Source organism: Streptococcus mitis subsp. hohhotensis, assembly GCF_000722775.1.
Classification (GTDB): Bacteria; Bacillota; Bacilli; order Lactobacillales; family Streptococcaceae; genus Streptococcus; species Streptococcus carlssonii.
Map to the genome: position 1 here is coordinate 1 of NZ_JPFZ01000010.1, position 57,671 is coordinate 57,671.

The following is a 57,671-nucleotide window of genomic DNA, read 5'->3' on the forward strand; positions in this document are numbered from 1 at the left end:
GACCACTTTATCAAACGTATCATCATTAGTTGTCCAGTCTTGGAAATCAATATGACCTGTTACCAAGTTGACATTGCTCCAACGTTTGAAGTTCAGTGTCTCAACCACATCATCCTTAGCCTTGCTTCCATCTTCGTAAACATAATGAATGGTACGACTAACACTTTCCTTGTTGTCCAAGTTTTCAACGCTTCCTGGCCAACGTGGGCTATCTGGTTGTCCTGGAGTGACTGGTGTATTTGGTTGTGGCTTAGGTTCTTTCGGTGTCACACGTTCGACACGTTCTGAAAGGGTTACTGTGTAGACTTGGTCACGTGCTGTATCGTAGTCATAAACCTTGGCACCACCTGCTGTGAACTCATCGCTGACAAGCTTATAGCCTTGTTTCTTGAATTCATTGATTTGATTGGTAGTGCTGTAGGCAATGGCTTCCCCTGACTTACCTGTTACTTCATCTGATTTGAGAACATGATTGCCGTTAGTGCTTACATAACGGATAACAGCTTTTTGAGCATCCTTACGATAAGTGACTGTTTCAACTCGGTCTTGGTCTTTCGCTTGAACTCCACTTACAGCTGGGATTTCTGATTTATCCGCTGTGTAACCTGCGATAGTTGGAGAGACCACTTTATCAAACGTATCATCATTAGTTGTCCAGTCTTGGAAATCAATATGACCTGTTACCAAGTTGACATTGCTCCAACGTTTGAAGTTCAGTGTTTCAACCACATCATCCTTAGCCTTGCTTCCATCTTCGTAAACATAATGAATGGTACGACTAACACTTTCCTTGTTGTCCAAGTTTTCAACGCTTCCTGGCCAACGTGGGCTATCTGGTTGTCCTGGAGTGACTGGTGTATTTGGTTGTGGGCTTGGGTTATCTGGGTTAACGGGTTCGACACGTTCTGAAAGGGTTACTGTGTAGACTTGGTCACGTGCTGTATCGTAGTCATAAACCTTCGCACCACCTGCTGTGAATTCATCGCTGACAAGCTTATAGCCTTGTTTCTTGAATTCTGTGATTTGACTTGTAGTGCTGTAAGCAATCGCTTCTCCTGACTTACCTGTCACTTCATCTGTTTTGAGAACATGATTGCCGTTGGTACTTACATAACGGATAACAGCTTTTTGATTTTCTTTTTCAATAACTACATTAGAATCTTTTCCAACAGCGTCTAAATCATTATCATCGTTTGGATCAATGGTTTTTGTTTCCGCATTATATCCTCGAATAGATTGATTATCACTAATTTTCCAACCAACTGGTGCTTTAGGAATTTCAGTAACATCTGCTCTTGTTGTATCATTAAAATCGTTTTTATATTGTCGACGAATAGCAGCTTCTTGATTCTCGACTACTTCACCATTTGCATTGATATAATGTCCATTTTTATCGACTAGATTGATGTAACCTAAGTCTTTATACCAAACATTGATTTCTGTTTCAGGAGTAAAATTCGGATTAACTGTTAACTCATCCACACTCTTAGCATCTGCATAATGACCTGGATTGACTGGAGTCATAACTTTCTTGAAAGTATAATCCAAATCTCCGATAGAACGTTTCCTGCGACGTGAACGAGATTGTGCTGCATGAGCTTCAATAGCACTCTTTAATTGCAAGCGGGCTTCTTGATCTAAGGGAATATTCCATCCGCCTTCTTTATTAGCCCTAGCATCTTCAACTCGGAGTCCTTTAACAGGTTTTAAGGCGTTTTTATCTTTTTCTACCGACTCCTTTTCTACATTAGAAGTTTGTTCAACTACTTTTGATTCAGCATTTTTCGTTTCAGTAGATTCTATTTTACTAACTACTTCAGCTTTATCAACAATTTTAGTCGTAGTTGTCCCTCTATACTCCAAAGCAATAACTGCAGCTTGAAGATCAGACTCTGCTTGAGATAATTCTGACTCTGTCACATCTGCTTTATTTAATAATCCTTTAGCAGATTGGATATTAGTTTGAAGACGTTTTACAGTATCTTCAGTGTATAACTTAAGCTCAAATTTTTCTGCACGCGAAAGAGCTGTTAACAATTTTGATTTATCAACAGCACTTTGATGAGAAACTGCTTCTTTTTCAACTTTTGCTTCTTCAACTTTTTCTGCTGAGGCTTTAGCATCTTCAGATTTAACTGGAGTTACCTCTACTGGATTAGCAGCCATTGGAGCTGCGTAAGTCATTTCTTTCTTAGCTGTAGAAACTTCTGCTAGTTTGGTAACTTCTTCTACCTTATCAACAGAAATACTGCTAGTAACTTCTGAATGATGTTCATCTGCTTGTACCGCTTGAGTATTAGCAGCTGTTCCTAAGACCAAGGCTGTCCCGAGCAAGACACTTGCTACCCCAAAGTGATATTTACGAATAGAGTATCTTTGTTGCAAGCTATACCAGTCAAATGATTTTTTATGTGAATATTTCATTTTGAACTCCTAGATAATATTTTATAGTTCTCACTCTACAACTATTTGATATATAAATCAATATTATCTAAGCAATTAATATATTCTCTTTTTGTACCTAAAAGCCACTTATCTTATTCTCATTTTTCTGATTAAGTAAGACACTTTTTTACTCTAACATTTTTGTACACCTCATACAATAATATGATATAATAAAAATAGGAGGAAATTAGAAACATGCGCAATCTTTTATCCACAAAAGATCAAAGACAATTACGCTTAATGGAGAGCCTAATTCAGAATCGTAATTGGATGAGATTACATGAACTTGCTGACAATTTAGGATGTACAGAACGAATTCTAAAAAGTGATTTAAATGAATTACGTACCGCCTTTCCAACTATTGACATCCAATCTTCTATTAATGGAATTATGATAGATTTAGATGTGCAGACTAGCGTGGAAGATGTATATCAATATTTTCTTGCCCATTCTCAATCTTTTCAATTACTGGAGTATATGTTTTTTAATGAAGGTCTACCGATTTATCGAACCGTTGAAAATCTTCACTCAAGTAATGCCAATCTCTATCGATTAGGTCGAAATATCACAAAAACTCTATCATCTCAATTCCAAATTGAACTATCTTTTACTCCAACTGAGATACGAGGAAATGAAATCGATATTCGCTATTTTTATGCTCAATACTTTTCTGAGCGTTATTATTTCCTAGACTGGCCTTTCCCAGATATCCCTGAAGAGGACTTAACAGAATTTGCTGATTTCTTCTATAAAATCACCAATTATCCAATGCGATTTTCAATTTATAGAATGTATAAATTGATGATAGCTATCAGTATCTACCGCATTAAAAATGGTCATTTCATTGACTTACCCAATCATTTTAACGATGACTACTATCCTCTTTTGATGAATATTCCAAATTTTGAGGAGATACTTGTCCATTTCTCTGAGAAGTTGGGACTTGAAATGACTCCAGATACAATCGCTCAAATTTTTATTTCTTTTCTTCAGAATGATATTTTCCTCGACCCTCAAGACTTCTTCAATTCTTTAGAAGAAAATAGTGAGGCAAAGTATTCTTACCAGTTACTCAGTCAAATATTGGAACGTCTAGCAAAACAATTTAAGATTACTTTTACCAACCGCGAAGAGCTTATTTGGCATTTACACAACACTGCTTTCTTCGAAAGACAGGAAATCTTTTCTACCCCAATCTTATTTGAACAAAAAGCATTGACGATTAAAAAATTCGAAGTTTACTTCCCAGACTTTATGGGGAGTGCGCGTCAAGAACTGGCTCAATACCGTCAAGCAATTGGACAGCATGACCATCCTGAACAGTTGGAACACTTGATGTACACTATCTTAACCCATGCTGAAAACCTCTCTACTCAGTTGTTAGAAAATCGACCACCTATCAAGGTTTTGATTATCAGTAACTTTGACCATGCTATATCCCTTACCTTTGTTGATATGCTTTCCTATTACTGTAATAACCGCTTTACCTTCGATACTTGGGATGAATTGGAAACAAATCCTGAGATTTTAAATCAGACAGGTTATGATATCATCGTGTCTAATTTCTATATTCCAGGAATTACCAAGAAGTTTATTTGTCAAAATCATCTGTCAATTATGGATTTAGTTAATCACCTCAACACCTTATCAAATGAGATTCATATATCCAATACTTTATAAGATAGAAAAAGTCAGCATAATCCTGCTGACTTTTTCTCTTATCTGATTTCTATACTTCCTTAACAAAAACCAATTCCTGTGGTTGGGACAGATCTTCTCGGTAGGCAAATCCTGCAAAGCTTAAGCGACGAGCTTCCTCCACAGTTTGTACTTGATTTTCTATCAGAGCTGTTAGGAAGGCACCACGCGCTTTCTTGGAAATGGTTGAATGTATCTTCAGCTGCCCACCTCTATCCTCCATGAATTTGAAGGTCACCATCTTTTCTCTAATTTCCTTAGAAAATACAGTCTCAAACTCTGCTTCCTTCTAGGATAAGATTGAAATAAAATATAAACAAATAGATTAGGAAATTTAAATCAATTTCTAAAAATTAATTAGAAGTCGTATTATACTATTCTTGTTTCAATACACTATAGTAAATAAGAGGCACTATAATACCTGTCACACGTCAAATAGACTGAAGTTTTCACCTCAGTCTATTTTTCTATTAGATTTCAGAAAGGAAGTTTTTCTTTCTTAGTCTTCTTTTTTCTTACGAGCTACGAGTCCGAATACACCCAACATTCCAAGAAGTCCAAGACTAGTTAAACCAGCCTTATCCTCTGTACCAGTATTTGGTAATTCCTTCTTGTCATTGGCTACGGTTGTTTCAACGGCTACTGGTTTAGAATCAGTAGAACTTGTCTGAACTGGAGTAGCTACTGGTTTTTCTGGACTTGTAGGAGTCTCTGGAGAGCTTGGTTGCTCTTGATTGATTGGTTTTGTCACTTTCTTATAGTGATGTAGTATATTTCCTTTAGCATCCGTTGTTGAATGACTAAATTCATATCCTTCCAACTCTATTGGATTGTGTTTTCCTTCTTTATCTGAAGTAATTCGGTTACCATTTTCATCAAGATATTCCGTTACAATCTGAACAGTTGAATCATCATTTTGAGAAATGACTCCTCCACCATTTTGTGATTTAGGCGTTACAGTTACACGAACATCCACTGTGATAACTTTACCATTTGGCAATTCAATCGTTACCTTAACTGGATCTTTCTTACCTGGAGTTGTTAAGTCTGGAATGTTTTCAACCTTAGTAGTTGCTCCTTCTGGTACTTTAATTTGTTTTAAAATATCTTCTGGAGTCAATTTACCTGTTGTAACTGGTGTTTCGATTTCCTTAACTGGAGTTACAGTTACAGGAACATCCACTGTGATAACTTTACCATTTGGCAATTCAATCGTTACCTTAACTGGGTCTTTCTTACCTGGTGTTGTCAAATCTGGAATATTTTCAACCTTAGTAATCTTACCACCTTCTGGAATCGTAATTCCTTTAGTGTAATCGTCCCGTGTTAATGGTGTGGTTGTTACTGGAGTCTCGATTTCCTTAACTGGAGTTACATTTACTGGTACGTCCACTGTCACTACTTTGCCATTTGGTAATGTTACAGTTACTTTAACTGGGTCTTTCTTACCTGGAGTTGTTAAGTCTGGAATATTTTCAACCTTAGTAGTTGCTCCTTCTGGTACTTTAATTTGTTTTAAGATATCTTCTGGAGTCAATTTACCTGTTGTAACTGGGGTTTCGATTTCCTTAACTGGAGTTACAGTTACTGGTACATCCACTGTATAAGATTTACCGTTTGGTAATGTAATCGTTACTTTAACTGGATCCTTCTTACCTGGTGTTGTCAAATCTGTAAGATCGCCGACCTTAACAGTTGCTCCTTCTGGAATCTTCATTCCTTTTGTATAATCGTCTTTAGTTAAAGGAGTGTTTGTTACTGGTGTTTCAATCGGTGTTGGTTTTGTTTCAACTACTTTAATAGTAGCTGGAACTTCTGCTAACACTTTTCCATCTTTATCTTTTACAACTACAGTTACTGGTTTATCCCCTGGAGTTGATCCATCATAGGCTTCCGTTGTTCCTTCTGGAATCTTGTATTCGAATGTTGAACCTGCTGGATAATCACCTGGTGTAATACTATCTTCCGCTTTTGGTTTATCCTTATCTTCAGCATTCACTGGAGTTAATTGTTCTTTTCCTTGAACAACTTTGATTTTCGCAGGTACTTCTACAATTGGATCACCATCTGAATCTTTCACAACTACAGTTACATCTTTTTCACCTGGTGTTGAACCATCATAGGCTTCTGTTTTTCCTTCTGGCGTCTTGTACTCAAATGTTGAACCTTCTGGATAATCATCTGGTGTAATGCTATCTTGTGGTTTTGGTTTCTTATCACTTTCAGCATTTACTGGAACATACTGTGTCTTAGGTTCTACAACAACAATCTTAGCTGGAATTTCTGTAATTGGTTGTCCATTCAGCTTAGCTACTACCGTTACAGGTTTCTCACCTGGTGTTGTTGTATCTACTGGAGTGTTATCTTTATATTCAAATGTTGTTCCAGTTGGGAAATCATTAGGATTAATGTTATCTTTCGTATCTGGCTGTTTCTTAGCTGGATCTACTGGTACATATTTAGGATAACTTTCCACCACACGTACAGTTGCTGGTACTTCAACAATTGTGTTTCCTTGTGGGTCAAGTACTTCAACAACCACATTCTTATCTCCAGGTGTTGTTACATCGATTGGACTTGTTTGTCCATCTGGAGTCTTATATCTAAATGTAGATCCTTCTGGATAATCTGTCTTATCAATGCTCTTTTCTGGATCTGGTTGTTTGTTGTTTTCATCCACTGGAACGATTTGAGGCACACCTTCAACTACTGTAACTGGGACTTTAACAGTCGTTGTTTTTTCTTGACCATCTACTGTATATTTAACAGTTACATCCACTTCAGTATCTTCTGTTAAGTCTGGAACTGTAATTGTAGCTGTCTCATCAATAGCAACTGTTGCACCTTGAGGTAATTTTCCTGTAAATGTTCCGTCAGCAATTGCTTGTTTCGCTTGAGCAAGTACTTTTTCTTTTGCTTTTTCTTTATCACCATTTTTAGGAACAAGAATTTCATCAGCTTCTGGTTTTGGTAAAACTGTTACTGGAACACTTACTGTTTCTGTTAATTTACCATTATCATATGTTACTGGCACATCAACTTTTACATCTTTTGCTCCTGCTTTTCCTGTTGTTTCTGGTAAGGTTGTTGGTTCACCTTTTGTACCATCTGTTCCTGGTGTTACTGCATCTTTCGCTTGATCAGCTGTCGGTTTTTCACCTTCGAGCACGACAATTTTACTTGGAGTTGAGCTTACTACTGTAACTGGGACTGAAATAGTATCTTCTGCTACTACTGTACCTGTGCTATCTTTGTATTGAACTTTTACTGGTACAGTGTCCTTATCGCCATTAGAATCTGTTGCTGGAACAGTATATGTTTGATTTGGATCTAATTCTGCTGTAACTCCTGATGGTAATGTTAGTTTACCTACTGCAGCTTGTGCTTTTTCTTTCACTGCTGTTTTCAAGCTATCACTAGTTGTATCTTTTAATGTTGTTACTTTTTCTGGTGTTGCTTTTGGTAATACTTCAACTGGTACATTTACAGTTTCTTCACGTTTTTTATCACCTGAACCATAATTTACAGTTACTGGCGCTGTTAATGTTTCATCTCCAACCTTTCCAGTTGTTTCAGGCAACTTAGTTTCATCTACAGTTTTCTCATTTCCCGTTGTAGTAACTGCATCTTTAAGTTTATCAGTAGTTGGTTTATCCCCTTCTACTACATAAACTGGTGTTGTAGTTGATACACGTGGTTGAACTTTAACCGTAAACTCTTGCGTAATGTTGTCGTTCATATCTTTCTTCGTATCAAATAATGGGTCTTTATCAAACGGATTGTCGACGATATCATATCCCATTGATTTCAATACGTCGATATGAGCTTGCACATCACTTTCAGGAATTGTTTCGCCTGATTTACCAGTTAGAGTTAAGATATGGTCATTCAACTCAGTTTCTGTTTGAGTTTTTGGATCGACTGAAACAAATTTAACTTTTGCTTTTTGATCGTCTTTATCATAGGTAATCTTGATGTTTGCTTTTGGATCCGTAATTTTTGGTGGTTTATAACCTTCTGCTGGATTGGCAGGATTTACTAGTTCTAATGGTGTTCCATTGCCATCTTTTGAAGTATATCCATCTTTATGAGGAATAATTTGTGTAATTTCACCAGTTTTGGTTGGATCATTTGGATCATTAGGGAATGAAATCGGTTCTCCATCCTTACCAGTAGTTGGATCAACAGGAATCCAGCTTCCAATCTTCGTATAAGTAACCTTATCCGTTTCATCAGGGATTACTTTTGTATCTTTTGTAGGAGTTGCTGCTTCTTTGGCTGGAATTTCTTTTTTATCAGCAATATAGCCTGATAGAACATCTACTCCAACTTTATCCCATATTTTATTTGGAGTTTCCCAATCTGTATAAGTAACTTCTTTTGTAACAAGATTAACGGTCGCTTTTCTTGTGAATGGCACAGTTTGAACAATATCATCCTTGGCTTTTTCTTCAAGTGCTGTATCAGATTTTTTCTTCACATATGAAATAACACGTTTCGCAGTTGTTTTCAAATCAGTCTCAGTCAGTCCCGCAGGCCATTTTAATTCTGGATTTTCCCCATTTGGATCTACTGGTGTATCTTTTTCATGAGGAGTTGTTACTGGGACTTCAATAATTCTTGGTTTTACTACTACTTCAAACGTTTGAGAAGGTGATGAAGTTCCATCAGTTGGGTTCACATCTTCTTGGTCATCAAAAGTTGGATGATGATTGTCTGCTGTATGGTAGCCATCACTTTCAACTTCGTACCCTTTATTTTTCAATTCTTTAATTTTATTTTCAATGTCCGTATTTGTTGGTAATTCTTCACCAGATTTACCCGTTACTTCGTAACTTTGAATCACTTCATTTGTGCCACTATCAACCTTTTTCTCAATGACTACTGTCGCTTTTTGATTAGATGGAGTATAAGTAATCTCTGAATTCCCAAAGTTATCAGCTGGATTAAATCCGTCTGGAACTTTATAGCCTTCCTTAGGATTATTTGGATTTTTCGCTGTTAATTCGACTCCATTATAAACAGGAGTAAATCCTGGTACATAAGGAATTGTAATAGTTCCAAAGTCTCCTGGTTTTGTTGGATCTGTGGGATGATTTGGATAATGAATTTTTTCTGGTGCATCATTTGGTTTCTTACCATTTGGATAAGTTGGAACAAATGATCCAATTTCTTTATAAAGAACTTTCTTCACTTCTGGAGTTACAACACCAGTTGAAGTTGGTACAGGTGCTTCTTTTGCAGGAACTGTTTTATCCGCATTATCTACTAATAAATAACTATTCACAACAGGAGAAGGTACTTTGTTAAACTTACCTTTTGTTCCATCAACTGTTGCATCTGTTAATTTATCCGCACCTTCATAAACTGTCCAATCAGAATACGTAACTTCTTTTGTTTCTGGATTAACTGTTGCTGTTCGTTTATACGTTACTTTTTGAACTTTATCGACTTTATCCGCTTCAATCGGTTGCGCATCTACTTTATCTTGATCCGCTTCTTTTAAGTACTTAATTGTACGTGTTACTTCTTTTACTAAATTCTCACGTGTTACACCAGAAGGATAAGTTCCTCGGTTTGAATCTCCCTCTTTAACAGGTGTTCCTTCCGTTTTTGGAGAAACTGGAGATGTCGAACTTGGATCTGTCGGATCTGTCGTTACCGTTGGATCTACCGTAATTAAATCTAACACATGAACATTCACAGTAGTTTCTGTAGATTTTTTACCTTCACTATCTGTAGATTGTACTTTTACTGGGTACGTACCTACAACTGTTGTATTTAAGTTACCAGCATCACTAACAGCAATTGATGGTTTAGTTAACTCAACACCATCACGATCATCTTCTAAGTCCGTTGCAGAAGGAACAGCTTTCTCTAATACCTTTTCATTTGTCCATTTATCAGTTTCTTTCGTTTTATACACATATAAATCAGAATTCTGAACAGCTACTGTTGGTGCTTCATTTTTCACTTCTCCATAGGCAGGTTCTGATTCATTTCCTGCTTTATCATAGACTGTTACTTTGATACGCTTATCAGGATTTGTACTGTCGCTTGCTTCATCTAAGTTTACAGTTTCAGGTAATGATAAAACTAATTTGCCATCTACTTCATTTATCTTTTCAGAATCCTTATACCAGCCATCTACTTTCTTCGTTAAAGTAATCGGTGCGGCTCCATTTGGTAATGTAACTTTTAGAGATGTCACTCCCCCAATAGCATGATTAATGCGATCAACCTTCGTTATTGCTTCATCCTCTGTTAAGGTATGATGATTATTATTTTTATCATTGGCAATTAAATCTTGTTTTTCACGAGCCTCATTTGTAACACCTGTTTCATCTTCTGGAACAGATATCAGTAATTTTTTAGGTTGATTCCTATCCTTTCCTTCCCCTTTTACTCCGTCTGTATGAATAGCTTCTACTGTTGGTGTCGTTGGTTTTGTTGAATCAATATAAATCGTTTTATTGTAGTAATACTCTGGATTGTCACTATTTCTAAGTCCATTGACTACTTCATTATATTTACCTTTAGGAATAATATTTCCTTCTTTATCTCTCTTTGTACCATCATTGGATACATCCCCAGTATTTAAGATTTGATTATCTTCAGAATCTCGTAATCCATTTGGTAAGAATGTTCTAACTTTAAACGTAGCTGTTCCCTTATAGTTATCAGCTGTTGTAAAAGGTAGCTTGAATGAGCGTACACCATCATTAGATCCTACTCCAACATATGGGACATCTCCATTGTTAGATTTTGATGTATTATATTTTATTCTCAGTTTCCTAGTAGTAGAATCCCAAGAAATATTATTTGCTGATACTGGAACAGAACCAAACCAAACATATTGTGTTGGATTGGTAATTTTTTCTGGTAAAACTACACCTTCTGGTACTTCAATTTCTGTTTCTGCTACACCATAATGTCGAACTCCCCCAACACTTTTAACAGTAAATTCAAATTCACCAGTTTGTTTTGCTTTATATAAGTTTTCTTCGCCAAATTCATTTTCTGTGTTTTTAGTTTTAACATTAGTGGTCATTTCTAATCCAGTACCAACCGCTAAGTTCACTGCCCCTATAAAATAACCATCTTTAACTTTGCTATCCGTACCAGATAAATAACTATTGTTAATAGCTGTCCCATCATCAAGTGCTTCAATTTCTACACGTACTCTTGTAGTCGATTGAGGTACTTCATAGATTGCCCGATATTCAGACCAACCATCTCCATTTCCTCCATCTCCTACAGGAACAGAGATGTGTTCTTCTTCATATTTTTCACCAATAGTATGGTCATCTCTAATGCTAGAAATTTTTTCTCCTGTTACTGCATCATACATTGTGATTTTTACTCTTTCACCTGTGCCAGCAGTACCCATATTACCATATGCTCCACCAGTAATCGCACTAAACATGAGTCTAGAGTTTCCGTTTACAGCGTATTCTTTAGATATCTTAGTTCCTTTTTCTCCCAACTCTAAGTAATAACCTTTAGGTAGATTATGTGTTCCTACCATACCCGAGTGGTTTACTCCGTTGGCATAGTTTTGATTGGAAGCATTCACACCAAGTGGATGACCTTCCGATGGAGTTTCATTTTCATTTGGTTGAACTTTCCCATTCAAATCGTATACTTTAGATGATTTAGGAGCAAATTCAGTTGGTCGATCAGCTGGTATATTTGTTGGAGTTTCTGGCTTAACAGCTGTAACTTTTCCCCCACCTTCAATCTTCCAACCATTTAAGGCATTATGATGATTAGCTTCATCTGCTGTAATTTCTTTTTCTTTCCATTTGTAAGTGATACTTCCTAAAAGTTGTGTTTTACCACTTTTATTAGTATTTCTACTCCATTGTTTATTTACAGTTTTATTTTTTGCAGTAGCATTACTGAAATCTATATCTCCAAACTGATTTTTTGCACTTTCAAATACACCGTCAGCTGGATTATTTCCCGAACCTATTTTGTTATTGTTCGTTGGTCCTTCGGTTGCTGGAATTATTGGATTAGTTGTAGGAGCAGCTTCTCTAAATCCACTTTCCCCTTTACCTGGGATAGCTTGTCCATTTCTTGGATCTTGGTTTTTATTTACTTTTTCTTCTTCAGTTATTTCTGATTTGATACTGTTTAGAATGCTAAGGCTACTTGAAAGTTGTTTAGCAAGTGCATCAACTTTTGCCTGGCTTTTTGTATCATCATTTAAAAGCTCTTTTGCTTTATTAACCAAAATTTTAGTATCATCGATGAATGATTTTGTTCTCTTACTTTCAGTTAATTGACTCAATCGACTTTCAGCTTTAGCAACTAAATCTTCTAACGATGCTGTATTAATAGCAACTTTTTCCGTTACTACCTTTGGAGTTTCAACTGCACTGGCTTGTTTGTCAGCAGCAGACTCTTTTACAGAAGTATTATTTTGTCCATCGGGCTCTTTAGCAGTAGCAGATGCTTGTCCAGTAACTTCCTGAGAGGGATCCGAGGACTTATCAGTTAGATTTTGAGGATTTTGAACTTTTGTAGGTTCTGAATTGGTTAGTTGTTCAGCCGCTTGGACGCTTCCTCCACCAAGGAAAAACAATCCAGTAGCTACAGCCACACTAGCCGCACCGAAACTGACCTTACGAATACTGTAACGTGTGAATCTCTCCACTTGCGATTGGCGAACAAAATGTCCATTAGATTTAAACATAGTTTAACTCCTTTTAAAATATTTTCAATTAAAAAATATTAATCATTAAACTTATATATAATTGCATATTTTTTAATTTTATATTGAATTATACTATTTTATTATTTTAATTGCAACTTTTAACCTTATATATAAAAATAAAAATTTCAAAAAACGTAAGGATTATTAAAGTCAATTAAATATTAAAAATTATATTAATTCTATGTTTGTTATAATATTTCTAATTATTCCTTATATAAAATAGATTATCGATATAAATATATACTATATATTCTATCTATATTTTTTAGAGTCTCAAAACAGTTTATAGTGACAAACTAAGTATTAAACATTCAACAATAAATTAATGATGATTCTAAAAAATATTGAATAAAAAAATAACTACTCCAAAAATAGTATTAGAATAAAACTATCAATAATTACTCTAAACGATGTATCGAACTTCAAGCATCGAATAGCTAATCTTTATACTTCTAAAAAAAGAGCAGTAATATAGTCAGTTAATAAAATATTAATCCTTAGCCTCTTGATTTATAATTTATATTTGAAGACAAACAACGTAATTAATAACAGTTAGTCTTACCCTAAATATATATTTAAATAAAAAATACTATAAATAAAAATTTACAAATAAGTATTCCTTTGTATTTTAAATTTTGATATAATTAAACTGCTTTTGATTACTCTCATTACAATAATAATTTCCTTATTAAAAAATTAAAGTTGTTTTCCATTAATTATTAAATAGTGTTTTACACTAGTATTAACTTTACTTTTACTAGAAAATCAAAAGTATGAATCTGAGACAAAATAGTTCTCAGCCACAAAAAAGCTAGAGATTTCCAATAGCGGAACTCTAGCTTTTTAATTTGGAGTCGTTCTCTTATTGTATTTTAGGAGGTTATTGGCCATAAGTACCAATCCCATGTCAATTCTCACTTGACGCTTCCCTCTCAGATTACATCTCTTGTACCCCAAACAAGCCTTTATCTGCCCAAAGACAGGTTCCACATCAATCTTGCGTTGAGCGAAAATCTGTCTACCTTGGGGAGATAAAAGCGCCTGACATTCTTTATCTTTCAAGTTTTGATAGCGTTCGTTTATATACAGTCCCTTTTGAGGAGCTGATTCAGGTTCATCTGCGTAGTAAACCTTGATTTCCTGTTGAAAGTCCGTCTGTGTTTTCTGATGTTTGATGTGGTGAAAACGATAGCACCAACCATTAGGATGTGTGTAGCTATCCTCCTTGTCATTATAGTGCCAATTCGCTAAGTTTTTAGCTGACTGTTTATACCCTCTCTTTTGTTCCTTATCAAACATGGCATATTTAATCAGATGGTTTACCTGCTTTTCATCTAAACGAAGGAGGTTCTCTTCACTTCCATATCCAGCATCTGCGACAACTGTCTTTACATCATGCGGATAGGTTTCAAGTAAGGGCAGAAGAGTCTTGGTATCTGTCGGATTTGAGAAGACATCATAGTGAAGAACAAATTGGTTTTCAGTAGCGATTTGAAGATTATATGCAGCCTTAAGTTGGCCATTTTTCATATGGTCTTCCTTCATCCGCATAAAAGTGGCATCTGGATCGGTTTTGGAAAAACTGTTACGCCCTTCAAATGTCTCCTGATAGCTCTCATATTTTTCAGCACGTACTGAAAAATCATCTTTGACTTTACGCAAGACTTTCTTGAGTTTACGACGTTGGGTTTTACGTTTATCCTTTCCTTTAACGGGTGTCTCCTCAATGTCCTGGTTCAGTTTTTCCAATTCTTCTTCAAGGACTTGAGCGAATTCAAGCAACTGCTCTGAAGAAATTTGTTCTTCTTCATCCAGCTTAATAGCCTGATGGATAAGGGGAGTGATTTCTTCTTGAAAATAGACCTGTATCTGTTCTTGAAGTTTGACAGAAAACTTGTCCGTTGCTTTCTTCCACACGAAACTATACTTATTGGCATTGGCTTCAATCTTAGTCCCACCAATAAACAAGCAATCTAAGGTCACTAACTCTTCCATTTTTAAACGAAGATTGAGGTCGATGAAAAGATTGCGAATGAGTTCTTCCATCTCTTCAGCGACACGAAACCGATTGATAGTGCGATAGCTGACAACCAACTGTCCTGTTAGGTACTGCATAGCCAGATTTTCAACCATCATTTTTTCAATTTTTCGACCAGAGAAAATCCCTTGTGAATAGGCAAATAGAAGAGCAGATACAAGCATTTTAGGGTGATAAGACGGGCGACCAAAGGCATGATAGAAGGCGTGGAAATGACAATCCTCCAAGGTATTCACCACTTTTTCAATAGTAAAGACGAGATGGTCTTGTGGCAAGAAAGAACGGATTTCTAGTGGTAAAGTTGTTTGATTTGTGTTATAGTGAATATGCATGGGATAGCCTTTCTAAATGGTTTATTATAAATTTGTAAAATCGATAGATTAGACAAAAAAGCGAACAAGACAGAATTCTGAGTGTCAGATAACTCGTTTTGTTCGCTTTTTATATTTAAGGTTAGACTTTTGTCCCAGACTCTTTTCTTCTATCTATCTTCTATACTTCCTTAACAAAAACCAATTCCCTCTGCTGTGACAGATCTTCTCTGTAGACAAATCCGGCAAAGCTTAAGTGGCGAGCTTCTTCCACTGTTTGTACTTGATTTTCTATTAAAGCCGTTAGGAAGGCACCACGCGCTTTCTTAGAAATAGTTGAGTGAATTTTCAACTGACCGCCTCTATTCTCCATGAATTTGAAGGTCACCATCTTTTCTCTGATTTCCTTAGAAAATACGGTCTCAAACTCGGATGACAAGAGAGAAAAAATCACTTCTTCCTGCGTCACAGCTTCATCATAGGTTGCCTTCCAATGGCTCTTCAAAGTCTTACCAGCGACTTTTAATTTCATCAAAAAGTCCAAACGGTGAGGGGCCATAGGTGACAAGGCTGGAACGACACCGTACAAAGCCGAGGTAATGAAGACATGATTTTCAAGATAGGCTTGTTCTGCCTCGGTCAATTTGTCTCGCTTGATATGACGGTACATAAGCCCATCAAAAAGTTTCAAGGCTGGGTAGTGTTGAGCAGTTTTGTTTTTTAAAGCTTGGATATGTTGAAATTCTTCCGCAGCTTTCTCGGCTGAAACTTTGTAAAAACTCTCCAATTGACTAGCAGAATAGAGGGCCAAGGCATCCAGCACGGCCTGACTTTCTGGTTTTAAAGAAGTTGCTTCGATACTCGGCAAGTCTGTGTTCATTTCTTTTGCTGTTGGGATTAAAATTTTCATATTAATAGTGTAGCATATTTTTTAGCTACAACCAAGAAATTCATCTGAAAAACCTCGGTTTGACCGAGGTTTCTCTGTTTATTTGGGCCATCCTAACCAGACAGCCACGAGAACAAGGGCTAGACCAGCTAAACTTGTTAAGATAGATAAAAATTTATCTTTTTTCTCCTTGAACTGAGAAAAACCTATCTTCAAAGCAAGCAGTCCAAGTAGCATTGAAGCAACCATCACATAAAAACCCATTTGTTTGTCCTCCATTAGTCTTAATTTACCTTATTATAACATATACTTCTTAAATAAAGCTTTTTTATACTCAATGAAAATCAAAGAGCAAACTAGGAAACTAGCCGCAGGCTGTACTTGAGTACGGCAAGGCGACGTTGACGTGGTTTGAATTTGATTTTCGAAGAGTATTACTGTACTTTAAAGGTCTTGAGATAGTTATCTTTTCCTACTTGACCTTCGAAGGTTTTACCATTTTCAAGGTAAGGAAGGTCATCGGATACTGAGGCCTTAACCTTATATATCTTACCATCAACTTTAAAGAAGTAGACTGTATCGCCCTTGATAACAGCTGATTTGAGGTCTGCTACCACACCCTTGATACTTTCTGTTGTTGCATTGTCAATTTCAAGGTCGTTTTTATTGGCATACTTGCTGAGCAGCTCTTCCACTGTCGTAGCAACGATAACATTTTGGTACTCAACTGCATCTACCAGGGCGTACTCTTTGACCAAACCAGCATTGTCCTTCAAGCCCATGATGTAAAGAGGCTTGTCATTAAGGTTGATGAGGATTGGGAAGGTTGCCTTGTAGGATTTCTCCTGAACAGCACCCTCGGCTGATTCACGGGCTGATTCTTCGGTCGCAGAAGCCAAGCTGTACTTGGTGATTTCTCCTGTTCGCATATTTTCAAGGATGAAACCAAGATTACTTTCATCCGCATTGGCCGATGTCACACCTGTGTAGAGGTAGATGTCATTACCGATAGACAAATAATTATATCCCTTGGTAGTTTGGGTCACGTTTTTCTTGGAAATCATGGCATTCCAGAAACCATCCTTGTACTTGCCGTTGTAATTGATTTGCTCAATGGTTTCCTCAGCTGGATAGACCCTGTCCACCCATTCTGGAACATCTGACAAGCTGTATTCCTTGGTTTCTCCATTTGTGGCATCCAAGATAATGACTGAAACAGGACGAGGAACCGCAAGTCCAAATTGCTTTTGGTAAACTGTAGCCACATAGAAAGGATTGCCCTCATCGTCCACCTCAAAAGATGGAGTCCTGAAGATTTTAGTTGGGTACTTCAAGCGCAGGTGACGCTTGACATCGCGGTTAAAATACTCCGAGTCCGAATACTTGATTGGTGTCTTCAAGTCCACCAAGTCCGCATTCCCAGTTACCATGTCCACCTTGATATACTCGCCGATTCCCTTGGCTTGATTATTAAACCACTTGATAGGATCTGCGTATTCTAGTGGCGTAACCCGATAAGGCTTCCCATCAATTGTCAATTGGGTATAGGTATCTGCCGCTACGTACTGCGACACCTTATCTGTTAGGGAACCCAAGTAGCGGTCACCTATTTTTTCAGCAGTACTTCTATCTAAGATAGGAACCTTACTGGTGTCAGTCTTAGGAAATTCAGAAAAGTCTTTTTCCGTCACCGTGACTACATTGGCATAATTTTTAGCCTGAAAAATGCTAGAAGTTACCAAGGAAACCAAGGCTGCCAAGAGAAGAATTCCTCCAATAGAAGCTAAAAGGATTTTCCCTAACCGATTGATTTTGAAACCCTCTAGATTTAAGGCAGCTTCTGCCTTGCCGTGGCGCACATGAACCGTTTTGACCAGATTGATTCCCTTGCCAAAGCCAAATAAGACTGCTACAACCAGCAAATGCCCACAGAGGAAAAAGAGAAATTCCCAGCTAGTCAGGTTAAGGGGTGGTAAAAAGATATACCAGGTCGTTGCGATAAAAATAAGTTCAAAGATTATCCGTTTCATTTGCTGTCCTCCTAAATGATTCGTCCTTCCAAGTGATCCAGTTCATGCTGGCAAATCTGGGCTGGGAAGCCTGTCAAGGTAATGGTCTGTTCCTGCCACTTGCTGTCACGATAAGCAACCCTTATGGTTTCATAACGCTTAGTTGATCTCACACCTACCAAGGACAAACAGCCTTCTTCTGCCTCATAAGGTCCTTCAAATGACAGGAGCACTGGGTTAAACATGACCACGGGAACCAAGCCAAGATTAAAAATAATCACGCGCTTCTGCACCCCAATCATATTGGCAGCCAGACCGACACAGGTCTCACGATTTGCTAAGAGTGTATCCTGCAAATCTCTGGCAAGATACAGGTCTTCCTGACTTGCCGGCTGAGATACCTGAGATAAAAACAAAATATCCTTCACAATTTTCTTTTCCACTTCTGCTCACTCCTCTTACTTTTTACTATATTATAGCAATTATAGCACAAAAGCCGATAACTGCAAGCCCTTTCCCTCAACTGTAGCAAAAAGCCATCCGAAGATGACTTTTTTTTAAATCGCATTCTTATCAAAACCGAGTTTGCGTTGAACAAACTTAACAATTTCGACGATAATAATCATTGAGAAGCTTCCGCCCATAACGATTCCCCATTGTGACAAGTCTAGTTTGGTTACGTGGAAGATTCCTTCAAGCGGTTCTACGACGATTGTTGCCATGAGAAGGATGAAGGATACCAAGATGGACCAGTTGAAGGTCTTAGACTTGAATGGACCAACTGTCAAGATGGACTGGTAAACAGATTTCACATTGTAGGCATGGAAGAGCTGAATCAAACCAAGGGTTGCAAAGGCCATAGTTAGGGCATCTGCGTGAATGGCATGATTGTCACCCACGTGAACCGGGTAAAGAAGGGCAAGTCCATAAACACTCATAACAATAGCTGCTTGGAGTACACCTTGATAGATGATAGAACTGAAAACACCACCTGAGAAGAAGCTTGCCTTGCGTCCACGTGGTTTATGGTTCATGACACCAGGCTCAGCAGGTTCAACACCAAGAGCGATAGCTGGGAAGGTATCCGTTACCAAGTTAATCCACAAGAGATGAACTGGTTGCAAGACATCCCAACCAAACAAGGTTGATAGGAAGATGGTTAATACTTCAGCAGTATTGGCAGAAAGCAAATACTGAATAGTCTTTTGAATGTTTGAGAAGACCTTACGTCCTTCTTCAACTGCAACAATGATAGTCGCAAAGTTATCATCTGCAAGAATCATGTCAGAAGCTCCCTTAGAAACCTCTGTACCAGTGATTCCCATACCGATACCGATATCGGCTGTTTTCAGAGCTGGCGCATCATTGACACCATCACCTGTCATGGCAACGACTTTGCCTTGTTTTTGCCAAGCCTTGACGATACGAACTTTGTGCTCTGGAGACACACGGGCATAAACAAAGTATTGACCAACTACTTTTTCAAAGTCTTCATCTGACAGTTCATTGAGCTCAGCACCAGTTAAAACGTGGCCTTCGGTATCGTTTGCGTCAATGATTCCCAAACGTTTAGCAATAGCTTCTGCAGTGTCTTGATGGTCCCCCGTAATCATGATTGGACGGATTCCAGCTTCCTTAGCTACACGAACAGCCTCAGCTGCTTCCGGACGTTCAGGGTCAATCATCCCAATCAAACCAGTGAAGATAAGATCATTTTCTAATTCTTCAGAAGTCAAGTTTTCTGGAATTCTATCAATAATTTTGTAGGCACCTGCAAGGACACGCAAAGCTTGGTGGGCCATTTCAGAGTTGTTTGTATGGATGAGGTCTGTAACCTTCTCATCAATCGGAGCAATATCCCCAGCCTTATCACGAAGAACACAACGTTTCAAAAGTTGGTCTGGCGCACCCTTGACTGCTACAAGGAAACGACCATCTGGCAATGGGTGAACCGTTGACATGAGCTTACGGTCAGAGTCAAATGGCAATTCAGCTACACGAGGATATTTGTCTAAAAATCCTTTAACATCGTAGCCCTTGTCCAAGGCATATTGAATGAAGGCTGTTTCGGTTGGGTCACCAATCAAGTTTCCTTCCACATCAATTTTAGTATCATTTGCCAAGACAACTGAACGAAGCAGTGGCATTTCAAGACCTAGTTCAATATCATCAGCTGAATCATGTAGAACCGCATCGTAGAAGACTTTTTCGACTGTCATCTTGTTCATAGTCAGCGTACCAGTCTTATCAGAAGCGATGATTTCAGTTGAACCAAGTGTTTCTACTGCTGGCAACTTACGAACGATAGAGTTTCTTTTAGCCAAAACTTGAGTACCAAGGGCAAGAACGATAGTCACGATAGCTGGGAGCCCTTCTGGAATAGCTGCAACGGCAAGGGCAACAGAGGTCATCAACTCACCAAGTGGATTTTTGCCTTGAATGAAAACTCCAACTACAAAAGTAACAAGGGCAATGACCAAGATAGCATAGGTCAAGACCTTAGAAAGGTTGTTCAAGTTTTGTTTAAGTGGTGTATCCGTCTCATCCGCATCTTGGAGCATGCCAGCGATATGACCAACTTCCGTGTACATCCCTGTATTGACAACAACACCAAGACCACGACCATAAGTCACATTTGAGTTTTGGAAGGCCATATTGACACGGTCACCAATACCAGCATCTGCAGCAAGTTCAACTGTCAAGTCTTTTTCGACTGGCACAGACTCACCTGTCAGGGCAGCTTCTTCAATTTTAAGAGAGTTGGCTTCAAGCAAACGTAGGTCTGCAGGTACTACATCACCAGCTTCGAGAGCGACGATATCACCTGGTACCAATTCTTTAGAGTCAATCTCCGCCATATGCCCATCACGAAGAACTCGGGCAGCTGGACTAGACATGGATTTGAGGGCTTCGATTGCTTCTTCTGCTTTCCCTTCTTGGTAAACACCAAAGGCAGCGTTGATGATTACCACGGCTAAGATGATAATGGCATCTGCGATATCTTCCCCACCAGAAGTCACGACTGACAAGATTGCTGCCGCAACTAGGATGATAATCATCAAATCCTTAAATTGCTCGATGAATTTGACCAGGATTGATCGTTTCTCGCCTTCTTCGAGTTCATTGTGGCCAAATTCGGCAAGGCGCTTTTCTGCCTCACTTGATGACAAACCTTGCTCGGTCGCATCCACAGCCTGCAAGACCTCTTCAGGACTCTGAGTGTAAAACGCTTGGCGTTTTTGTTCTTTTGACATGTGTCTCCTCCTTGACATTGTGTGCAAAACAGACTCTCTTTTCCCTCATCGCATCTTTTCACGACAAACAAAAAGAGACCTGTTAATCATAACAAGTCTCGCTGTTTAAGATAGGGCCGGAAAGCATACTTTTCAGTATAAAATTCGGAATGACGACACTATCACAGGTTTCTGCCAGCTACTCCCTTGAGTAGTACTATTATACCAAATTTTGAAAAGTTTTCAAAGAGTAAAAACTGCCTTGTTTGAATTTTCCCTTGAAAACCAGTATAATGGTAGAATGCTATGTGACTAGAAAGGAAGTTGAATGAAGCAATCTATCTCAAATCTCAAGTTAGCTGAGCGTGGGGCCATTATCAGTATTTCGACCTATTTGATCTTGTCTGCAGCAAAATTGGCTACTGGGCATCTCCTTCATTCATCCAGTTTGGTGGCTGATGGTTTTAACAACGTGTCGGACATCATTGGAAATGTAGCCCTTTTGATAGGGATTCGAATGGCACGCCAGCCTGCAGACCGTGACCACCGTTTTGGTCACTGGAAGATTGAAGATTTGGCTAGCTTAATCACTTCCATCATCATGTTTTATGTCGGTTTCGATGTACTTCAGGATACCATTCAAAAAATTCTCAGTCATGAAGAAACGGTCATTGATCCTCTGGGTGCTACTCTAGGAATTATGTCTGCAGCAATCATGTTTGTGGTCTATCTCTACAATACTCGCCTCAGTAAGAAATCCAACTCCAAGGCACTGAAGGCTGCCGCCAAGGACAATCTTTCTGATGCTGTCACCTCACTTGGTACGACCATTGCCATCCTGGCTAGCAGTTTCAATTATCCCATTGTGGATAAACTGGTCGCTATCATCATCACTTTCTTTATCTTGAAAACTGCCTATGATATCTTCATCGAGTCCTCCTTTAGCCTTTCAGATGGTTTCGACGACCGTCTGCTTGAGGATTACCAAAAGGCTATCATGGAAATCCCCAAAATCAGCAAGGTTAAGTCGCAAAGAGGTCGCACCTACGGTAGCAACATTTACCTTGATATTACGCTGGAGATGAATCCTGACTTGTCGGTTTACGAGAGTCACGAGATTGCGGATCAAGTCGAGTCTATGCTGGAGGAACGTTTTGGCGTCTTTGATACCGATATCCATATCGAGCCAGCACCTATCCCTGAGGATGAAATTTTAGACAATGTCTACAAAAAATTGCTCATGCGTGAACAATTGATTGACCAAGGAAATCAACTGGAAGAACTCTTGGCTGATGATTTTGTCTATATTCGGCAAGATGGAGAGCAGATGGATAAAGAGGCTTATAAAGCCGAAAAAGAGTTGAATTCAGCTATCAAGGACATCCAAATCACTTCCATCAGTCAAAAGACCAAACTCATCTGCTATGAATTAGATGGTATCGTCCATACCAGTATCTGGCGTCGCCACGAAACCTGGCAAAATATCTTTCATCAAGAAACCAAAAAAGAATAGAGAAATCCTGTCACGAGACGGGATTTTTCTATTCTTCTAGCTATCAAATTCACTTAGATACTCATAGCGTTCGTATTTTTCAAGGAGTGCTTCGTTTTTCTCATCCAGTTCTTTTTGGAGGGTAGCCAGTTTACCAAAGTCAGATCCGTTAGCCTGCATCTCCTCTTCAATCGCAGCGATACGATTTTCCAAGGCTTCAATATCACCTTCAATACTTGCCCACTCCTGCTTCTCTTGGTAGGTCATGCGTTTCTTGTCTTCTCTGACCTTGACCACTTTTTCCTTTTCGGCTTTTTGCACTTGATTGGCCATCTCTGTTTCAAAGACTTTTTCATCAAGATAATCGGTATAATGGCCAAAGAAAGGACGAATCTTACCATCCTCAAAAGCCAGAATCTTAGTCGCTACCTTATCCAAGAAATAGCGGTCGTGACTAACAGTCAAAACTGGACCAGCGAAGCCTTGCAAGAAATTCTCCAAAACTGTCAAGGTCGCAATATCTAGGTCATTTGTCGGTTCGTCTAATAGAAGAACATTTGGTTTTTCCAAGAGCAGTTTGAGGAGATAAAGACGTTTTTTCTCTCCCCCAGACAATTTCTCAATCAAGGTTCCATGCGTCGAACGTGGAAAAAGAAACTGCTCCAGCAGCTCTGCAATCGAAGTCGTAGAACCACCGCTGGTCTTGACCTCTTCTGCCACTTCCTGCAAGTAATTGATAACTCGCTTGCTTTCATCCAAGCCCTCAATTTGCTGAGAGAAATAGGCGATGCGAACTGTTTCCCCAATCACAACTTGTCCTTCAGTTGGCTCAAGACTTCCTGCAATCAGGTTGAGGAGGGTTGATTTTCCAACACCGTTATCCCCAACGATTCCGATACGGTCTTTGGCCTGAACTAAGAGATTAAAATCTTGCAAAATGGGCTTATTTTCATAGGCAAAAGAAACATCCTGAAACTCGATGACTTTCTTCCCAATCCGACTGGTTTCAAAGTTCATGGTCAAATCTGTTTCAGCAACGCCACCTGAAACTTCTTTCTTCAAGTCGTGGAAACGATTGATACGAGCCTGCTGCTTGGTTGCACGCGCCTGCGGTTGTCTGCGCATCCAGGCCAATTCTTGTTTGTAGAGTTGTTCTTTTTTGTGAAGAAGAGCTGCATCGCGCTCATCTTGTTCAGCCTTAAGGCGAACATAGTCCTGATAATTGCCTTGATACTCGGTCAATCCAGCTCGATCCAACTCGAAAATCCGTGTTGACAGTGCATCTAGGAAATAGCGATCATGGGTGATAAAAAGGACAGTCTTCTTGGAATTTTTCAAAAAGAGGGTCAGCCACTCGATGGTCGCAATGTCCAGATGGTTGGTCGGCTCATCCAAAAGCAAGAGGTCGTGGTTGCCAAGTAAGACTTGCGCCAACTGGACCCGTCTTCTCAGACCACCTGACAATTCCCCAACAGGAGTGGATAAGTCCTGAATACCCAGCTTGCTAAGGACAGTCTTTACCTGACTCTCAATTTCCCAAGCTTGGAGAGAGTCCATTTCTGCCATGACCCGTTCCAAATGCGCCTGCTTGTCCTCACTGTAGTTGAGCATAATCAACTCATACTCACGAATGAGCTGGATTTCCTTGAGATCGCTAGATAGGACTGTATCCAAGACCGTCTTGCTATCATCAAAATCAGGATCTTGAGTCAAATAACCAATCTGGTAATCATTCTTAGCCGAAAAGGGACTAACATCCCCATCAAAGCCAGAAACACCAGAAAGGACGTCCAAAAGGGTGGTCTTGCCCGTTCCATTGACACCAATCAGACCAATTCTGTCTAGGTCATGGATGATAAAGGAAATATCCTTAAAAACGGTCTTGTCACCGACGGATTTACTTAGTTTTTCAACGATAAAATCACTCATTTTTTCTCCCTCAGATAAGCATGGATGGCTTGACGGTCATTTTCCAATTCTCCATCGACAATGGCATACTCAATCTCTGTTAAAATCTCTCCTAAGTCAGGTCCTGGGTGATAGCCATATTCCTTAATCAAAATGCCACCATTAATCTGAATTTCTTTCTTGTCATGAATGGTCAAACTCTGATAGGTTTCTGTGATTGCTTGTGGATTGACTTCTTTTCCTTGGGCCTGACGAAGATTTTCAGCCTGTAAAAGCAAATCCAAGTCAAAGCGATAACAATCGCGCTTGCTCAACTCTCCCTTTTCACGCAAGGTCAAAATAGTCAGCAAATCCTGAACTTGCTTGGCAAACTGGCGTGAGGTCTTCCAAGCCTTCAAAAATGGCTGCGCATTTTCAATCTCCAAAGCCCACAAAAGAGCTGCCCAGGCTTGTTCAGAGGATTCAAAGGTGAAATTAGCCTCCAAATCAAACAGTCTGTTGAGCTTGTCTTGGCTAGATGCCATATCAGGGAGATAGTCATAAGCTTGACTCTCAATCATGGAAGCCAAACCCCTTCTCCAAAATGGAGCCAGCAAGAGTTTATCAAACTCGACGAAGGTACGCTCTACAGAAATTTTCTCCAAAAGCGGCGTCAAGGTCTTCATAGCTTCAAATGTTTCTCGCTCAAGTTCAAAGCCAAGACTAGCCTGAAAACGAAAACCACGCATAATCCGCAGAGCGTCTTCGTTGAAACGCTCACTAGCTACACCAACCGCTCGCAAAACTTGATTTTCTAAATCGTCTAGCCCATGAAACAAGTCAATGATTTCCCCTGTCTCGTCCAAGGCAAAGGCATTGACTGTAAAATCACGGCGCTTGAGATCTTCTTCTAGCGAGCGAACAAAAGAAACCGCACTGGGTCTGCGATAGTCCACATAGACGTCTTCGGTCCGAAAGGTGGTTACCTCATACTCCTCATCCCCATCTAAGACCAAGACGGTTCCATGTTCAATTCCGATATCGGCTGTTCGCGGAAAAATCTGCTTGGTCTCCTCTGGATAGGAAGACGTCGCAATATCCACATCATGGATGGGACGATTTAGGAGGGCATCTCGAACAGAACCTCCAACAAAATAGGCCTCAAAACCTGCTTCTTTAATTTTTTCTAATACTGGTAAAGCCTTCTGAAATTCAGAAGGCATTTGCGTTAATCTCATAATAAGTGTTCTAATCCATAGACAAGCTCATGACGCTTGACAACTTCTTTAATTCCCAAATTCACCCCTGTCATGAAGGAGCTGCGATCATAGGAGTCATGACGGAGGGTCAATCCTTCTCCCTGATTGCCAAAAATGACTTCCTGATGGGCTACCAAGCCAGGTAAACGAACTGAGTGGATACGCATGCCATCAAAGTCAGCACCACGGGCACCTGCAATCAGCTCTTCCTCGTCTACTGCGCCTTGCTGGATAGAATCTCGAACTTCTGCCATTAACTCAGCTGTTTTAATAGCTGTTCCACTCGGAGCATCCTTTTTCTTGTCATGATGGAGCTCAATAATCTCCACATTTGGGAAATATTTGGCAGCCTGCTTTGCAAATTGCATAAGCAAGACAGCACCCAAGGCAAAGTTAGGAGCAATCAAGCCACCCAAATCTTGAGTACGAGAAAATTCTTTTAGCTCTGCAATTTCTTCACTAGTAAATCCTGTCGTTCCAACTACTGGAGCAAAGCCATTCTCAAGAGCAAAGCGTGTATTTTCATAGGCAACAGCTGGAGTAGTAAAATCTACCCAGACATCCGCTTCAAAGCCTGTTAAATCAGCCTTATCCTTGAAAACAGGAATACCCTGCCATTCTGATTCAGACTCAAAGGGATCCAAAACTGCTACCAAGTCCAAGTCTGGATCAGCCAAGACCATCTGACAAGCAGCCTGGCCCATCTTTCCCTTAAAACCAGCAATAATTACTCGAATACTCATCTCTACTCCTGTCTAAGATACAAAGCCTGTGAGAACAAAACGTGAAAATAAGAGTTCTGATCAAAGAGTGTCTACTCCTTGGAAGAACTATCTTTTTCACACAGGGTTCCAGGCGTGTTCATTTGCTAACTTCTTAACTAAGCTAAAAGTCCCAACTAAATCACTGGAATATAACCCAGAGCAATGCTTCCTGATCCTAGGTGTGTCCCAATGACACTACCAAATGTAGCTAGTGAAATATCCGTACCCACTCCAGATTCAAGCAAGTGCTGACGCAATTCCTCAGCCTTTTCAGGAGCATTCCCATGAATGACAATGACCCGATATTGGCCTGAAGCCGTTGTTTCCTTGATAATTTCAATTAAGCGTTTGGTTGCTTTCTTTTCAGTACGAACTTTTTCGTAAACTTCAATCACACCTTGGTCGTTGAAATAAAGGATTGGCTTAATGCTAAGCAAATTGCCCAAAATGGCAGCCCCATTTGAAAGGCGCCCACCTTTTACCAAATGATCTAAATCATCTACCATGATAAAAGCTGACGTACGGCTGATTTGAATGGCTAGCTTATCCTGAATGCTGGCAAAATCATCGCCCTGGTCACGCCAATTAAAGACGCTTTCAACCATGATACCCAGAGGAGCACTTGTAATCAAAGTGTCTGGAAAAGCAATGGTTAAACCATCATAGTCATCTATCATATACTGAATATTTTGGTAAAAACCTGAAATTCCAGAAGATAGGAAAAGCCCCAAAGCATGTGTATAACCTTGTTCTTTGAGCGAAGTTAAGATTTCATCTAACTTGGCAATACTTGGTTGACTAGTCTTAGGCAATTCAGAAGCCTGAGCCATTTTTTGGTAAAATTCTTCAGCAGTCAGATTGATGCCTTCGACATACTCCTCACCATCAATATTGACAGGAATATCCAAGACAAATAAATCTTCTCTTTGCAAGGTCTCTGCACTGAGATAGGCAGAAGAATCTGTGATAACAGCTAGTTTCATATTAGAACTCCAAATTGATTCCTGGTAAGTCTAATGCAATTTCAGTTACTTCGTAAGTCAAACGGTTGAGCATGTTCAAACATGGACGAGCCAAAGTTTCCACTTCTTCTTGGCTCAATTCACTTGGTTCATTGACAATACGGCCATCGATGTGGTTTACCTGTGAAATGGTTCCACTGATAACAAACTTATCAAATACAATCATAAAGGTCAAGATGACAATCAAGGAAGTCACTTGATTTTCTTGGTCATGTTGGAGCAATTGGAAGTTCACATCCACCTTAGTTTCAGGAGCTCCATTTTCATTTTCCCATTCAAAATTACGCGCATCAAAATGATACTGACTAACAAATTCTTGTTCACGTTTAAGATTCATGTCTTTCTCCCTTGGTACAATATTATAAGCTATTGTACCATAATTTTTTATTTTCATCTAGTTTTCTAGGATTTAGTCAATCCCGATTTCAGCTCGAACTACGTCTGCGATAGTATCAACATAGTAGTCCACTTCTTCTGTTGTAGGCGCTTCTGCCATAACACGTAAGAGTGGCTCTGTTCCACTTGGGCGAACAAGGATACGGCCATTCCCTGCCATTTCTTCTTCCATCTTCTCGATGATAGCCTTGATAGCTGGCACTTCCATAGCCTTTTCCTTCATGGCATTTTCCACTCGGATATTGACTAATTTTTGTGGATAGATGGTTACTTCTGCAGCCAACTCTGACAAACTCTTACCAGTTTCCTTCATGATTTTAGTCAATTGGACAGCTGATAATTGACCATCACCTGTAGTATTGTAATCCATCAAGATAACGTGACCAGACTGTTCACCACCAAGATTGTAGCCTGATTTTCTCATTTCTTCAACAACGTAACGATCGCCAACTGCAGTAACTGCCTTGTTAATGCCTTCGCGGTCCAAGGCCTTGTGGAAACCAAGGTTAGACATAACGGTTGTCACAATTGTATTTTGAGCCAATTGTCCTTTTTCAGAAAGGTATTTCCCGATGATGTACATGATCTTGTCACCATCAACGATCTCACCATTTTCATCAACAGCAATCAAACGGTCACTGTCTCCATCAAATGCCAAACCGATAGCTGACCCGCTTTCTTTAACCACTTCTTGCAGGGCTTCTGGGTGGGTTGAACCAACATTAAGGTTGATGTTAAGACCATCTGGTGTTTCCCCGATAACTGTTAATTGAGCACCAAGGTCTGCAAAGATTTGACGGGCACTGGTAGAAGCTGCTCCATTAGCTGTATCCAAGGCAACCTTCATTCCATCAAGAGGAGTTCCAGTTGAAACAAGGTATCCTTCATACTTACGCAAGCCTTCTGGATAATCTACCAAGGTTCCCAATCCTTCTGCACTTGGACGAGGAAGAGTGTCTTCCTCAGCATCTAGCAAGGCTTCAATTTCTGCTTCTTTTTCGTCATCTAGTTTGAAGCCATCACCACCAAAGAACTTAATCCCATTATCAAGGGCTGGGTTGTGGCTAGCAGAAATCATGACACCTGCACTAGCTCCCTCAGTTTTAACCAAGTAAGCTACTGCTGGTGTTGCCAGAACGCCTAGTTTATATACGTGAATCCCTACAGAGAGGAGACCTGCTACCAAGGCCGATTCCAGCATTTCCCCTGAAATACGTGTGTCACGTCCTACAAAGACTTTCGGTGCTTCCGTTTCATGTTGGCTGAGAACATAGCCTCCAAAACGTCCTAGTTTAAAGGCCAATTCTGGCGTTAATTCTACGTTAGCTTCTCCACGGACTCCATCAGTCCCAAAATATTTACCCATTTTTATAAAATCCTTTTCCTATTTTTAATTCGTTTTTGAACTAGTTGCTTTTGTTGACGAAGATGTCTCTGACGAACTGCTTGTGCTTGAACTTGGTGCTACTGGTTTTGTAGTGACCTTCATTGTTGTATCAAACGGAGTGATAACTACTGGTAAGACTACCCCGTTGCGGTCGATTGCCTGCAAAGGTACTGAGCCACTGTAATTACCTGTTATGCGTTCGCTGGTTGGTAAAAGCGCAATAACTTTGTCAATCTTAGCTAATGTTTCCTGGTCAGTCGTGACCGAAACGCGTTCATTTGACACGGTTACACTATCAAGTTGTAGCTTGGGATCAATCTGGCTTTGGTCAACTTGTGGCACAACAATCATCCCATCTCGCTTAACCTTCTTCCCAACTTTCACTGTAATCTTTTGAGGCGTTGCCACAGCAGTCAATCCACTAGGAAGATTTTCAATGTTCAAAGGAACTTCAATCGTTCCAACACTAGCATCTGTCAAATCCGCTGTAACCTTAAACTTACGAGTACTTTCCTGCATTTCACTGGCCAAGGTCACACGATTGGCACCTGTCAACACAACTGAAACTTCTGATGCAAATCCGCTAATGAAATACTGGTCATCATCATAGTGAATATCGATAGGAACATTTGCTATCGTATTGGTGTAGGTTTCTGATTTGACCTGTCTTGCGGTATTGTTATTTTGAAAATTAGTCGATGTTGCATAGATGAATAAGACACAAGCAAAAAAGAGAGATGAAATGATATATAGACTATTTTTTCTCATATTTCCAACCTCCTAGCAAACGGTCCTTAAAACTGACTTTTTCCTCAACAGCTGGCACAAGAATTGAACGTAGTTCTGCTTCAAATTCTTCAATCGTCAAGTCGTGCTTGAAGACCCCATTGTAGGTAATAGAAATACCACCTGTTTCCTCTGAGACAATGAAGGTCAAGGCATCGGATACTTCTGATAAACCGATAGCCGCCCGGTGTCTGGTCCCAAATTCCTTGGAAATTCCTGTACTTTCTGTCAAGGGCAGATAGGCAGAGGTAACGGCAATCCGATTTTCTCTGATAATCACAGCACCATCATGTAGGGGAGTGTTGGGAATAAAAATATTGATGAGGAGTTCTGCCGAAATTTTGGCATCCAAGGGAATTCCTGTCGCGATGTATTCTTGTAAGGTCCGAACCCGTTGAATGGCAACCAAAGCACCAATCTTACGAGGACTCATGTATTCAACTGACTTGACAAAGGCACGAATCATTTTCTCTTCTGCACTAATTTGAGTAGTAGAAAAGAAATCTGTCGCCCTTCCCAAGCGTTCCAAACCAGTCCGAATCTCTGGAGAGAAGATAACAACCGCAGCAATGACCCCATAGGTAATAATCTGATTAATCAACCAAGAAATCGTTGTTAAACCAAGGATATTGGCCACAACCTGGGCTAATACAAAGATCAAGACCCCCCGCACCAAAATCATAATCTTGGTACCAGCTATCGCTTTTGTAAAACGATACAAAACATAGGTCACAATCAAAATATCAAACAGATTGATGGCAATACTCCAAGGACTAGAAAACAAGCTAGTCCAATATTGCAGGTTGGATAATTGTTGAAAGTTCATCTGCTGTCTCCTCTCTGTCCAAACACGTTCCTCTCTATTATACCATTTTTCTGGCATTTTTTTCCCTATCCTACTTCATTTTAAATTAAGGAAAAATATGATAAAATAAACTGACTAGAAAAAACAAAGGAGAAACCATGTCCCAACTCTATGATATCACTATTGTAGGTGGTGGTCCTGTCGGTCTTTTTGCGGCCTTCTATGCCCACCTACGCCAAGCTAACGTTCAAATCATCGACTCCCTTCCCCAACTAGGTGGACAGCCTGCTATTCTCTACCCTGAAAAGGAAATCCTAGACGTACCAGGTTTCCCAAACCTAACTGGAGAAGAGTTGACCAACCGCTTGATTGAACAGTTAAACGGCTTTGATACCCCTATTCATCTCAATGAAACGGTTCTTGAGATTGAAAAACAAGAAGAAGGCTTTGCCATTACCACTTCTAAAGGAAGTCACCTGTCTAAAACTGTTATCATCGCTATGGGTGGCGGTGCCTTTAAACCACGTCCGCTGGAACTAGAAGGCGTTGAGGGCTATGAAAATATCCACTACCACGTTTCCAACATCCAGCAATATGCTGGGAAGAAAGTGACAATTCTTGGTGGAGGAGACTCAGCTGTAGATTGGGCTTTGGCTTTTGAAAAAATCGCACCAACTACCCTTGTCCACCGCAGAGATAATTTCCGCGCCTTGGAGCACAGTGTCCAAGCCTTGCAGGAATCATCTGTAACCATCAAGACACCATTCGTCCCTAGCAAACTCCTTGGAGATAGAAAAACGCTCGATAAACTTGAAATCACAAAAGTTAAATCTGATGAAACAGAAACGATTGACCTAGACCACCTCTTTGTCAACTATGGTTTCAAATCTTCTGTCGGTAACCTCAAAAACTGGGGTCTGGACCTCAATCGTCACAAGATTATTGTCAACAGCAAGCAAGAATCTAGCCAATCAGGTATCTATGCTATCGGAGACTGCTGCTACTATGACGGAAAAATTGACCTGATTGCGACAGGCCTCGGAGAAGCTCCAACCGCTGTCAACAATGCCATCAACTACATTGACCCTGAGCAAAAAGTGCAGCCAAAACACTCAACCAGTTTATAAAAAAGAACCACGAGTCACATAGGATTCGTGGTTTTAAAATGAACTACACCTCAAAAGTTAGACAGAAATACATCTAACTTCTGATATGCAGCCCACCTTCTCTTTGCTCTTGTTTGAATAAGAAATTTTTTGAAGAATCATTAGATTATACAAAGTATTCATATCAGCCTTTTAAAGCTATATAAAAACTCTCCAACTATTCTATTATACCATATAAAAAAATAAATAAATAGACTTGTTTTTTCTTTTTTTTGACGTATACTAATAATAGAAAGCGCTTTAAATAAAATAAAAGGAGGTTTTATGAGGAAAGTAAATAAGGACATTTTATTCTTAACTGGAATCATAGTTTTATGTTTTGGTTTTTTATTATTTCACATCAACCCCTATTATGCCGAACCCTATGCGACACTGAAAGAAAGAATAAATTTATTCTTTTGGCAACTATATTGGAGACCTGTAGGAACTCTCAGTATTATTTCGGGTTGCATTATAACTTTCAAAGGATTGAAAAAATAATCTTTTACTCATGAAGAAAAAATTTGTTATGATTAAACTGAAACTATTGTTTTTCTCTCTACTATCAAGTCTATTATTCTTAGTCACAACATCTACGGTTTTTGCTGATGTCTATCCTGGTACAAATTATGAAATTGTATCTAATCGTATTGTAAAAGATATCAACACAGGAGAGTTATTGTCATTTTATACAACTGAACTTAGAGACGCCTATTTAGAGTCTAAATCTACGTATCAGACTCGTTCTAATGCAACTGGTGTTGCAGACTATAGAACTAAATACTCTCACTCTTACAAGAAAAGCACCACATCAGGTCCTGTAAGTTCAACTGCCTATGGTGGAAAAGCTGGAGCTACTCTGACTGTAGGTGCAGGTGTTAGCTTTTCTGCTCCGGAGTCTGGAGCTGGACTTAGTTTAAATCACTCAGTCTCCCATAACGTACCACCCTACACTTATGGTTATATTAGACTAAAAGCATCTTACACAGTAAACGTTCGTAAACTAGAAGTTAGATACTTAGGCACCAACAAATGGGTTCCAGCTGGTGAAACCTCTACTATATCGAATGTTAGCGTTTGGAGCGAACTGGTCACTTGGAAATAACTCATTAGAGACTGGGTAAAAACTCAATTTCAGGAGAAAATGAAATAAATTTTCTCACAATAAAACGCATAGTATCACGGTTTTCAATATCTGATATTATGCGTTTTTGATTTTAAAGAGCTAAATTTCTTAACTTAATGACATTGCTTTTTGCCTTTCCCCTTCTTTTTCAAAAAGCAAAAATGTCCTATCAAATTGATAGAGCATGTGATATCATAACGATGGCACTAACGATACTCCTTGGAAAAGGAGGTATTACAGATGCCAGAACTTCTCAAAATAGTACTTATCGCAGTCATCGAGAGTATCATCTCATGGCTGGTGACTCGTTGGTTAGACGATCACTTCGACAAGTAATACTCTTCGAAAATCAAATTCAAACCACGTCAGCTTCGCCTTGCCGTACTCAAGTACAGCCTACGGCTAGCTTCCTAGTTTGCTCTTTTATTTTCATTGAGTATAACCTTCCTGGTTAGTGCTATCTAACCCAGAAAAAATCCCCTCGGTACTGCAATACCGAGGGGATTTCTGTTAGCACTAAAATGCTAGAACTTCTCAATTCCCCTTTATTATCTCACATGCTCTATTCAATTGTCAAGAAAGAGGTGTTTTATATTTTTATAACTCATCGGCTATCTTATTGATTTTTCTGAGTCTGTGGTTGACGCCACTTTTGGTCAGAGGGTTGCTGAGGCTATCTGCTAACTGCTGGATAGAGTAGTCTGGGTGCTGAATCCGCAGCTGCGCCACCTCCTGCAAATCCACTGGCAGATTTTCTAAGCCCATGATATCTTTAATTTTACTGATATTGTTGATGGTCTTCATGCTGGCAGAAACTGTTCGAGCGATATTAGCCGTTTCAGCATTATTGGCCCGATTGAGGTCGTTACGAGTTTCTCGTAAAATCTTAACCCGCTCAAAATCATCACGCGCCTGCATGGCTCCGATGACAATCAAGAAGTCCATAATATCTTCGGCACGCTGGAGATAGGTAACAGCTCCCTTCTTGCGCTCAAGCACCTTGGCATCCAGCAAAAACTGCTGGAGAAGAGAGGCAATCCCTTGCGCGTGGTCCAGATAAACAGAACTGATTTCCAACTGATACTTGCCTGACTCAGGGTCACGAATGCTTCCATTTGCCAAGAAAGCACCACAGAGATAGGCACGGCCTGCTTCCTCGTCTGATAAAATCTCCTCGTCAATACCTGTTTCCAGACCAAAAAAGGAGTCTGCCAAGTGCAAATCACTCAGCAGGTCCTGCACCTTTTCATCTGTAAAAACGGTATAGACCCGATTCTTACGAAGATTACTTCTTTGGTGGTGTCGGATTTCCGATTTGATTTCGTAGAAATGAAGAAAGGACTCATAGAGGTGACGAGCCAGTTTGGCATTTTCTGTCACGACGGACAAGGTCAAGCCCGAAGTTGAGAGGCCGATACTGCCAGACATCTTGATAATAGCAGATAATTCATGCCGGCTCAGATGGTGTTGACCTAGTATTTCTTCTTTTACTGCTACTGTGAAACTCATTTTCTCACCTGTATAATCCGCATCAACTCATCCACAATCAAATCCCCATCGTGGAAGGCACCCCCATTTTCCAGACGAAGGAAGTTGGATGAAATCACACGCGGAACCTGCTTACAAAGCCCAGCAAAGTCATGGTCCACCTGCACCAAGTATTCATCAAAGCGATTGGAATTCATGTATTCCTGAGGCACTTTTTCGATATTCACCAAGACAGTGTCGATAAAAGGTCGGCCAAGGTGACGATGCAAGACTTCCACATGGTCGCTATCTGTAAAGTGTTCCGTCTCCCCACGTTGGGTCATGATATTGCAGACATAAGCAATTTCTGCCTTAGTTTCCAAAAGCGCCTGACCAATTTCCTTAATTACAATATTGGGCAAAATCGAGGTAAAGAGGGAACCAGGCCCTAGGACAATCATGTCACTTTCAAGAATGGTCTGCACTACTCGACGGCTAGCCAGAGGTGTATCATCATTGAGGGTATTGGTCACATAGACATGGTCAATCATGCCCGGATGGTCTGCAATATGACTCTCTCCAGCCACTTCTGTCCCATCCTGAAAAACTGCATGAAGGGTCAAAGGATGGTCACTGGAAGGATAAATCTTCCCAGTTGTATGGAAAAATTTGCTCAGCAACTGCATGGCATTATAGGTCGAGCCCTGCATTTCTGACAGGCCAGCAATGATGAGATTTCCCAATGGATGGCCAGCAAAGGCTCCAGCATCCTCAGAAAAGCGATACTGAAAGACCTTCTCATAAAACTTAGGCATATCCGACATGGCCACAAGGACATTACGAAGATCACCTGGCGGTGTCAATTGTTGCATATTTTTTCGGAGTTCACCTGATGAACCACCATCATCTGCCACCGTTACGATAGCTGCGATTTCCACATCTTTTTCCCGCAGACTCTTAAGAATGACAGGGATCCCAGTACCTCCACCAATCACCGTTATCTTTGGTTTTCTCATGAACGGTTTACCGTTTCCTTTCTTCGGTCTTTGTCGCGATGCCCTTCATTAACAGGCCAATTCTTGGATAAGTCCTGCGCCAAGCGTTTAGCAAAAGCCACACTACGGTGTTGTCCACCCGTACAACCCATGGCAATGGTCAAAACGGACTTACCTTCCTTTTGGTAACTTGGCAAAATCGGCTCAATCAAGGCCAACAAATGTTGATAAAAGTCTTCTGACTCAGGATGGTTCATGACATAATCATAAACAGGTTCATCCACACCCGTTTGGTTTCGAAGTTCTGGTAGATAATAGGGATTTGGCAAGAATCGGACATCAAAGACCAAGTCCGCATCAATCGGGATTCCATATTTAAAACCAAAAGACATGACTTCGATACGGAAAGACTGGGCTTGTTCCTGATCAGAAAACTGCTCTGCAAGGGTTTTGCGCAGCTCACGTGGAGTAAGTTCAGTTGTATCCACCACATTTTGGCTCATATTTTTCAAAGGCGCCAAGAGTTCACGTTCCAGCTTGATGCCATCCAAAATCCGTCCATCTGCAGCTAACGGGTGACTCCGTCTGGTTTCCTTGTAACGAGCGACCAATTCCTTATCAGCTGCATCCAAAAAGAGAATTTTAAAGTCCAGTTCTTCCTTGTTTTCCAACTCATCCAAAACATCTTGAATCTCTGAGAAGAAAGAACGGCTACGCATATCTACTACCAAGGCCAACTTATGGTCGTCTTCCTTTGTTTCCACCAACTGCAAAAATTTAGGCAAGAGGGCTGGCGGCATATTATCAATAGTGAAATAACCTAGATCCTCGAAGGACTGAATGGCTACAGTTTTTCCTGCCCCACTCATCCCTGTCACAATCACCAAGTGAAGTTGTTTCTTTGTCATCTTTTTCTCCTTATATCAAAAGAAGCTTGGCAACACCAAACTTCAACTAGCTTATCCAATCTCTGCGATGACTTCAATTTCGACTTTTACATCACGAGGAAGACGAGCTACCTCCACAGCTGAACGAGCTGGAAATTCCTCTTTAAAGGCCGTTTGGTAAACCTCGTTAAAAGGAACAAAGTCGTTCATATCGCTCAAGAAGCAAGTTGTTTTGACAACATGGTCAAAGTCTGTTCCTGCTTCTGCCAAAATAGCACCGATGTTTTTTAAGACTTGCTCTGTCTGTTCTTGGATCGTTTCTCCAACGATTTCCCCAGTTTCAGGAGAGAGAGGAACTTGACCACTAGCAAACAAAAGGTTGCCAACGATTTTTCCTTGAACATATGGTCCGATAGCCTTTGGAGCTTTGTCTGTATGAATTGTTTTTGCCATTTTCTTTTCCTCACAATTTTTCTAAGATTGCATCCCAAGCCTCATCCATCCCTGCCTTGCTGACAGATGAAAAGAGGATGAAATCGTCACTTGGGTCAAAGTTTAATTTCTTTTTGATTGCTGATTCGTGCTTGTTCCATTTACCACGAGGAATCTTGTCCGCCTTGGTCGCCACAATGATGACCGGAATCTCATAATACTTGAGAAATTCGTACATCTGCACATCATCTGCTGACGGATCATGACGGAGGTCAACTAAACTGACTACTGCACGGAGATTTTCCCGAGTCGTTAGGTACTCCTCAATCATGCGCCCCCACTTTTCACGTTCCTTTTTGGAAACGCGGGCATAGCCATAACCAGGCACATCCACAAAGCGCATCTTGTCGTCAATGTTAAAGAAGTTCAGGAGCTGGGTTTTACCAGGTTTCCCTGACGTACGAGCCAGATTCTTACGGTTCAGCATGGTATTGATAAAGCTGGATTTACCAACATTTGAACGCCCTGCAAGAGCGATCTCTGGCAGTTCATCCTGCGGATAGTGGGACTTATTAGCCGCACTGAGCAAGATTTCAGCATTATGTGTATTAAGTTCCATAGTCACCTCTAGGCTGTTTCTAGGATTGGTTTATCCGTTCCATCGACAGCTTCTTTAGTGATGCGGACCAATTTCACATTTTCCTGACTCGGTACTTCAAACATGACGTCTAGCATGGTCTCTTCGATAATCGAGCGAAGACCTCGCGCACCAGTTTTGCGTTCGATGGCTTTATTGGCAATTTCCTGAAGGGCTTCATCGTCAAATTCCAACTCGACATCATCATAAGAAAGCAAGGTTTGGTATTGTTTTACCAAGGCATTTCTTGGCTCTTTCAAGATACGAACCAAGTCATCAACCGTTAATTGCTCAAGAGCTGCAAAGACAGGCAAGCGTCCAATCAACTCAGGGATAATGCCAAATTTTTGAATATCTTCTGCGATGATTTCTTGCATGTAAGAGCTATTTTCATCAATCCCTTTATTGTTTTGACCAAAACCGATGACTTTTTCACCCAGACGTTGTTTGACAATTTCTTCAATACCATCAAAGGCACCACCCACGATGAAGAGGATATTTTTAGTATCCACTTGAATCATCTCTTGTTGCGGATGTTTGCGTCCACCTTGAGGCGGCACGCTAGCAACGGTTCCCTCGATAATCTTGAGAAGAGCTTGTTGCACCCCTTCACCAGAAACATCACGGGTAATCGATACATTCTCACTCTTCTTGGCAATCTTGTCAATTTCATCCACATAGATAATGCCACGCTCTGCACGTTCGATATTAAAGTCAGCAGCCTGCAGGAGTTTGAGGAGAATATTTTCTACGTCCTCACCTACATAACCAGCCTCAGTAAGAGCTGTCGCATCTGCAATGGCAAAAGGTACATTTAAACTCTTAGCCAAGGTCTGGGCAAGGAATGTTTTCCCTGAACCAGTTGGACCAATCATCAAGATGTTTGACTTCTGCAAATCCACATCTTCTGATTCTTCGCGTGTATCGTGAAAATTGATGCGTTTGTAATGGTTGTAAACTGCAACTGCCAAGGCACGCTTGGCACGATCTTGACAGATTACATAGTGGTTCAAGATATGGAGAAGTTCGATTGGTTTTGGAACTTCAGACAAGTCAGCCAAGACTTCCTCAGCCAACTCCTCCCGAATGATTTCCTGGGCTAACTCTACACATTCATTACAGATAAAGGCGTTGTTCCCAGCGATTATTTTTTGTACTTCTTCTTGGCTTTTGCCACAAAATGAGCAATAAACCATCATATCATTATTCCTATTTGTAGGCATGATTTCCTTCCGTTCTATTCTATACTGTCATTCTATCTAAAATAAGGTCATGTAAAAAGCATGGATACTATTGACCAAATTGGTAAAAGCATTTAACCAGAGCAGGACAGAAAGTCCATAACGCTTTTTACGAAAAGCCTGTGCCCCAGCAAGCAAACAGACCAAACACAGCATGGCTGTGAAAAAACCAAATATACTACGTTCCATTAGACTTCCTTTCTCTTGCGGTATTGGATGGTAAAATCATAAGGATTTTTCTCATCTTTGGCATAAGATTTGCTTGAAACCGTCTCAAAAAGGGACAGATCAAACTCCTCAGGAAAATAGGTATCTCCTTCCACCCGAGCATGGATTTGAGTGACAATTACTTCATCGAAATAGGGTTCAAAAGCCTGAAAAATCTGCTTTCCACCAATAATATAGAGATTCTTGTCTTGACCCTGATACCAGTCCAAGACAGACTGGATGTCCTGAAAAGTAGCAACCCCATCTATCTTTTCTTCCGGGTTACGTGTCAAAATCAAGGTCTCCCGTTTTGGAAGCAGTCGACGTCCCATCCCATCAAAGGTCACGCGTCCCATCAAGATAGCATGATTCAGAGTTGTTTCTTTGAAGTGTTGCAGTTCTGCTGGCAAATGCCAAGGCAGACGATTGTCCTTGCCAATCACACCCTCTTCATCCTGGGCCCAAATAGCTACGATTTTCTTAGTCATGCTTCCATCCTTTTCACTGATAGTACTATTTTATCAAAAAACTCAAAAAAAGACTGGTTTGGAATAGCTTACAGAATAGAAAAAAATCCGTAAGAGGCATCCTACAGATTTTTATATGATTATTCTATTTCTTACAAACCAGGTGCTTGTCCAAGTTCTGCCGCAAGCATCCAGATTGTTTTATCAGTTTCAGTTTTAGCGTCTGAGAAGATACCGTTTGTCACATCGTCACCTTCTTCATCAGTGACATCCAAACCTTTTTGGAAAAGTTCTGACAAGTAACGGTAGATAGCAAGCACACGTTCCAAGCTTTCTTCAACATTACGGTATTCACCAGCTTCTTCTTCGATTTCACTGTTTTGAAGGAATTCTGTCAATGTTGAGAATGGGCTACCACCAAGTGTAATCAAGCGTTCGCTAATTTCATCCAATTGACCATCAAGAGCTTCCATGTACTCATCCATTTTTGGATGCCATACAAGGAAACCACGACCACGCATATACCAGTGCACTTGGTGCAAAGCAACGTGGGCTACATACAAATCAGCAACAGCTTGGTTCAAGACTTCCTTAGTTTTTGCCAATGCTACTGGCGCTGCTTTTGTCAATGATGTTACGTCTTTTACTGCTTCTTTTTTCAATTCTACCATTTTATTTTACCTCATTCATTATTATTTGTAACCACTTCTTACTGATTACTATCTTAGTATACTACTAAGAATAACCAATAGCAAGCCAAATGACTCACATGAGAAAAGTTGCAATAGACTGATAATTTAAGAATTTTTTAGAATGAAACCCAGTCCCCTTACACCTCTCTTATACTCAATGAAAATCAAAGAGCAAACTAGGAAACTAGCCGCAGGCTGTACTTGAGTACGGCAAGGTGACGTTGACGTGGTTTGAATTTGATTTTCAAAGAGTATTAACTGCGACAAAATAAAGAAAAAGAGGATGCAATTTTCTTGCACACTCCTTTCTCAAACTTATATCTTAATACCAAACGCTGACGTCAACACGACCACGAATTCCTTTTAAGTATTCAGATGAGGTATATTGCCATCCTTTTTCACCTGAATAATGAGGATTTGTCCAATCAAGCGCATCAGTATAAGCAGCAACCCAATTGACATGTTGCAAAATATCAGGATGATTCAAACGAGTTTGTAAAAGTTGACGGTAGCTATAAACTTTCACATTTTGATAACCAGCCTGTTTCATTGTTGCCATATACTTGTTGATAATCTTGACCCAGGTTCCAGTATCACTTGGAGCTCTCTTGGTCTTATTGCCATATTCCCAGTTCTCAACATCGTAGTAGATAGGGTAAGACAAGTTCATCTTGTATTTTTTCAAGAGTTCAATGGTCTGATTAGCATCATTCTCAGCATCAGTCTCATTTTCAGCATAAGTATAGAGATAAACACCGTAAGGAATTCCAAGACGGTTTAACTCCTTAATATTATGAGCCAATTCCTTGTCCTCAGTTCCACTATAGCCCAAACGAACAATGACTCCATCAACGCCATTATCATCAATGACCTTTTTCCAGTCACTGATACGACCATTGTGTTCACTGACATCGATGACCTTTTTAACTTGATCAGTCCCAACTTGTTCTTCACGATGGTTAAAGAAATAACGTCTGCCATTTCGGTGAACCCAGCCAACATTCAAGTCTTTCTTTTCTTTTAACTCACCTGAGTCAGAAAAAATATAGCGAGCATCATCCATGACTAATTCACCAGTAGCCATAGCACCACTTCCTGTCAAATAGTAGTTACCCTGCCACTCATCTTTGGCCATGTAACCCCACTTCTTGAAATAGTACCACTTGCCGTCTACCTTTTGCCACTCTTGATTTGCATAAGAACCATCAGACTTGAGATAGAAGTAAGATGAATAGGCTGGATCATAAAGCCATTCATTTTGCATCATGGCACCTTGACCATTTAGGAAATAACTTCCCTGCCATTGACTTTTAGCTAAATAGCCCCATTTTTTAAAATAGTACCATTTACCTCCAACAGAATGCCATTCCTGGTTAGCATAAGAACCATCAGACTTCAGGTAAAACCAATTCCTATAGGCGTTATCATAAACCCATTCATTCTTAGCCATATAACCACCTAATTTTAGGTAGTAATTGCCCTGCCACTCATTTTGAGCATAACGACCATCTGACTTAATATAAAACCAAGCCTTATAGTAGTTATCAAAAATCCACTCACTCTTGGCTTTGGAACCATCAGCCTTTACATAATAATCCCCCTCCCAGTGGGCAGAAGCAGTGGTCTTTACACCTGCACTCGTTTGAGTTTTATTAGAAGACTGATTTTGCTCTGAACTACTTGAAACTGTCGTTGTATCCTGCGAAGTTTTTGCTACTTCAGTTTCATTTGCAGCTACATGACTAACTGCCAAGCCTAGTAAGCAGATACTTGCTAATCCAATTTTTCCAATCTTTGTTTTCAATCTTTCCTCTCCTATAAAAAATGGAACAGACATCTCAATGCTGTTCCACCTAGCTTTTGCTACTGATTATTTTACAAAGTCAAGCAAAGCCAAGAAGCTTTCAGCTTCAAGTGACGCACCACCAACAAGGGCACCGTCAACGTCTGGACAAGCCATGTATGAAGCAACGTTTTCAGGTTTAACAGAACCACCGTATTGAACACGAACTTTGTCTGCAACTTCTTGACCAAAGTCAGCAGCTACAACGTTACGAACAACTTTACACATTTTTTGTGCATCGTCTTGTGAAGCTGATTTACCAGTACCGATAGCCCAGATTGGCTCGTAAGCGATAACTGATGCAGCAACTTGTTCAGCTGTCAAACCAGCCAATGCAGCAGATACTTGAGCACCTACGAATTCAGCAGCTTTACCAGCTTCATAAGTTTCAAGTGATTCACCACAACAGATGATTGGAAGCATGCCGTTTGCAAAGATTGCTTTTGCTTTTTTGTTGATATCTTCGTCAGTTTCATGGAAGTAGTCACGGCGTTCTGAGTGACCGATAACAACGTAGTCAGTACCGATTTCTTTCAAAACTTGTGGGCTAGTTTCACCAGTGAAAGCACCTGCATTTTCAAAGTAGCAGTTTTGAGCAGCAACTTTAAGGTTTGAACCTTTAGCAGCAGCAAGAACAGCTGTCAAATCAAGAGCTGGAGCAGCGATACCTGCTTCAACAAGATCTGATGAAGGAAGTTTTGATGCAACTGCTTCAACGAATGCTTTAGCTTCTTCTGGATTTTTGTTCATTTTCCAGTTACCAGCGATAAATGGTTTACGTGACATTTCACATACCTCTTTTTTCAATTTATTTTCTATTTATTTTATCACAATTAAACACAGCTTGCAAATCTTACTCGGATTTCAAGCCTGCTTGCATGGATTAATCCTTCCAAAGATCCATGGCATTTCTGAAATCTGCAGATACCTGTGTCAACTGAGGATTGCTGGCTTCTCTTTCTGCCCGCTTAGCCTCGATTTGAGTCACACTCTTGATTCCTTCATGGCGCCAATTTCTCAAAATGGCCTGAATGTACTTCCAATTTGCTTTTCCATTTAAAACAGCTTCACGAAGAGCTTCCTTAATCAAGTCAGCACTGGTCCCATCTTCTTTTAGTGTCTTAGTCAAATCTTCAATCTCAAAAGGCGTCAACAAGCGACCCAACTCCTGTTGGAAGATTTCTACCAAATCCTTGAGCTGGTTTTGAGGTGTCAACTGATCTGAATTCGAATGAGCAACTCCAAGCAAGTCATCCAAACGTTCCAAAGCTAAACTAGCATCAAAAAGCAATTCGATTTCACCATTCAATTCGATCGTTCGATACTGAAGTAGTCCCCTCTCCGTCAGATTGGAAATGGACTGATTAACATCCGAAATTTCCTTGCCAATTCTTTCAGCAATCTGGCTTGGGGACATTTCATCTAGGCCTGTCGTATTTTGCAAATAGAAAAATTGCCAGACCAGAAAATCATCGCTGGAAGGAAAGAGTTCCTTAAAATGCAAGAGCAGGGCACTCGGCAAAACCAAGTTCCCTGATTTAAAAGCGTCTAAATATGTCATAATTCCTCTTATAAATACCCATATGCAGATGCATCATCTTCTATCTTTCTCCAGTCAAAGGGCGTCTCCTGATAGACCGCATAGTTTACCCAGTTACTGAAAAAGAGGGCTGCAGATGAAGACCAACAAAGACAAGGTGCCTGATTGACATCATCATCCTTAAAGTAATTTTCTGGAATATGTGGGTCTAAACCTGCGTCACGATCTCGGAAATACTCTTTTGCCAAGGTATCACGGTCATACTCCAAATGCCCAAAACTATAAATTTCTCGTAAGTCACGACTGGCCAAAATCGAAACCCCAACCTGAGGTCCTTCTGATAAAATTTCAAGATTGGTCTTGTTTAAGACTTCTTCCTTAGAAATCTCCGTATGCCGTGAATGAGGAGATACATAGCTATCGTCAAAGCCTCTAAAGAGAAGATGACCTTCCTTTAAGGTGTCCTGAGGATAGATACCCGATAACTTACTGTCCATCTGGTATTTTTCCACTCCATAGCGCAGATAAAGACCAGCCTGAGCACCCCAACAGATATGAAGGGTCGAATAGACATGAGTCTTGGACCACTCGATTACCTGACTAAATTCCTCCCAATAGTCCACTTCCTCAAATGGTAAATGCTCAACTGGAGCACCCGTGATAATCATGCCATCAAAATACTCATCTTTGACTTCAGGAAAAGTTTTATAAAAGGTCTCCATGTGCTCTGAACGAGTTGTTTTAGAACAGTGGCTCTCCATATAGAGAAAATCGATATCCAGTTGCAGGGGTGTATTGGCCAAATGGCGTAACAACTGGGTTTCTGTGACCATTTTCTGTGGCATAAGATTTAAGATTAAAATCTTCAAAGGACGGATATCTTGGTGGGCCGCACGTTGATCATCCATGACAAAGATATTCTCTGTCCGTAAAATCTCAACAGCTGGTAGTTTTTTATCAATTCGAATCGGCATAACCCTCTCCTAACTGTATTCTTTCAGGAATCATTGCATATGTTTGAAACTCTTCGAAAATCTCTTCAAACCGCGTCAACGTTGCCTTGCCGTAGATATGTTACTGACTTCGTCAGTTCTATCCACAACCTCAAAACAGTGTTTTGAGCTGACTTCGTCAGTTTTATCTGCAACCTCAAAGCTGTACTTTGAGCAGCCTGCGGCTAGTTTCCTAGTTTGCTCTTTGATTTTCATTGAGTATGAAACTAAAACTCAAACACTTAGTCCTTTTATTATACTGCAAGAAGATATAGTTTTCAATTATAGTTTTTCTCTAACTAGCTATAGTCTATTTTTATATCATAATGTAGAGAAAACAGCCCTAGGGACTGTTTTTCATCAATAATGCATGAGAACTTTGTAATCGTAGTCACCGATTTTTTCACGGCCGTTCAATTCATCCAATTCAACAAGAAAGGCACAACCTGCTACAACACCACCAAGTTTTTCAATCATCTCGATAGTTGCCTTAACAGTTCCACCTGTTGCCAAGAGGTCATCTACGATAAGAACACGTTGACCTGGCTTGATGGCATCCGCGTGCATAGTCAAGGTATCAACACCGTACTCTTTTTCATAGTCAGCAGAAATGACTTCGCGTGGCAATTTACCTGGCTTACGAACAGGCGCGAAACCAATTCCCAACTCAAAGGCAACTGGACAGCCCACGATAAAACCACGAGCCTCAGGTCCCACGATCATGTCAATTTTCTTGTCAGTAGCATACTGAACGATTTCACGAACAGCGTAGCTATAAGCATTTCCATCAGCCATCAAAGGACTAATATCACGGAAGGTAATTCCTTCCTTAGGATAATTTTCAATTGTTGCAATGTAATCTTTTAAATTCATCTTTTTCTTTCTTTCAAAGTTTTTTACTCTCTATTATACCATATTTTCTAGTAAAGAAGGAAGAGAAAACAGTATTTCATTTGCCCTCACCCTATAAGCCAAATAAGATGACCATTTTAGAGAGACTATAACTTACATACAAAAACGAGCACTTTCGTACTCGTTCTCTGATATAAACTACTGATTAAAGTGAGTTTACGTCAACTTTGATACCAACACCTTGAGTAGTTGTGATAGTCAAGTTTGTTACGTAAGTTCCTTTAGCTGTAGCTGGTTTTGCTTTTTGGATTGTTTCGTTGAAAGCTTTGAAGTTTTCAACCAATTTTTCAGCTTCAAATGATACTTTACCGATGATTGCTTGAACGTTACCTGCACGGTCAGCACGGTAAGTGATTTTACCACCTTTAGACTCTTCAACTGCTTTAGCAACATCCATTGTTACAGTACCAGTTTTAGGGTTTGGCATCAAGTTACGTGGTCCAAGGACACGTCCAAGACGTCCAACAAGAGCCATCATATCAGGTGTAGCGATAACTACGTCGAAGTCCAACCAACCATCGTTGATTTTAGCAACAAGGTCATCTTCACCAACAAAGTCTGCACCAGCAGCTTTTGCTTCTTCAGCTTTTGCACCACGTGCGAAAACAAGAACGCGTGAAGTTTTACCAGTACCGTTTGGCAATACCATTGCTCCACGGATTTGTTGGTCAGCTTTTTTAACGTCGATGTTCAAGTTGTAAGCAACTTCTACAGTTGCGTCAAATTTTGCAAAGTTAGTTTCTTTTGCAAGTGCCACAGCTTCTTCTACGCTGTATGCTTTTGTGCTGTCGATTTTCTCAAGAGCAGCACGAAGTTGTTTGCTTTTTTTAGCCATTTTCTATTCTCCTTGTAAGTGGTTCAATCGATTTTCATCTCCCACGTCACTCCTCGAAATGATGAAGTCTTGCGGGTTATATTGGGGGTGTTATTGATTAGTCAACAACAGTGAATCCCATAGAACGAGCAGTACCTTCGATCATACGCATTGCAGACTCTACGTTTGCTGCGTTCAAATCTGGCATCTTAGTTTCTGCAATTTCTTGTACTTGTGCACGAGTAACTGTAGCAACTTTAGTTTTGTTAGGTGTACCTGATCCTTTTTCAACACCTGCAGCTTTTTTCAAAAGAACAGCAGCTGGTGGTGTTTTAGTGATGAAAGTAAATGATTTATCTTCGTAAACTGAGATAACAACTGGAATGATCATACCAGCTTGGTCAGCTGTACGAGCGTTGAACTCTTTTGTGAATCCCATGATGTTGATACCAGCTTGACCAAGAGCAGGTCCAACCGGTGGAGCTGGTGTAGCTTTACCAGCAGGGATTTGCAATTTTACAAGTTTTTCGACTTTTTTAGCCATTTTTAAATCCTCCTTTGTGGTTTTGGCGGTAATTAAAGATTTTTACCTCCCACAAGTATGCTTTTCACATACCCATCTATTATACACTATTTATCTGAAATTGCAAGAGAAAAGTTTATTTTTTATACTCAATGAAAATCAAAGAGCAAACTAGGAAGCTAGCCGCAGGTTGCTCAAAGCACTGCTTTGAGGTTGTAGATAAGACTGACGAAGTCAGTTACATATATCTACGGTAAGGAGACGCTGACGTGGTTTGAAGAGATTTTCGAAGAGTATTAATCGACGTAATCTCCGCCTTCAAAGCCGTAGTATTCTTCCAAACTGAGACCACTCTCAGCAATTTCTTTAGCTTCTTTTCCGACATAACGAAGGTGCCATTCCTCAGCCATATAGCCTGTTTCCTTTTCCTTGCCTTTGAGATAACGGACAACAAAGCCATAATCAGCAGCATGGTCTAAGAGCCATTGGGCTGCTTTTTCTTCTGTTACCAAATCACCATCAGTCCCAATCACATCAAAGGCCAAGCCTGTCTGGTGTTCGCTATAACCAGGTCGAGCAGAATAACGGTCGGCAGCTTCTTTCCCATCTTGATTGACATAATCTTGATAGAGCTTGGTCTGAGTTTCATAACTTCTAAAGCCACTGTAATGGTCACTGATTGGGAACCCTGCCTCTTGCATGGCTTTGATGAGTTTGACCAACTCTGCCTTAGCTGTTGGATTTTCCCCTGGATTATAGTCTTTAGACAACGGATAGTGTTTGTTGGCTACGATGATTTCATCGTATTTCCCTTGGATGCTATAGTAGTCTCCTTTGTTAGCCACTTCTGCTTTTTTCTGGGCAGCTCCTTGAGATTTACTATCGACTGTTCCATCAGCTTTGGCTGTTTGTTCTGTCTTAGCTGCGCCATCTTCATTTTTTGCTTTTTCTTGTGAACAAGCTGCTAGACTCAAGGCTAGCAAGGCTGTCAAGACTAGGTATCTTTTTTTCATCTTTACTCCTTTATTTCTAATAGTTTATCTACTTCTGATGATAAACATTCGACTAATCTTTTAATCTCATCAGGTTTTGATTGGCAGATTTCTGCTGTCATTTCTTCAAAGGGAACCCACCATACTGGACCACGTCCATTGAGACCATAACCATTCATATCACCTCTTCGTCTAGGAAACAGATGCCAGTGGAGATGGGCATCGCCATTTCCTAGCAGTTCGATATTCATTTTCTCAGCAGCAAAGGCCTTGGCAACTGCCTCTTGGACTAGACTCATTTCTTCGAGAAAACGGAGTCTTGTCTCCTTTTTCAAATGGTGCAATTCGGTGACGTGTTCCTTGGCTAGAAAGAGACTATAGCCTTCAAAATACTGGTGGTCTCCAATCACAAGATAGCCTGTTTCCAACTCTTTGACAAAATAGGGATTTTCTCCCTTCTTGATGAGCTCAATTCTCTGGCAAATCAGGCACATATTAGTCTACCAATACGCTCTTAAGGTAAGCATCAACCATACGCTCCGTTGCGACAACTGAGTCAATATGGGTACGCTCATAAGAATGACTAGACTCAATACCAGCACCGAGAAGGGCGTGTTTAACCTCTGCCCCTGCGGACATGGCTGCTGAAGCGTCCGAACCATAAAATGGATAGATGTCCAGCTTAAATGGTATATCTTGCTCTTTCGCCAAGGCAACCAAATGTTGACGGAAGTCATAGTGATAAGGACCTGAAGCATCCTTGACACAGATGGACACTGTGTACTCATCTGTTTGCTGATCATCCCCCATAGCTCCCATATCCACAGCCAGATATTCGACTACTTGAGCAGGGATATTAGAGTTAGCACCGTGGCCTACTTCTTCAAAAACTGAAAAAGCAAAATGGGTTGTTACTGGCAATTCAATCTTCTCTTCCTTATAAATACGAAGTAGGTTAAGCAAAATCGCTGCACTGACCTTATCGTCCAAATGACGAGACTTGATAAAACCGGTCTCTGTCACGACAGTTCGTGGATCAAAGCTGATAAAATCACCGACTTCAATCCCCAAGGCACGAGTTTCTTTTTCATTAGTTACTTTTACGTCCAAACGCACTTCCATATTGTCTTGCGTGCGTTCTGCAGTTCCTGCATCCTTGTAAACATGGCAAGAAGTTTGGTGGATGAGGATGGTTCCTGATACTTTTTGACCTGTACTAGCCACATGAACGGTACAGTTTTCTCCTTCAATCATGTTCCAAGGAAAGCCACCGATACGGTCCAATTTGAGACGGCCGTCTGGTTTAACAGCACGGACAATAGCACCGAGCGTATCTACATGGGCAGTCACATAGCGTTGCTCTTCATCATTTTGACCTTTAATGGTCACATTGACACCGCCCTTGGCTGTGCGAACCGGCTGGTAACCAAAATCTTCCAAAGTATTGACTAAATAGTTCGAAATCTCCCGAGTGAAGCCTGTTGGCGATGCAATAGCTGTTAGTTCTTTGATATATTCTACTGTTTGATTCATTTATTTACCTCTTTTGCTACCTATTATAACACATTTATCATCGGATAAAAAAGAAAATCACTCCTGTAGACTTAGCTACAAAAGTGATTTTAATGATTATTCCATTTCAAAAACATCGCTTTCTTGCTTGTTTGGTAAAACCAATGAGATCAAGATTCCGACAACAGCTGGTACTAACCATGGGAGAGATGCCTTGGCAAAAGGAAGAGCGTTGACAAGGTTTGCAAGAAACTCAACCTTAAACGAGCTTCCTAGTACGCTTGCAATGGCAATGGCTGTAACAACAGCAATTGTCAACTGCATACCTGGTTTTGAAAGAGCCACAAATTTGTTAACAATGACAATCATAACGATAGCAATCGTGATTGGGTACAAGATAACCAATACTGGAATGGAGTACTTGATAATCGCATCAAGACCCAAATTGGCAATGGCAAATCCAATCAAGGTAAAGGCTGTCGCATAAACCTTGTAGCTGATTTGTGGGAAACGCTCATTAAAGAACTCAGCTGTTGACACAATCAGACCAACTGTTGTTGTGAAGCAGGTTACAGTAACCATGGCTGCGAGGAAGAGTTGAGCTGTTGAACCAAAGATTTCTTGAGTCGCTTGTGATAAGATGTATACACCTGGTGTTCCACCCTTCATCGCTTCAGCTGGCACTGGGAAATGATTTCCAAGGAAACCTAAACCGATATAAAGGGCGCTGAAAGCAAGGGCAACAACGATACCAACAACCCAAATGGTTGAAATGTATTCTTTCTTACTTGAAAATCCAAGTTGTTTCAAGGTTTGAACTGCGATTACACTAAAGGCAACTGAGGCAAGGGCATCCAAGGTATTATAACCTTCTAGGAAACCTGTACCAAAGGCAGAAGCCTGATAAGCAGCTGACGCAGCTTGAGGACTTGTCCCACCATATTTGATAGCTCCTAGCACAACCAAGATAACAATCAAAATCGCAAAGACTGGTGTTAAAATACGGCCGATACGGTCTAAGATTTTTGATGGATTAAGCGAAATTAAATAGGCTGCCGCAAAATACAGAACCGTAAAGACAATCAAACCAAGACCTTTATTTGCATTCGACAAAAGGGGGCTAATCCCTACTTCGTAAGCTGTTGTAGCTGTACGTGGGATGGCAAAGAATGGGCCGATTGACAAGTAAAGAACTGAGAGGTAAAGAGTCGCAAACCAAGGCGCTATCTTTGTTGAAATCTCGTAGATATATCCTTTAGGATTGAGCGTTCCAATAATAAGGGTCAAGACTGCGATACCGACGCCTGAAAAGACAAAACCTGCGATGGCAGGAAGAAAATGTTCTCCAGATAAAGCACCTAGAGAAGGCGGAAAAATCAAGTTTCCCGCACCAAAAAATATTCCAAACAGGAGCAAACCTGTTAGGGCACCTTTTTTAGCCATGAAAATCTCCTTCATATTTATAAAATACTGACCTAGTATATCATGAATAGGAGTATGAAAAAAGCTTCACGAAGTAAATATTGAATGTTTTCAAGATTCTTAAAAATGAGAATTGTCTAAAAATAAGATCCCCTACCCAGTCCACGCCAAGTAGGAGAAAATTCTAATGTTTATACTCTTCGAAAATCTCTTCAAACCACGTCAGCTTCACCTTGCCGTACTCAAGTACAGCCTGCGGCTAGCTTCCTAGTTTGCTCTTTGATTTTCATTGAGTATTAAAGTTCTTCAAAGGACATCATGCCACCTTGTACATTGATAACCTCATAACCTTGTTCAGATAAGAATTGGCAAGCACGCGCCGATCTCATTCCAGATTTACAAATAACATAATGTAACTGGTCCTTATCCAACTGATCATAGATATCGGCTAATTGACTCAGAGGAAGATTCTGAGCACCTTCTAAATGAAGAGCTTCAAACTCATCCACTTCTCTCACGTCCACTAAAGAAAGTTGGTCGTTTTGGTAAAGCTGGTAAAATGCGTCAAAGGCTATTTCTTTCATTCTTTTTCTCCTAAAATAGTTTTAATTCTTTCTTTCAAATCCGGCACCACTTCTGACTCAAACCAAGGATTTTTAGCCATCCAGATTTGATTTCGCGGCGAGGGGTGAACTAGTGGAAAATAGGTTGGCAAGTAGTTCTGGTAATGTTTTACCCTTTCTGTCACCTTGCCACTGATTTTCTCCTTTAAATAGTAGGCTTGGGCATACTGGCCAATCAAGAGGGTCAATTGGATGTCTGGTAATTCTTGCAAGAGCTGAGGATGCCATTTTTCCGCAAACCCAGTTCTCGGTGGCAGGTCACCTGACTTACCATGCCCTGGAAAGTAGAAATCCATAGGCAAAACAGCAAAATAACCTGAATTGTAAAAGGTATCTTCATCCACACCTAGCCAATCCCGCAAGCGATCGCCACTTTTATCCTTCCAGTAAAGGCCTGCCTCTTGGGTTTTAAGTCCAGGTGCCTGACCGATGATATTGATGCGAGCAGTCTTTGGCGCTGCAAAGAGAGGCTCGATGCCACGCTTTGTATAGGTAGCATTCTGAGGATCTGCCATAATAGCCTGCTTGATTCTTTCAATTTGAGACATCTACTTTCCCTCCAAAAAGAAGTCTAAGCATACAATCTCAGACTTCTATATCATTATTTGATCAATTCGTAAATAGCTTCGGCATAGATTGCTGCTGCACGGAAGAGATCATCCAAGGCGATAAATTCATTTGCTTGGTGCATGGTGTCAATTGAGTCTGGGAACATGGCACCGTAGGCAACCCCACGCTCCAGCAAACGACCAAAGGTACCACCACCAATAACTTGCTCATGACCTTTAAGACCAGTTTGTTTTTCATAAACATTCAACAAGGTTTGCACAAGTGGATCTTCCATTGGCACATAGTGAGGGGTATGACCGTGCTCAGAAAGGCTAACAGAAGCAACTGGCAAGTTTTCAAGGATTGACTTGATTTGTTCTGGACTTGTTCCTTTTGGATAGCGGATATTAAGGGCAATGGTATTATCAGCACTTGTTTCATTAAATCGGAAGACGCCTGCATTCATAGAAAGAGCACCCATCTTTTCATCCACATGGGCAATCTTGAGATTTTCACCCTCATGGTCGTTCAAAAGAATTTTACCAGCGATGTCAAGGTAGTCTTTGGCTGGACCAGCAAAGTCAAACTGGCTAAGGAAGAGGGCTAGGTAAGTCGCACCATTGACACCTGAAGCAGGCATAGCACCGTGGGCTGATTTACCAATGATGGTCACCTTGTATTGGCCAGCTTCTTCTTGGAGTTCTCCTCTAAGTTTGTGTTCTGCAACAAAGGCATCTAGTTTAGCTTGCAAGTCAGCCAAACCACCTGAAACGACAGCTGTTGCTGATTCTGGTACCATGTTTTCACGCAAACCACCTGTGAAGCTGTGAAGACGAGCTGCACCTGCATTCTCACCTGCAAAGTGAAGGTATTCCGTGATATTTCCTTTTTCACCATTGATGATAGGGAACTCAGCGTCTGGAGAGAAACCAAAGTCTGGCTTGGCAAGTCCTACGTGCTCGAAGTAGTAGTCCATGTCTGCCCAGCCTGATTCTTCATCAGTTCCGACGATGAAGCGAACTTTCTTAGAAGTTGGAAGGCCCAACTCTTTGATGATTTTCAAACCATAGTAACAAGCTGTTGTAGGACCCTTGTCGTCCGAAGCCCCACGCGCATAAAGGCGACCATCTTTGATAGTTGGTGTGTAAGGGTCTGTGTCCCAACCGCTACCAGCTGGCACCACGTCCATGTGGGCAAAGATTCCGAGAACTTCTTCTCCATCACCAAACTCAAAATGTCCTGCGTAGTTGTCAACATTTTTAGTTGGGTAGCCATCGCGGTCTGCGATTTCAAGGAATTTTTCCAAGGCTTTTACTGGACCAGGCCCAAATGGATGCTCAGCATCAACCTTGCTATCATCACGTTCTGAGTTAATTTCCAAAAGGCTAAACAAGTCAGCCAAGAGGTCTTCTTTGCGTTTTTCTACTTCTGCTGTAAAATCAATTGTTGTCATTTTTTTCTTCTTTCTATCTTTTCTCGATGATTTCATCTACTGGCAAGCGGTAACTTGGTTCCAATTTTTCGTCTGTGTATCCCACTGTAATCAAGAGTTCTGGGCGGAAGCGGTCTTCGATATCCAAAACTTCATTGACTTTTGATTTGTCAAAACCAAGAATCAGATTTGATCCGATTCCCTGATCTGTAAGAGCCAAAACCAAATTCATAGCAACCAAACCTGCATTGAGGGCTAGATAGTCGCTGACTTGTTGTTCATTGTAACGGGCAAATTCAGCAGGCAAATTCTTCATAAAATATTGAAGTTGCTCTTCAGAAAAGTTATTAGCACCACCAACACGAGCAATCTTACGAGCACGTTTAGCCAAATCTGTGTCTGTAAACAAGGCAATAGTTACAGGCGCTGATGATACCTGTTCAAAGTTTGAACCGTAAGCCAATTTTGCTAGTTCGGCATTTTTCTCACGCACCACTACAAATTTCCAAGGCTGGCTGTTGTGGGCACTCGGTGCCAAGGTTGCAATTTCGATAGCCGTACGCACATCTTTTGGATCCACTGGCTTATCAGTGAAATGCTTAGTCGCATGACGTTTTTTATTTAATTCAAGAAATTTCATAATCGATTTCCTTTTCTAATTCTACTGCTTCCATTCTACCATAATTTGAAAGAGCTTGCAGGGATTTTTCATGATTAAGATTTTTTATTACAGCCATAAAAAATATATATTGGTTCATCAAGAAAGTTTCTGATAAACTAGCAAGTACTTTACATTTGAATGGAGATATTATGAAAAAATTTAGCCTTTTACTACTCATCTTCCCATTTTTAGTTGCCTGTGGAAATCAAGCTACACCTAAAGAAACCAGCTCTCAAAAGACAATCGTCGTTGCTACAGCTGGTGATGTGCCACCATTTGACTACGAAGATAAAGGCAATCTGACAGGCTTCGATATTGAAGTTCTAAAGGCAGTGGATGAAAAACTCAGCGACTACGAGATTCAATTCCAAAGAACTGCTTGGGAGAGTATCTTCCCAGGACTTGATTCTGGTCACTATCAAGCTGCAGCCAACAACCTGAGTTACACAAAAGAGCGTGCTGAAAAATACCTTTACTCACTTCCAATTTCGAACAACCCCCTCGTCCTCGTCAGCAACAAGAAAAATCCTCTGACTTCACTTGACCAAATTGCTGGCAAAACAACACAGGAGGATACTGGAACTTCAAACGCTCAATTCATTAATAACTGGAATCAAAAACATACTGATAATCCTGCTACAATTGATTTTTCTGGTGAGGATATCGGTAAACGAATCCTAGACCTCTCTAACGGTGAATTTGATTTCCTCATTTTTGACAAGGTATCCGTTCAAAAGATCATCAAGGACCGTGGCTTAGATCTCTCAGTCGTTGATTTACCTTCTGCCGATAGCCCCAACAACTATATCGTTTTCTCAAGCGACCAGAAAGAGTTTAAAGAGCAATTTGATAAAGCACTCAAAGAACTCTACCAAGACGGAACACTCGAAAAACTCAGTAATACCTATCTAGGGGGTTCTTATCTTCCAGATCAATCTCAGTTACAATAATACTCTTCGAAAATCTCTTCAAACCACGTCAGCTCTATCTGCAGCCTCAAAACAGTGTTTTGAGCAGCCTACGTCTAGCTTCCTAGTTTGCTCTTTGATTTTCATTGAGTATAAGATATATTAAAAACGATTGGACCAGTCAATCGTTTTTAGTTTGCATTGGTTATTTTAGGAAACTTTTACAAAAAATCAAAATAATCCTTCACATCTTCTACATACCTATGCTTTTCTATTAAGCTGGCTAAGAGTTCCAGATTGTGTCCCTGATAGTTATCTTCACGACGTAATTCTTCATACATTTCGATAAAGGGAAGCCCCTTGGACTTGGCCAATTCTAACTCAGTCTCGTAATCATAAGCAACTTTACGAAATTGTATATTGACCAATTCCCCATCTTCAACCTCTATCACGGCATACTGGGCACGGTGATTTTTTAACGCCTCCCAATTAAAATAGGGCATACCAATCGAACCTGGATTGATGATTTGTTGCCCTTGACTGCCATAACGAAGCAACTGCTTGTGAACATGACCATAGACTGCCACGTCCGTTTCCTCATCTAGTAGTTGGTCAAATTTCTCTGTATCATTCTCAACTAGCAAGTCACCACCATAGTTCTTATTTGGCAAATTATGAGAGATAGAAAAGCACAAGCCGTCAATTTCTTTCTTTTCCAGCAAAGGTAAGCTTCGTAGCCATACAATCGTTGCAGGATCCATTCGCTCCATCAAAAACTGGGTCATTCGCATTGACTGGATTTCTTGTGGATGTTCCAAACCATATTCACCATCCAAGGCCTCAAGGACACAATCATCCCAATTACCTCGAACACTGGCTGTGATAGGAATGTCCTTTAGCAGGGCTACCAAGTCATTTGCACCTGGACCAGGAAGAAAAATATCTCCCAGAAGCCAGTATTCACTGACTCCTTGATTTTTAGCATCTGCAATCACTGCTTCTAAGGCCGTCGCATTGCCATGAATATCTGATAAAATTGCGATTTTATGGTTCATTGTGGTTTCCTTCCGTTTGGTATTCTACTCTTTCTTCCGCCACTTGAGCCAACTCCACTTCTTCCTGCGGGTTCAACTTCCTCTGCACTGCTTCTGCGACTGCTCTAGGCACCCCAACTTCGACAATCTCATCCACACTGGCTTCCTTGATTTTGGTCAGAGACTTAAAATGCTTCATGAGATTTTGCTTGCGTTTAGGTCCCAGGCCGTCAATGCCATCCAATTGTGATGAAAAGGAATTTTTGGAGCGCAGTTGGCGATGGAAAGTGATAGCAAAGCGGTGTACCTCATCTTGGATGCGCTGAAGGAGGAAAAATTCCTGAGAATTGCGAGATAACTCCACCACTTCAAGCGGATCTCCAAAGAGCAATTCATGGGTTTGGTGCTTGTCATTCTTTTGCAGACCTGCAATGGGAATATCCAAGCCTAGCTCCTCTTGGATGACTTGCTTAGCAATATTGACTTGACCTTGTCCCCCATCAATCACAATCAAATCTGGCGGAGTCAAGCCGTCACGTTGAACTCGACCATAACGCCTGCGAATGACTTCTCTCATACTGGCATAGTCGTCTGGCCCAACGACAGTCTTGATTTTATACTTACGATAATCCTTCTTACTTGGTTTGCCGTTGACAAAGACCACCATGGCAGAAACAGGACTAGTTCCCATGATGTTGGAGTTATCGAAGGACTCGATGCGGACTGGTGTCGGGATTTGGAGTAAGCGTCCTAGATTTTCAATAGCCCCTTGGGTCTTTTCGACAGATTTCTCTAGCAGGTTGAATTTCTGCTCTAGACTGACTCGAGCATTCTTTATAGCCAAATTGACCAGTTGCTTTTTCTCTCCACGCTGAGGCTTAAGAATCTTGGTGTCTACCAAAGCCTTGACAGCTTCTTCGTCAATATCCCGCGGAATTAGTACCTCATTGGGAACCAGGTGGGATTTTTCTTGATAGAATTGTCCCACGTAGGTCAAGAAATCCTCATCCGGATCATTGTAGTAGGGGAAAAGATTGACATCGCGCTCAATAAGCTTGCCCTGACGAACAAAGAAAACCTGTACACACATCCAGCCCTTATCCACATAGTAGCCAAAGACATCACGATTTTGGAGATCCTTAGCCATGACCCGTTGCTTGGTTCGAAGTGTTCCAATAGCCTGAATCAGGTCACGGTATTCCGCTGCACGTTCAAACTCCATAGTCTGGGCTGCCGTTGCCATCTTGCTCTTGAGGTCATCGATAATTTGATCATCCTGCCCTTTCAGAAAATCAGAAACCTCCTGAGCCATAGACCTGAAATAGTCCTCATCCTTCTTACAGATGGTGTGGGCCATACATTGACCGATATGGTAGTAAAAACAGACCTTAGACGGTGGATTGGTACACTTGCGAAAAGGGAAAATCCGATCCAGTAATCGCTTGATTTCATTGGCTGCCCCTACATCTGGATAA

Annotated in this window: 48 protein-coding genes and 1 pseudogene (1 of these 49 running past the window's edge); 5 read left to right on the forward strand and 44 right to left on the reverse strand. The window is 40.4% G+C overall.

Annotation, left to right across the window (positions count from 1 at the left end):
- The coding region (locus tag SK608_RS11225) for a mucin-binding protein (RefSeq protein WP_033677855.1) at positions 1-2,424 on the reverse strand (2,424 nt) is incomplete at its 3' end.
- Positions 2,425-2,640: 216 nt separating this feature from the next.
- Here SK608_RS11225 and pclR point away from each other — a divergent pair.
- Complete coding sequence (gene pclR / locus SK608_RS07405) at positions 2,641-4,125, forward strand: virulence transcriptional activator PclR (protein ID WP_033677858.1); 1,485 nt, start codon at positions 2,641-2,643, stop codon at positions 4,123-4,125.
- A gap of 49 nt (positions 4,126-4,174) precedes the next feature.
- Here the strand turns inward: pclR and yaaA (SK608_RS07410) are convergent.
- The 8 genes and pseudogenes from yaaA (SK608_RS07410) to SK608_RS07445 all read right to left on the reverse strand — a co-directional run.
- A pseudogene (gene yaaA, locus SK608_RS07410) lies at positions 4,175-4,426 on the reverse strand (peroxide stress protein YaaA); the annotation flags it as partial.
- Positions 4,427-4,642: 216 nt separating this feature from the next.
- The gene (locus SK608_RS07415; protein ID WP_033677860.1) at positions 4,643-12,844 is read right to left on the reverse strand and encodes a Rib/alpha-like domain-containing protein; all 8,202 of its coding nucleotides are present in this window, start codon (positions 12,842-12,844) and stop codon (positions 4,643-4,645) included.
- An 864-nt stretch (positions 12,845-13,708) separates the two neighbouring features.
- On the reverse strand, positions 13,709-15,235 hold the full coding sequence (locus SK608_RS10790) for an IS1182 family transposase (protein WP_033677861.1): 1,527 nt from the start codon (positions 15,233-15,235) through the stop codon (positions 13,709-13,711).
- 160 nt (positions 15,236-15,395) lie between these two features.
- Entirely contained in the window at positions 15,396-16,124 is a 729-nt protein-coding gene (gene yaaA, locus SK608_RS07425) for a peroxide stress protein YaaA (protein WP_033677862.1), read from the reverse strand.
- Between the two features lie 78 nt (positions 16,125-16,202).
- Complete coding sequence (locus SK608_RS07430) at positions 16,203-16,367, reverse strand: YczI family protein (RefSeq protein ID WP_000508327.1); 165 nt, start codon at positions 16,365-16,367, stop codon at positions 16,203-16,205.
- Between the two features lie 170 nt (positions 16,368-16,537).
- Entirely contained in the window at positions 16,538-18,133 is a 1,596-nt protein-coding gene (locus tag SK608_RS07435; RefSeq protein WP_033677863.1) for a hypothetical protein, read from the reverse strand.
- An 11-nt stretch (positions 18,134-18,144) separates the two neighbouring features.
- The gene (locus SK608_RS07440) at positions 18,145-18,555 is read right to left on the reverse strand and encodes a peptide deformylase (RefSeq protein WP_033677865.1); all 411 of its coding nucleotides are present in this window, start codon (positions 18,553-18,555) and stop codon (positions 18,145-18,147) included.
- Positions 18,556-18,669: 114 nt separating this feature from the next.
- Positions 18,670-21,366: a cation-translocating P-type ATPase gene (locus SK608_RS07445; RefSeq protein WP_033677867.1), complete on the reverse strand. Its 2,697-nt coding sequence runs from the start codon at positions 21,364-21,366 to the stop codon at positions 18,670-18,672.
- Positions 21,367-21,673: 307 nt separating this feature from the next.
- Here SK608_RS07445 and mntE point away from each other — a divergent pair, with 307 nt between their 5' ends.
- Positions 21,674-22,858: a CDF family manganese efflux transporter MntE gene (gene mntE / locus SK608_RS07450; RefSeq protein ID WP_033677869.1), complete on the forward strand. Its 1,185-nt coding sequence runs from the start codon at positions 21,674-21,676 to the stop codon at positions 22,856-22,858.
- A gap of 36 nt (positions 22,859-22,894) precedes the next feature.
- Here the strand turns inward: mntE and SK608_RS07455 are convergent, their stop codons facing one another.
- From SK608_RS07455 to cdaA, 8 genes are all read right to left on the reverse strand, one after another.
- The gene (locus SK608_RS07455; RefSeq protein WP_033677871.1) at positions 22,895-24,766 is read right to left on the reverse strand and encodes an ABC-F family ATP-binding cassette domain-containing protein; all 1,872 of its coding nucleotides are present in this window, start codon (positions 24,764-24,766) and stop codon (positions 22,895-22,897) included.
- Positions 24,763-25,962, reverse strand: coding sequence for a CCA tRNA nucleotidyltransferase (locus SK608_RS07460; protein WP_082242459.1), 1,200 nt, complete (start codon positions 25,960-25,962; stop codon positions 24,763-24,765). The genes SK608_RS07455 and SK608_RS07460 overlap by 4 nt, the downstream gene beginning before the upstream one ends.
- On the reverse strand, positions 25,959-26,726 hold the full coding sequence (gene dapB / locus SK608_RS07465; RefSeq protein ID WP_000027872.1) for a 4-hydroxy-tetrahydrodipicolinate reductase: 768 nt from the start codon (positions 26,724-26,726) through the stop codon (positions 25,959-25,961). Before dapB ends, SK608_RS07460 begins: the two co-directional genes overlap by 4 nt.
- A 155-nt stretch (positions 26,727-26,881) precedes the next feature.
- Positions 26,882-27,730 carry a DegV family protein gene (locus SK608_RS07470; RefSeq protein WP_033677877.1) on the reverse strand — a complete coding sequence of 283 codons (849 nt, stop codon included), beginning with the start codon at positions 27,728-27,730 and terminating at the stop codon, positions 26,882-26,884.
- Between the two features lies 1 nt (position 27,731).
- Positions 27,732-28,106: a DUF1149 family protein gene (locus tag SK608_RS07475; RefSeq protein WP_001050087.1), complete on the reverse strand. Its 375-nt coding sequence runs from the start codon at positions 28,104-28,106 to the stop codon at positions 27,732-27,734.
- Between the two features lie 72 nt (positions 28,107-28,178).
- Complete coding sequence (gene glmM / locus SK608_RS07480; protein ID WP_033677880.1) at positions 28,179-29,531, reverse strand: phosphoglucosamine mutase; 1,353 nt, start codon at positions 29,529-29,531, stop codon at positions 28,179-28,181.
- Positions 29,532-29,555: 24 nt separating this feature from the next.
- A complete protein-coding gene (locus SK608_RS07485; RefSeq protein WP_033677882.1) occupies positions 29,556-30,320 on the reverse strand; it encodes a CdaR family protein in 765 nt (254 codons plus the stop codon).
- Entirely contained in the window at positions 30,307-31,164 is an 858-nt protein-coding gene (cdaA, locus tag SK608_RS07490; protein ID WP_033677884.1) for a diadenylate cyclase CdaA, read from the reverse strand. The genes SK608_RS07485 and cdaA overlap by 14 nt, the downstream gene beginning before the upstream one ends.
- A gap of 137 nt (positions 31,165-31,301) precedes the next feature.
- Between cdaA and SK608_RS07495 the strand changes: the two genes are divergently transcribed.
- Positions 31,302-32,270, forward strand: coding sequence for an NAD(P)/FAD-dependent oxidoreductase (locus tag SK608_RS07495; protein ID WP_033677886.1), 969 nt, complete (start codon positions 31,302-31,304; stop codon positions 32,268-32,270).
- A 529-nt stretch (positions 32,271-32,799) separates the two neighbouring features.
- Entirely contained in the window at positions 32,800-33,393 is a 594-nt protein-coding gene (locus SK608_RS07505; RefSeq protein ID WP_235202159.1) for a hypothetical protein, read from the forward strand.
- A gap of 618 nt (positions 33,394-34,011) precedes the next feature.
- On the opposite strand, the gene whiA is transcribed toward SK608_RS07505, so the two are convergent.
- The 25 genes from whiA to SK608_RS07630 all read right to left on the reverse strand — a co-directional run bounded on the left by whiA (position 34,012) and on the right by SK608_RS07630 (position 54,233).
- Positions 34,012-34,923 (reverse strand): DNA-binding protein WhiA, encoded by a 912-nt coding sequence (gene whiA / locus SK608_RS07510; protein ID WP_033677890.1) that lies wholly within the window; start codon positions 34,921-34,923, stop codon positions 34,012-34,014.
- The gene (locus SK608_RS07515) at positions 34,920-35,897 is read right to left on the reverse strand and encodes a YvcK family protein (protein WP_033677892.1); all 978 of its coding nucleotides are present in this window, start codon (positions 35,895-35,897) and stop codon (positions 34,920-34,922) included. Before SK608_RS07515 ends, whiA begins: the two co-directional genes overlap by 4 nt.
- Positions 35,894-36,784 (reverse strand): RNase adapter RapZ, encoded by an 891-nt coding sequence (gene rapZ, locus SK608_RS07520; protein ID WP_033677894.1) that lies wholly within the window; start codon positions 36,782-36,784, stop codon positions 35,894-35,896. The genes SK608_RS07515 and rapZ overlap by 4 nt, the downstream gene beginning before the upstream one ends.
- A 51-nt stretch (positions 36,785-36,835) precedes the next feature.
- Entirely contained in the window at positions 36,836-37,216 is a 381-nt protein-coding gene (locus tag SK608_RS07525) for a RidA family protein (protein WP_001140420.1), read from the reverse strand.
- Positions 37,217-37,226: 10 nt separating this feature from the next.
- Positions 37,227-37,814: a ribosome biogenesis GTP-binding protein YihA/YsxC gene (yihA, locus tag SK608_RS07530; RefSeq protein WP_000422605.1), complete on the reverse strand. Its 588-nt coding sequence runs from the start codon at positions 37,812-37,814 to the stop codon at positions 37,227-37,229.
- An 8-nt stretch (positions 37,815-37,822) separates the two neighbouring features.
- On the reverse strand, positions 37,823-39,055 hold the full coding sequence (gene clpX / locus SK608_RS07535) for an ATP-dependent Clp protease ATP-binding subunit ClpX (protein ID WP_033677897.1): 1,233 nt from the start codon (positions 39,053-39,055) through the stop codon (positions 37,823-37,825).
- A 36-nt stretch (positions 39,056-39,091) separates the two neighbouring features.
- On the reverse strand, positions 39,092-39,262 hold the full coding sequence (locus SK608_RS07540; protein WP_000442260.1) for a hypothetical protein: 171 nt from the start codon (positions 39,260-39,262) through the stop codon (positions 39,092-39,094).
- The gene (locus SK608_RS07545) at positions 39,262-39,768 is read right to left on the reverse strand and encodes a dihydrofolate reductase (protein WP_033677900.1); all 507 of its coding nucleotides are present in this window, start codon (positions 39,766-39,768) and stop codon (positions 39,262-39,264) included. The genes SK608_RS07540 and SK608_RS07545 overlap by 1 nt, the downstream gene beginning before the upstream one ends.
- A 131-nt stretch (positions 39,769-39,899) precedes the next feature.
- A complete protein-coding gene (locus SK608_RS07550; protein ID WP_004237560.1) occupies positions 39,900-40,418 on the reverse strand; it encodes a Dps family protein in 519 nt (172 codons plus the stop codon).
- 343 nt (positions 40,419-40,761) lie between these two features.
- The gene (gene lytC / locus SK608_RS07555; protein ID WP_082242461.1) at positions 40,762-42,276 is read right to left on the reverse strand and encodes a choline binding-anchored murein hydrolase LytC; all 1,515 of its coding nucleotides are present in this window, start codon (positions 42,274-42,276) and stop codon (positions 40,762-40,764) included.
- 33 nt (positions 42,277-42,309) lie between these two features.
- Positions 42,310-43,068, reverse strand: a complete 759-nt coding sequence (gene tpiA / locus SK608_RS07560) for a triose-phosphate isomerase (protein WP_033677904.1) — start codon at positions 43,066-43,068, stop codon at positions 42,310-42,312.
- A gap of 97 nt (positions 43,069-43,165) precedes the next feature.
- Positions 43,166-43,843 (reverse strand): DnaD domain-containing protein, encoded by a 678-nt coding sequence (locus SK608_RS07565; protein ID WP_033677906.1) that lies wholly within the window; start codon positions 43,841-43,843, stop codon positions 43,166-43,168.
- Positions 43,844-43,851: 8 nt separating this feature from the next.
- Positions 43,852-44,796, reverse strand: coding sequence for a homoserine O-acetyltransferase MetA (metA, locus tag SK608_RS07570; protein ID WP_033677908.1), 945 nt, complete (start codon positions 44,794-44,796; stop codon positions 43,852-43,854).
- Between the two features lie 75 nt (positions 44,797-44,871).
- Complete coding sequence (locus SK608_RS11760) at positions 44,872-45,030, reverse strand: hypothetical protein (protein ID WP_235202160.1); 159 nt, start codon at positions 45,028-45,030, stop codon at positions 44,872-44,874.
- A 144-nt stretch (positions 45,031-45,174) separates the two neighbouring features.
- Positions 45,175-45,687, reverse strand: a complete 513-nt coding sequence (locus tag SK608_RS07580; protein WP_001049318.1) for an adenine phosphoribosyltransferase — start codon at positions 45,685-45,687, stop codon at positions 45,175-45,177.
- Between the two features lie 184 nt (positions 45,688-45,871).
- Entirely contained in the window at positions 45,872-46,561 is a 690-nt protein-coding gene (rplA, locus tag SK608_RS07585) for a 50S ribosomal protein L1 (protein ID WP_001085675.1), read from the reverse strand.
- 97 nt (positions 46,562-46,658) lie between these two features.
- Positions 46,659-47,084: a 50S ribosomal protein L11 gene (rplK, locus tag SK608_RS07590; protein WP_001085807.1), complete on the reverse strand. Its 426-nt coding sequence runs from the start codon at positions 47,082-47,084 to the stop codon at positions 46,659-46,661.
- Between the two features lie 275 nt (positions 47,085-47,359).
- Positions 47,360-48,076: an LD-carboxypeptidase LdcB/DacB gene (ldcB, locus tag SK608_RS07595; RefSeq protein ID WP_033677910.1), complete on the reverse strand. Its 717-nt coding sequence runs from the start codon at positions 48,074-48,076 to the stop codon at positions 47,360-47,362.
- Between the two features lie 2 nt (positions 48,077-48,078).
- Positions 48,079-48,549 carry an HIT family protein gene (locus SK608_RS07600; protein ID WP_033677912.1) on the reverse strand — a complete coding sequence of 157 codons (471 nt, stop codon included), beginning with the start codon at positions 48,547-48,549 and terminating at the stop codon, positions 48,079-48,081.
- 1 nt (position 48,550) lies between these two features.
- A complete protein-coding gene (locus SK608_RS07605) occupies positions 48,551-49,588 on the reverse strand; it encodes a M42 family metallopeptidase (RefSeq protein WP_033677914.1) in 1,038 nt (345 codons plus the stop codon).
- 96 nt (positions 49,589-49,684) lie between these two features.
- Positions 49,685-51,010 (reverse strand): branched-chain amino acid transport system II carrier protein, encoded by a 1,326-nt coding sequence (gene brnQ, locus SK608_RS07610; protein ID WP_033677916.1) that lies wholly within the window; start codon positions 51,008-51,010, stop codon positions 49,685-49,687.
- Between the two features lie 275 nt (positions 51,011-51,285).
- Complete coding sequence (locus tag SK608_RS07615; protein ID WP_033677918.1) at positions 51,286-51,573, reverse strand: rhodanese-like domain-containing protein; 288 nt, start codon at positions 51,571-51,573, stop codon at positions 51,286-51,288.
- Positions 51,570-52,160 carry a uracil-DNA glycosylase family protein gene (locus tag SK608_RS07620; protein WP_033677920.1) on the reverse strand — a complete coding sequence of 197 codons (591 nt, stop codon included), beginning with the start codon at positions 52,158-52,160 and terminating at the stop codon, positions 51,570-51,572. Before SK608_RS07620 ends, SK608_RS07615 begins: the two co-directional genes overlap by 4 nt.
- 53 nt (positions 52,161-52,213) lie before the next feature.
- The gene (pepV, locus tag SK608_RS07625; RefSeq protein ID WP_033677926.1) at positions 52,214-53,614 is read right to left on the reverse strand and encodes a dipeptidase PepV; all 1,401 of its coding nucleotides are present in this window, start codon (positions 53,612-53,614) and stop codon (positions 52,214-52,216) included.
- A 13-nt stretch (positions 53,615-53,627) separates the two neighbouring features.
- Positions 53,628-54,233 carry a nitroreductase family protein gene (locus SK608_RS07630; RefSeq protein ID WP_000670164.1) on the reverse strand — a complete coding sequence of 202 codons (606 nt, stop codon included), beginning with the start codon at positions 54,231-54,233 and terminating at the stop codon, positions 53,628-53,630.
- A gap of 170 nt (positions 54,234-54,403) precedes the next feature.
- Here SK608_RS07630 and SK608_RS07640 point away from each other — a divergent pair, with 170 nt between their 5' ends.
- Positions 54,404-55,204 (forward strand): amino acid ABC transporter substrate-binding protein, encoded by an 801-nt coding sequence (locus SK608_RS07640; protein ID WP_033677930.1) that lies wholly within the window; start codon positions 54,404-54,406, stop codon positions 55,202-55,204.
- A gap of 179 nt (positions 55,205-55,383) precedes the next feature.
- Here SK608_RS07640 and SK608_RS07645 read toward each other — a convergent pair whose 3' ends face one another.
- Both SK608_RS07645 and uvrC read right to left on the reverse strand, forming a co-directional pair.
- Positions 55,384-56,217: a metallophosphoesterase family protein gene (locus SK608_RS07645; protein ID WP_033677935.1), complete on the reverse strand. Its 834-nt coding sequence runs from the start codon at positions 56,215-56,217 to the stop codon at positions 55,384-55,386.
- Positions 56,207-57,671, reverse strand: partial view of an excinuclease ABC subunit UvrC gene (uvrC, locus tag SK608_RS07650; protein WP_033677937.1) — the 3' portion only. 383 nt of this gene lie beyond the right edge of the window; only the last 1,465 of its 1,848 coding nucleotides appear in the window; its start codon lies off the right edge, out of view; its stop codon occupies positions 56,207-56,209. Before uvrC ends, SK608_RS07645 begins: the two co-directional genes overlap by 11 nt.

Excerpts from the sequence above, each read along its gene's own strand:
- SK608_RS07505 (WP_235202159.1), top strand. The coding sequence starts at position 32,800 with ATGAAGAAAAAATTTGTTATGATTAAACTGAAACTATTGTTTTTCTCT.
- dapB (WP_000027872.1), bottom strand. The coding sequence starts at position 26,726 with ATGAGTATTCGAGTAATTATTGCTGGTTTTAAGGGAAAGATGGGCCAG.
- SK608_RS07540 (WP_000442260.1), bottom strand. The coding sequence starts at position 39,262 with ATGGAACGTAGTATATTTGGTTTTTTCACAGCCATGCTGTGTTTGGTC.
- SK608_RS07415 (WP_033677860.1), bottom strand. The coding sequence starts at position 12,844 with ATGTTTAAATCTAATGGACATTTTGTTCGCCAATCGCAAGTGGAGAGA.
- SK608_RS07640 (WP_033677930.1), top strand. The coding sequence starts at position 54,404 with ATGAAAAAATTTAGCCTTTTACTACTCATCTTCCCATTTTTAGTTGCC.
- SK608_RS07495 (WP_033677886.1), top strand. The coding sequence starts at position 31,302 with ATGTCCCAACTCTATGATATCACTATTGTAGGTGGTGGTCCTGTCGGT.
- glmM (WP_033677880.1), bottom strand. The coding sequence starts at position 29,531 with ATGGGTAAATATTTTGGGACTGATGGAGTCCGTGGAGAAGCTAACGTA.
- SK608_RS07515 (WP_033677892.1), bottom strand. The coding sequence starts at position 35,897 with ATGAGAAAACCAAAGATAACGGTGATTGGTGGAGGTACTGGGATCCCT.
- SK608_RS07605 (WP_033677914.1), bottom strand. The coding sequence starts at position 49,588 with ATGAATCAAACAGTAGAATATATCAAAGAACTAACAGCTATTGCATCG.
- SK608_RS07550 (WP_004237560.1), bottom strand. The coding sequence starts at position 40,418 with ATGGTAGAATTGAAAAAAGAAGCAGTAAAAGACGTAACATCATTGACA.
- rplK (WP_001085807.1), bottom strand. The coding sequence starts at position 47,084 with ATGGCTAAAAAAGTCGAAAAACTTGTAAAATTGCAAATCCCTGCTGGT.
- SK608_RS07565 (WP_033677906.1), bottom strand. The coding sequence starts at position 43,843 with ATGACATATTTAGACGCTTTTAAATCAGGGAACTTGGTTTTGCCGAGT.
- rplA (WP_001085675.1), bottom strand. The coding sequence starts at position 46,561 with ATGGCTAAAAAAAGCAAACAACTTCGTGCTGCTCTTGAGAAAATCGAC.
- SK608_RS07485 (WP_033677882.1), bottom strand. The coding sequence starts at position 30,320 with ATGAGAAAAAATAGTCTATATATCATTTCATCTCTCTTTTTTGCTTGT.
- SK608_RS07460 (WP_082242459.1), bottom strand. The coding sequence starts at position 25,962 with ATGAGATTAACGCAAATGCCTTCTGAATTTCAGAAGGCTTTACCAGTA.
- tpiA (WP_033677904.1), bottom strand. The coding sequence starts at position 43,068 with ATGTCACGTAAACCATTTATCGCTGGTAACTGGAAAATGAACAAAAAT.
- ldcB (WP_033677910.1), bottom strand. The coding sequence starts at position 48,076 with ATGAAAAAAAGATACCTAGTCTTGACAGCCTTGCTAGCCTTGAGTCTA.
- SK608_RS07470 (WP_033677877.1), bottom strand. The coding sequence starts at position 27,730 with ATGAAACTAGCTGTTATCACAGATTCTTCTGCCTATCTCAGTGCAGAG.
- SK608_RS07430 (WP_000508327.1), bottom strand. The coding sequence starts at position 16,367 with ATGGGTTTTTATGTGATGGTTGCTTCAATGCTACTTGGACTGCTTGCT.
- yaaA (WP_033677862.1), bottom strand. The coding sequence starts at position 16,124 with ATGAAAATTTTAATCCCAACAGCAAAAGAAATGAACACAGACTTGCCG.
- yihA (WP_000422605.1), bottom strand. The coding sequence starts at position 37,814 with ATGGAACTTAATACACATAATGCTGAAATCTTGCTCAGTGCGGCTAAT.
- SK608_RS07615 (WP_033677918.1), bottom strand. The coding sequence starts at position 51,573 with ATGAAAGAAATAGCCTTTGACGCATTTTACCAGCTTTACCAAAACGAC.
- SK608_RS07545 (WP_033677900.1), bottom strand. The coding sequence starts at position 39,768 with ATGACTAAGAAAATCGTAGCTATTTGGGCCCAGGATGAAGAGGGTGTG.
- pepV (WP_033677926.1), bottom strand. The coding sequence starts at position 53,614 with ATGACAACAATTGATTTTACAGCAGAAGTAGAAAAACGCAAAGAAGAC.
- SK608_RS07630 (WP_000670164.1), bottom strand. The coding sequence starts at position 54,233 with ATGAAATTTCTTGAATTAAATAAAAAACGTCATGCGACTAAGCATTTC.
- SK608_RS07445 (WP_033677867.1), bottom strand. The coding sequence starts at position 21,366 with ATGTCAAAAGAACAAAAACGCCAAGCGTTTTACACTCAGAGTCCTGAA.
- cdaA (WP_033677884.1), bottom strand. The coding sequence starts at position 31,164 with ATGAACTTTCAACAATTATCCAACCTGCAATATTGGACTAGCTTGTTT.
- brnQ (WP_033677916.1), bottom strand. The coding sequence starts at position 51,010 with ATGGCTAAAAAAGGTGCCCTAACAGGTTTGCTCCTGTTTGGAATATTT.
- SK608_RS07600 (WP_033677912.1), bottom strand. The coding sequence starts at position 48,549 with ATGTGCCTGATTTGCCAGAGAATTGAGCTCATCAAGAAGGGAGAAAAT.
- pclR (WP_033677858.1), top strand. The coding sequence starts at position 2,641 with ATGCGCAATCTTTTATCCACAAAAGATCAAAGACAATTACGCTTAATG.
- SK608_RS07435 (WP_033677863.1), bottom strand. The coding sequence starts at position 18,133 with ATGAAACGGATAATCTTTGAACTTATTTTTATCGCAACGACCTGGTAT.
- SK608_RS07580 (WP_001049318.1), bottom strand. The coding sequence starts at position 45,687 with ATGAATTTAAAAGATTACATTGCAACAATTGAAAATTATCCTAAGGAA.
- mntE (WP_033677869.1), top strand. The coding sequence starts at position 21,674 with ATGAAGCAATCTATCTCAAATCTCAAGTTAGCTGAGCGTGGGGCCATT.
- clpX (WP_033677897.1), bottom strand. The coding sequence starts at position 39,055 with ATGCCTACAAATAGGAATAATGATATGATGGTTTATTGCTCATTTTGT.
- SK608_RS07645 (WP_033677935.1), bottom strand. The coding sequence starts at position 56,217 with ATGAACCATAAAATCGCAATTTTATCAGATATTCATGGCAATGCGACG.
- SK608_RS10790 (WP_033677861.1), bottom strand. The coding sequence starts at position 15,235 with ATGCATATTCACTATAACACAAATCAAACAACTTTACCACTAGAAATC.
- SK608_RS07620 (WP_033677920.1), bottom strand. The coding sequence starts at position 52,160 with ATGTCTCAAATTGAAAGAATCAAGCAGGCTATTATGGCAGATCCTCAG.
- SK608_RS07525 (WP_001140420.1), bottom strand. The coding sequence starts at position 37,216 with ATGGCAAAAACAATTCATACAGACAAAGCTCCAAAGGCTATCGGACCA.
- whiA (WP_033677890.1), bottom strand. The coding sequence starts at position 34,923 with ATGAGTTTCACAGTAGCAGTAAAAGAAGAAATACTAGGTCAACACCAT.
- lytC (WP_082242461.1), bottom strand. The coding sequence starts at position 42,276 with ATGTCTGTTCCATTTTTTATAGGAGAGGAAAGATTGAAAACAAAGATT.
- SK608_RS07475 (WP_001050087.1), bottom strand. The coding sequence starts at position 28,106 with ATGAATCTTAAACGTGAACAAGAATTTGTTAGTCAGTATCATTTTGAT.
- SK608_RS11760 (WP_235202160.1), bottom strand. The coding sequence starts at position 45,030 with ATGAAAATCAAAGAGCAAACTAGGAAACTAGCCGCAGGCTGCTCAAAG.
- metA (WP_033677908.1), bottom strand. The coding sequence starts at position 44,796 with ATGCCGATTCGAATTGATAAAAAACTACCAGCTGTTGAGATTTTACGG.
- rapZ (WP_033677894.1), bottom strand. The coding sequence starts at position 36,784 with ATGACAAAGAAACAACTTCACTTGGTGATTGTGACAGGGATGAGTGGG.
- SK608_RS07455 (WP_033677871.1), bottom strand. The coding sequence starts at position 24,766 with ATGAGTGATTTTATCGTTGAAAAACTAAGTAAATCCGTCGGTGACAAG.